46 protein-coding genes and 1 pseudogene (1 of these 47 running past the window's edge) are annotated in these 57,205 nt (G+C 71.3%); 27 read left to right on the plus strand and 20 right to left on the minus strand.

Translation table 11 applies throughout. The annotated features are described in order from the left end of the window. Positions 1-50: 50 nt before the first annotated feature. From ACFU95_RS15230 to ACFU95_RS15240, 3 genes are all read left to right on the plus strand, one after another. Complete coding sequence (locus ACFU95_RS15230; protein ID WP_383827496.1) at positions 51-824, plus strand: HAD family hydrolase; 774 nt, start codon at positions 51-53, stop codon at positions 822-824. 26 nt (positions 825-850) lie between these two features. Further along, complete coding sequence (locus ACFU95_RS15235) at positions 851-3,217, plus strand: glycoside hydrolase family 65 protein (RefSeq protein WP_383827498.1); 2,367 nt, start codon at positions 851-853, stop codon at positions 3,215-3,217. A 152-nt stretch (positions 3,218-3,369) separates the two neighbouring features. Further along, positions 3,370-4,251 carry a universal stress protein gene (locus tag ACFU95_RS15240; protein ID WP_383827195.1) on the plus strand — a complete coding sequence of 294 codons (882 nt, stop codon included), beginning with the start codon at positions 3,370-3,372 and terminating at the stop codon, positions 4,249-4,251. A gap of 26 nt (positions 4,252-4,277) precedes the next feature. Here the strand turns inward: ACFU95_RS15240 and ppk2 are convergent, their stop codons facing one another. After that, entirely contained in the window at positions 4,278-5,081 is an 804-nt protein-coding gene (ppk2, locus tag ACFU95_RS15245) for a polyphosphate kinase 2 (protein ID WP_383827198.1), read from the minus strand. Here ppk2 and ACFU95_RS15250 point away from each other — a divergent pair. Beyond that, complete coding sequence (locus tag ACFU95_RS15250) at positions 5,080-5,283, plus strand: hypothetical protein (protein ID WP_383827200.1); 204 nt, start codon at positions 5,080-5,082, stop codon at positions 5,281-5,283. The two genes, ppk2 and ACFU95_RS15250, sit on opposite strands and share 2 nt — an antisense overlap. Before the next feature lie 96 nt (positions 5,284-5,379). Here the strand turns inward: ACFU95_RS15250 and ACFU95_RS15255 are convergent, their stop codons facing one another. Continuing rightward, on the minus strand, positions 5,380-5,736 hold the full coding sequence (locus ACFU95_RS15255) for a DUF6479 family protein (RefSeq protein WP_383827202.1): 357 nt from the start codon (positions 5,734-5,736) through the stop codon (positions 5,380-5,382). Positions 5,737-5,842: 106 nt separating this feature from the next. Here ACFU95_RS15255 and ACFU95_RS15260 point away from each other — a divergent pair, with 106 nt between their 5' ends. Further along, a complete protein-coding gene (locus tag ACFU95_RS15260; protein ID WP_383827204.1) occupies positions 5,843-6,226 on the plus strand; it encodes a ferredoxin in 384 nt (127 codons plus the stop codon). 110 nt (positions 6,227-6,336) lie between these two features. Then, the gene (locus ACFU95_RS15265) at positions 6,337-7,548 is read left to right on the plus strand and encodes an acyl-CoA dehydrogenase family protein (RefSeq protein WP_383827206.1); all 1,212 of its coding nucleotides are present in this window, start codon (positions 6,337-6,339) and stop codon (positions 7,546-7,548) included. On the opposite strand, the gene ACFU95_RS15270 is transcribed toward ACFU95_RS15265, so the two are convergent. Next, positions 7,545-7,862: a nucleoside triphosphate pyrophosphohydrolase gene (locus ACFU95_RS15270; protein WP_383827209.1), complete on the minus strand. Its 318-nt coding sequence runs from the start codon at positions 7,860-7,862 to the stop codon at positions 7,545-7,547. The genes ACFU95_RS15265 and ACFU95_RS15270 overlap by 4 nt on opposite strands. 223 nt (positions 7,863-8,085) lie before the next feature. Between ACFU95_RS15270 and ACFU95_RS15275 the strand changes: the two genes are divergently transcribed. The 3 genes from ACFU95_RS15275 to ACFU95_RS15285 all read left to right on the plus strand — a co-directional run bounded on the left by ACFU95_RS15275 (position 8,086) and on the right by ACFU95_RS15285 (position 12,838). Beyond that, positions 8,086-8,883 carry an oxygenase MpaB family protein gene (locus tag ACFU95_RS15275; protein ID WP_383827500.1) on the plus strand — a complete coding sequence of 266 codons (798 nt, stop codon included), beginning with the start codon at positions 8,086-8,088 and terminating at the stop codon, positions 8,881-8,883. Between the two features lie 62 nt (positions 8,884-8,945). Next, entirely contained in the window at positions 8,946-11,186 is a 2,241-nt protein-coding gene (locus ACFU95_RS15280) for a tetratricopeptide repeat protein (protein ID WP_383827212.1), read from the plus strand. Positions 11,187-11,224: 38 nt separating this feature from the next. Next, positions 11,225-12,838 (plus strand): phytoene desaturase family protein, encoded by a 1,614-nt coding sequence (locus ACFU95_RS15285; RefSeq protein ID WP_383827215.1) that lies wholly within the window; start codon positions 11,225-11,227, stop codon positions 12,836-12,838. Between the two features lie 36 nt (positions 12,839-12,874). On the opposite strand, the gene ACFU95_RS15290 is transcribed toward ACFU95_RS15285, so the two are convergent. After that, positions 12,875-14,653 carry a serine hydrolase gene (locus ACFU95_RS15290; protein WP_383827219.1) on the minus strand — a complete coding sequence of 593 codons (1,779 nt, stop codon included), beginning with the start codon at positions 14,651-14,653 and terminating at the stop codon, positions 12,875-12,877. A gap of 168 nt (positions 14,654-14,821) precedes the next feature. Between ACFU95_RS15290 and ACFU95_RS15295 the strand changes: the two genes are divergently transcribed. Next, on the plus strand, positions 14,822-15,946 hold the full coding sequence (locus tag ACFU95_RS15295; protein ID WP_383827221.1) for an NAD(P)H-dependent flavin oxidoreductase: 1,125 nt from the start codon (positions 14,822-14,824) through the stop codon (positions 15,944-15,946). Further along, positions 15,943-17,496: an acyl-CoA synthetase gene (locus ACFU95_RS15300; RefSeq protein ID WP_383827223.1), complete on the plus strand. Its 1,554-nt coding sequence runs from the start codon at positions 15,943-15,945 to the stop codon at positions 17,494-17,496. The genes ACFU95_RS15295 and ACFU95_RS15300 overlap by 4 nt, the downstream gene beginning before the upstream one ends. Positions 17,497-17,524: 28 nt before the next feature. On the opposite strand, the gene ACFU95_RS15305 is transcribed toward ACFU95_RS15300, so the two are convergent. The 4 genes from ACFU95_RS15305 to ACFU95_RS15320 form a co-directional block, all read right to left on the minus strand. Then, the gene (locus ACFU95_RS15305) at positions 17,525-20,434 is read right to left on the minus strand and encodes an AAA family ATPase (protein WP_383827225.1); all 2,910 of its coding nucleotides are present in this window, start codon (positions 20,432-20,434) and stop codon (positions 17,525-17,527) included. Between the two features lie 201 nt (positions 20,435-20,635). Beyond that, a complete protein-coding gene (locus ACFU95_RS15310) occupies positions 20,636-21,643 on the minus strand; it encodes a (-)-alpha-amorphene synthase (RefSeq protein WP_383827228.1) in 1,008 nt (335 codons plus the stop codon). Then, a complete protein-coding gene (locus ACFU95_RS15315; protein ID WP_383827231.1) occupies positions 21,627-23,111 on the minus strand; it encodes a cytochrome P450 in 1,485 nt (494 codons plus the stop codon). The genes ACFU95_RS15310 and ACFU95_RS15315 overlap by 17 nt, the downstream gene beginning before the upstream one ends. Positions 23,112-23,409: 298 nt before the next feature. After that, entirely contained in the window at positions 23,410-25,902 is a 2,493-nt protein-coding gene (locus tag ACFU95_RS15320) for a penicillin acylase family protein (RefSeq protein WP_383827234.1), read from the minus strand. Between the two features lie 120 nt (positions 25,903-26,022). On the opposite strand from ACFU95_RS15320, the gene ACFU95_RS15325 reads away from it, so the two are divergent. Further along, the gene (locus ACFU95_RS15325) at positions 26,023-27,522 is read left to right on the plus strand and encodes an acyl-CoA synthetase (RefSeq protein ID WP_383827236.1); all 1,500 of its coding nucleotides are present in this window, start codon (positions 26,023-26,025) and stop codon (positions 27,520-27,522) included. 18 nt (positions 27,523-27,540) lie between these two features. On the opposite strand, the gene paaK is transcribed toward ACFU95_RS15325, so the two are convergent. Beyond that, a complete protein-coding gene (paaK, locus tag ACFU95_RS15330) occupies positions 27,541-28,836 on the minus strand; it encodes a phenylacetate--CoA ligase PaaK (protein ID WP_383827239.1) in 1,296 nt (431 codons plus the stop codon). A gap of 134 nt (positions 28,837-28,970) precedes the next feature. On the opposite strand from paaK, the gene ACFU95_RS15335 reads away from it, so the two are divergent. From ACFU95_RS15335 to ACFU95_RS15345, 3 genes and pseudogenes are all read left to right on the plus strand, one after another. Next, on the plus strand, positions 28,971-29,273 hold the full coding sequence (locus ACFU95_RS15335) for a hypothetical protein (protein WP_383827242.1): 303 nt from the start codon (positions 28,971-28,973) through the stop codon (positions 29,271-29,273). A 64-nt stretch (positions 29,274-29,337) separates the two neighbouring features. After that, positions 29,338-30,204 (plus strand): alpha/beta fold hydrolase, encoded by an 867-nt coding sequence (locus ACFU95_RS15340; RefSeq protein ID WP_383827244.1) that lies wholly within the window; start codon positions 29,338-29,340, stop codon positions 30,202-30,204. Between the two features lie 89 nt (positions 30,205-30,293). Next, positions 30,294-30,512: pseudogene (locus ACFU95_RS15345) on the plus strand (cation:proton antiporter regulatory subunit); the annotation flags it as partial. Here the strand turns inward: ACFU95_RS15345 and ACFU95_RS15350 are convergent. The 3 genes from ACFU95_RS15350 to ACFU95_RS15360 form a co-directional block, all read right to left on the minus strand. Beyond that, positions 30,479-30,904, minus strand: coding sequence for a hypothetical protein (locus ACFU95_RS15350; protein ID WP_383827247.1), 426 nt, complete (start codon positions 30,902-30,904; stop codon positions 30,479-30,481). The pseudogene ACFU95_RS15345 and the gene ACFU95_RS15350 sit on opposite strands and share 34 nt — an antisense overlap. A gap of 138 nt (positions 30,905-31,042) precedes the next feature. After that, positions 31,043-32,833, minus strand: coding sequence for a sulfatase (locus tag ACFU95_RS15355; RefSeq protein ID WP_383827502.1), 1,791 nt, complete (start codon positions 32,831-32,833; stop codon positions 31,043-31,045). A gap of 203 nt (positions 32,834-33,036) precedes the next feature. Beyond that, complete coding sequence (locus ACFU95_RS15360) at positions 33,037-34,665, minus strand: acyl-CoA synthetase (protein ID WP_383827250.1); 1,629 nt, start codon at positions 34,663-34,665, stop codon at positions 33,037-33,039. 178 nt (positions 34,666-34,843) lie between these two features. Between ACFU95_RS15360 and ACFU95_RS15365 the strand changes: the two genes are divergently transcribed. From ACFU95_RS15365 to ACFU95_RS15390, 6 genes are all read left to right on the plus strand, one after another. Beyond that, the gene (locus tag ACFU95_RS15365; protein WP_383827253.1) at positions 34,844-35,644 is read left to right on the plus strand and encodes a crotonase/enoyl-CoA hydratase family protein; all 801 of its coding nucleotides are present in this window, start codon (positions 34,844-34,846) and stop codon (positions 35,642-35,644) included. 151 nt (positions 35,645-35,795) lie between these two features. After that, the gene (locus ACFU95_RS15370) at positions 35,796-36,761 is read left to right on the plus strand and encodes a Zn-ribbon domain-containing OB-fold protein (RefSeq protein ID WP_383827256.1); all 966 of its coding nucleotides are present in this window, start codon (positions 35,796-35,798) and stop codon (positions 36,759-36,761) included. Beyond that, positions 36,758-37,807 (plus strand): thiolase domain-containing protein, encoded by a 1,050-nt coding sequence (locus tag ACFU95_RS15375; RefSeq protein ID WP_383827259.1) that lies wholly within the window; start codon positions 36,758-36,760, stop codon positions 37,805-37,807. Before ACFU95_RS15370 ends, ACFU95_RS15375 begins: the two co-directional genes overlap by 4 nt. Further along, positions 37,804-38,970 carry a thiolase domain-containing protein gene (locus ACFU95_RS15380; protein ID WP_383827262.1) on the plus strand — a complete coding sequence of 389 codons (1,167 nt, stop codon included), beginning with the start codon at positions 37,804-37,806 and terminating at the stop codon, positions 38,968-38,970. Before ACFU95_RS15375 ends, ACFU95_RS15380 begins: the two co-directional genes overlap by 4 nt. Positions 38,971-39,088: 118 nt before the next feature. Then, positions 39,089-39,331 carry a DUF397 domain-containing protein gene (locus ACFU95_RS15385; protein ID WP_383827265.1) on the plus strand — a complete coding sequence of 81 codons (243 nt, stop codon included), beginning with the start codon at positions 39,089-39,091 and terminating at the stop codon, positions 39,329-39,331. A 135-nt stretch (positions 39,332-39,466) separates the two neighbouring features. Then, complete coding sequence (locus ACFU95_RS15390; RefSeq protein ID WP_383827267.1) at positions 39,467-40,405, plus strand: universal stress protein; 939 nt, start codon at positions 39,467-39,469, stop codon at positions 40,403-40,405. A gap of 14 nt (positions 40,406-40,419) precedes the next feature. On the opposite strand, the gene ACFU95_RS15395 is transcribed toward ACFU95_RS15390, so the two are convergent. Then, entirely contained in the window at positions 40,420-41,346 is a 927-nt protein-coding gene (locus ACFU95_RS15395) for a phosphotransferase family protein (protein ID WP_383827270.1), read from the minus strand. 162 nt (positions 41,347-41,508) lie between these two features. On the opposite strand from ACFU95_RS15395, the gene ACFU95_RS15400 reads away from it, so the two are divergent. Next, positions 41,509-42,006: a hypothetical protein gene (locus ACFU95_RS15400; RefSeq protein WP_383827273.1), complete on the plus strand. Its 498-nt coding sequence runs from the start codon at positions 41,509-41,511 to the stop codon at positions 42,004-42,006. A gap of 230 nt (positions 42,007-42,236) precedes the next feature. Then, positions 42,237-44,471 (plus strand): glycoside hydrolase N-terminal domain-containing protein, encoded by a 2,235-nt coding sequence (locus tag ACFU95_RS15405; RefSeq protein ID WP_383827504.1) that lies wholly within the window; start codon positions 42,237-42,239, stop codon positions 44,469-44,471. 4 nt (positions 44,472-44,475) lie between these two features. On the opposite strand, the gene ACFU95_RS15410 is transcribed toward ACFU95_RS15405, so the two are convergent. Both ACFU95_RS15410 and ACFU95_RS15415 read right to left on the minus strand, forming a co-directional pair. Next, positions 44,476-46,374, minus strand: coding sequence for an N-acetylmuramoyl-L-alanine amidase (locus ACFU95_RS15410; protein WP_383827276.1), 1,899 nt, complete (start codon positions 46,372-46,374; stop codon positions 44,476-44,478). Positions 46,375-46,681: 307 nt separating this feature from the next. After that, positions 46,682-47,827: an aminoglycoside phosphotransferase family protein gene (locus ACFU95_RS15415; RefSeq protein WP_383827279.1), complete on the minus strand. Its 1,146-nt coding sequence runs from the start codon at positions 47,825-47,827 to the stop codon at positions 46,682-46,684. Positions 47,828-48,061: 234 nt separating this feature from the next. Here ACFU95_RS15415 and ACFU95_RS15420 point away from each other — a divergent pair, with 234 nt between their 5' ends. Further along, the gene (locus tag ACFU95_RS15420; protein ID WP_383827282.1) at positions 48,062-49,558 is read left to right on the plus strand and encodes a hypothetical protein; all 1,497 of its coding nucleotides are present in this window, start codon (positions 48,062-48,064) and stop codon (positions 49,556-49,558) included. Between the two features lie 54 nt (positions 49,559-49,612). On the opposite strand, the gene ACFU95_RS15425 is transcribed toward ACFU95_RS15420, so the two are convergent. Then, positions 49,613-51,043: a PP2C family protein-serine/threonine phosphatase gene (locus ACFU95_RS15425; protein WP_383827285.1), complete on the minus strand. Its 1,431-nt coding sequence runs from the start codon at positions 51,041-51,043 to the stop codon at positions 49,613-49,615. Positions 51,044-51,476: 433 nt separating this feature from the next. Between ACFU95_RS15425 and ACFU95_RS15430 the strand changes: the two genes are divergently transcribed. Beyond that, the gene (locus ACFU95_RS15430) at positions 51,477-51,890 is read left to right on the plus strand and encodes an SsgA family sporulation/cell division regulator (RefSeq protein WP_383827288.1); all 414 of its coding nucleotides are present in this window, start codon (positions 51,477-51,479) and stop codon (positions 51,888-51,890) included. A gap of 43 nt (positions 51,891-51,933) precedes the next feature. On the opposite strand, the gene ACFU95_RS15435 is transcribed toward ACFU95_RS15430, so the two are convergent. Then, positions 51,934-53,031, minus strand: a complete 1,098-nt coding sequence (locus ACFU95_RS15435; RefSeq protein WP_383827291.1) for a chemotaxis protein — start codon at positions 53,029-53,031, stop codon at positions 51,934-51,936. 64 nt (positions 53,032-53,095) lie between these two features. Beyond that, complete coding sequence (locus ACFU95_RS15440) at positions 53,096-54,667, minus strand: alpha/beta hydrolase (protein ID WP_383827294.1); 1,572 nt, start codon at positions 54,665-54,667, stop codon at positions 53,096-53,098. 269 nt (positions 54,668-54,936) lie between these two features. Between ACFU95_RS15440 and ACFU95_RS15445 the strand changes: the two genes are divergently transcribed. Further along, positions 54,937-55,593 carry a chaplin gene (locus tag ACFU95_RS15445; protein ID WP_383827297.1) on the plus strand — a complete coding sequence of 219 codons (657 nt, stop codon included), beginning with the start codon at positions 54,937-54,939 and terminating at the stop codon, positions 55,591-55,593. Positions 55,594-55,794: 201 nt separating this feature from the next. Then, entirely contained in the window at positions 55,795-56,649 is an 855-nt protein-coding gene (locus tag ACFU95_RS15450; protein WP_383827300.1) for a GNAT family N-acetyltransferase, read from the plus strand. Positions 56,650-56,659: 10 nt separating this feature from the next. On the opposite strand, the gene ACFU95_RS15455 is transcribed toward ACFU95_RS15450, so the two are convergent. Both ACFU95_RS15455 and ACFU95_RS15460 read right to left on the minus strand, forming a co-directional pair. Further along, complete coding sequence (locus ACFU95_RS15455; RefSeq protein WP_383827303.1) at positions 56,660-57,145, minus strand: nucleoside deaminase; 486 nt, start codon at positions 57,143-57,145, stop codon at positions 56,660-56,662. Positions 57,146-57,186: 41 nt separating this feature from the next. Next, a protein-coding gene (locus tag ACFU95_RS15460) for an MFS transporter (RefSeq protein ID WP_383827307.1) crosses the window boundary here: on the minus strand, positions 57,187-57,205 show its 3' portion. 623 nt of this gene lie beyond the right edge of the window; 19 of the gene's 642 nt are visible here — the last part of the coding sequence; its start codon lies off the right edge, out of view; its stop codon occupies positions 57,187-57,189.

Here is a 57,205-nt window from a genome sequence, read left to right on the forward strand (position 1 = left end):
CGCCGCCCCCTGCCCCGACCGGCCACCGGCCCGGCGCGGCGAGGGTGACCATGCATCGGCCGTCCGGCCCCCACCGTTGCGGACCCGTGCTCGCCCCCGTCCTGCACGACGTGCGCGCCGTCGTCTTCGACACCGACGGAGTGATCACCGACTCGGCCCGTGTGCATGCCGCCGCCTGGAAGGTGGCCTTCGACGGCTTCCTGCGCGCCCACCCGCCCGAGGACCCCGACCAGCGCCGCCCCTTCGACGAACGGGAGGACTATCTGCGGCACGTGGACGGCAAATCCCGCCTCGACGGAGCCGCGGCCTTCCTCGCCGCACGCGGCATCGAGCCGTCGGACGAGACGGTGCGGTCCGTCGCCGAGGACAAGGAGCGCCTCTTCACGCAGCGGCTGCGCGAGCACGGCGTCGACGCCTACCCGGGGACCGTACGGCTGGTGCGGGCCCTGCGCGCGGCAGGAGTACCCCGGGCGGCGGCCTCCGCGTCCCGGCACGCCGGTGAGCTGCTGAGCCGGGCCGGTGTGCTGGACCTGTTCGATGCCCTCGTGGACGGCGGCGAGGCGGCCCGGCTGGGTCTCGCCGGCAAGCCGGAGCCGGATCTGTTCCTGGAGGCGGCCGGCCGGCTCGGGGTCCCCGCCGACCGGGCCGCCGTCGTCGAGGACGCCCTGGCGGGCGTGGAGGCGGGCCGGCGGGGCGGATTCGCCCTGGTGGTCGGGGTGGACCGGGACGCCGGTGCGGGCACCGGGGCGCGGCTGCTACGGCACGGTGCCGACCTCGTCGTACGCGATCTCGGAGAACTCTGCTCGGGAGGAGCGCCGACGTGACAGAGCGCGGCCTGGAAACCGAAGGCATGGGTTGGAGCTGGGAGTACGAGGGCTACAAGCCGGCCGACGAGCGCCTTCGGGAGTCCCTGTGCACGCTCGGCAACGGCTACTTCGCCACCAGGGGCGCGCTCCCCGAGTGCGCCGCCGACGACATTCACTACCCGGGAACCTATGTGGCCGGCATCTATAACCGCCTCACTTCCAAGGTGGCCGGCCGCCGGGTGGAGAACGAGGACATGGTCAACGTCCCCAACTGGCTGCCCCTGCGGTTCCGGCTCCCCGACGGGGACTGGATCGTGCCGGACACCGCGAACGTGCTCGACCACCGCCAGATGCTGCACCTGTCCGCAGGGCTGATGGAGCGCCGGACACGGTACGGCCTGGGCGGCGGCCGGGTGTTGACGATCCGTCAGCACAGGTTCGTGCACATGGCCGACCCTCATCTGGCCGCGCTGCGCACCGAGTTCACGGCGGAGGGGTTCTCCGGCCCGGTCGAGGTGGAGGCGGCCCTGGACGGCGGGGTCACCAACTCCGGCGTGCCGCGCTACCGGGACCTCGACGGCCGCCATCTGACCCACGTCCACACCGGCACCTCCGCCCCGGACACGGTCTGGCTGCGCTGCCGCACCCGCACCTCCGACATCCGGATCGGCATCGCGTCCCGGCTGACCGCCGACGCCCCCGTCGCGGACCACCATGAACGGCCGTACGCCATCCAGCGGTTGACGCTCGGCCTGGCCCCCGGCCGGACCGTCACCGTCGACAAGACCGTGGCCCTGCACACCTCCCGCGACCCGGCCATCAGCGACCCGCTGCACGCCGCCGTCGACCGGGTGGGCCGGGCCCCCGGCTTCGACGCACTGGTCACGTCGCATCGCACCGCCTGGGAGCAGCTCTGGCGCCGCGCCGCACTCGACGTGCCCGGCGAGTCGGGCCGCATTCTGCGGCTGCACCTCTTCCACGTGCTCCAGACCCTCTCCCCGCACACCGCCGACCTCGACGTCGGCGTGCCCGCCCGCGGACTGCACGGGGAGGCGTACCGCGGCCATGTCTTCTGGGACGAGCTGTTCGTCCTGCCTTTCCTCAACCTGCACTTCCCGGAGGTCTCCCGCGCCCTGCTCCGCCACCGCCACCGACGCCTCGAACAGGCCTGCACCTCGGCCAGGGCAGTGGGCCACCGGGGCGCGATGTACCCCTGGCAGAGCGGCAGCGACGGACGTGAGGAGACCCAGCAGCTCCATCTCAACCCGCGTTCGGGACGCTGGCTGCCCGACCACTCCCGGCTCCAGCACCATGTCGGCTCGGCCATCGCGTACAACGTGTGGCAGTACTGCGAGGCGAGCGGCGACATGGAGTTCCTGCACACCAAGGGCGCCGAGATGCTGTTGCAGATCGCCCGCTTCTGGGCGGACCGGGCCGTCTACGACGGGAGCCTGGGCCGGCATCGCATCAAGGGAGTCGTAGGGCCCGACGAGTACCACGAGGCGTACCCGGACGCCGAGACGCCCGGCCTGGACGACAACGCGTACACCAACGTCACCGCGGCCTGGGTGCTGGCCCGCACCCTGGAGCTGCTGGACACCCTGCCCGAGCCCCGCAGGCGCGAACTCGTCGAGCGCACCGGCCTGGACGGCGGCGAACTCGAACGCTGGGAGGACGTCTCGCGCACCCTCCACGTCCCCTTCCACGACGGCGTCATCAGCCAGTTCGCGGGCTACGGCGACCTCGCCGAACTCGACTGGCACGGCTACCGCGGCCGGTACGGCGACATCCGGCGGCTGGACCGGATCCTGGAGGCGGAGAACGACACCGTCAACCGCTACAAGGCATCCAAACAGGCCGACGTCCTGATGCTCGGCTACCTCTTCGCACCCGCCGAACTGGGGGGCCTGTTCCACCGGTTGGGGGTGCGCCTGGACGAGGACACCTGGCGGCGGACCGTCGAGTACTACATGCACCGCACCAGTCACGGGTCCACCCTCAGCGGCCTGGTGCACGGCTGGGTACTGGCCCGGTGCCGACGCAGCGAGGCGTGGAAGTTCTGCCAGGAGGCCCTCCAGGGCGACATCGCCGACGTACAGGGCGGCACCACCGGCGAGGGCATCCACCTGGGCGCCATGGCCGGCACCCTCGACCTCGTCCAGCGCGGGCTGAGCGGCCTGGAGACCCGGGGCGGCGCCCTGTGGCTCGACCCCGTGCCCCTGCCCGAGCTGTCCGCCTACGGGTTCCCCCTGCGCTACCAGGGCCACTGGGGCGTACGCCTGCGCCTGGAACGCGGGCTGCTGGAGATCGAGGTCCCGGCCTCCGACGCCTCACCCATCGACGTACGGCTCCCGGGGCGCGGGGTGGCGCTGGAGCCGGGGCAGACGGGTCGGCTGGTCCTCCACGACTGACCCGCGCCGCTCCTCCCGGCCGGTGCGGAATGCGGCCGGCGGGGAGAGGCTGGGAGGACAACGGCCGCCCCGGCGCCGTCATGGAGAGCCCGGCGGCCCCGGCGCGGGACGTCGTACGGCGCCCGCGGACGCCGTCCGGAAAGGGGAGCGCGATGAACGGCCCGGTTGTCGTGGGGGTGGACGGTTCGCCGTCGAGTCTGGCGGCCGTGGAGGTCGCGGCGCGCGAGGCCGGGCTGCACGGTGTGGGGCTGCGGTTGGTCCACGCCTTCGGCCGGCCGGCCGCGCACATACCGGCCGGCGGTCGGCCCTGGGAGCCGAGCCACGCCGGGCTGCACGAGCTGGTCGACGGCACCATGGCCAGGGCCGAGCGGCGCGCCCACGAGACGGCTCCGGGCGTCGCGATCACGCGCGAGGTCGTCGTGGGCGAACCGGTGACCGTGCTGGAGATCGAGTCGCGCACCGCCTCCCTGGCCGTGGTCGGCAGCCGGGGCCTGAGCCGTTTCGGTGCCCTGCTGCTCGGCTCCACCGCAGGTCATCTGGCCGCCCACGCGGCCTGCCCGGTGCTGGTGGTACGCGGCAGGCCGAACCCGGCCGGGCCCGTGCTCCTCGCCGTCGACGGCTCGCCCGCGGCCCGGGGAGCCGTCGAGTTCGCCTTCACCCGGGCCTCGCTGCACGGCACGGACCTGGTGGCGCTGCACGCCTGGAGCGTCCGGACCGACCGCGCCTACGACTCTCCCGCCGACCCGCCCTTCGTGACGTACGACGAGGAGCGCCTGCGTGACGAGGAGGAACGCGTCCTCGCCGAGGCGCTGGGCGGGCTGCGCGACCTGTATCCCGACGTCGCCGTCCACCGCAGGCTGGCACGCGGCCGGGTCCGCCACACCCTCATCGAGGCCAGCGCCGACGCGGGGCTCGTCGTGGTCGGGGCGCGGGGGCGGGGCGGCTTCGCCGGGCTGCTCCTGGGCTCGGTCAGCCAGGCTCTGCTCCACCACGCGCACTGCCCGGTCGCCGTCGTCCGGTCCGGGGAGGCGTGAGCGGGGCGAGCGGCCGCCGGGCAGGCTCAGAGGTCCGCCGCGTGGTCCGGGACGTACTTCTGCAGGTCGCGCGGCGGCCGCTGGTAGCCGCTCGACTCCGGCCGTTCGGGCAGGTCGAGGACGGGCGGGAGGACGTCCTGGTACGGCAGGGAGTCCAGCAGATGGGCGATCATGTTCAGCCGGGCCCGGCGCTTGTCGTCGCTCTCGACGACGTACCAGGGGGCCCCGGCGATGTCGGTGTGCACCATCATCTCGTCCTTGGCCCGGGAGTACTCCTCCCAACGGGTGATCGACTCCAGGTCCATGGGGGAGAGCTTCCAGCGGCGCAGGGGGTCCTCCAGGCGGCGCCGGAAGCGCTCCTGCTGCTCCTCGTCGCTCACCGAGAACCAGTACTTGCGCAGCAGGATCCCGTCCTCCACCAGCATCCGCTCGAAGAGGGGGCACTGATGCAGGAAGCGCTGGTACTCCTTGCGGGTGCAGAAGCCCATGACGTGCTCGACACCGGCCCGGTTGTACCAGCTGCGGTCGAACAGCACGATCTCCCCGGCGGCGGGCAGATGCTGGATGTACCGCTGGAAGTACCACTGGGTGCGTTCGCGTTCGGTCGGCTTGGGCAGGGCCGCGATCCGCGCGACCCGGGGGTTGAGATGCTCGGTGACCCGTTTGATGGTGCCGCCCTTGCCCGCCGCGTCCCGCCCCTCGAAGACCAGGACCAGCCGGGCGCCCTCTGCCCGCACCCATTCCTGGAGCTTCGCCAACTCCATCTGCAGACGCAGCAGTTCCTTCTCGTACGTCTTGCGCGGCAGCTTCTCCACCTTGTTGCCGGCCATGCGGCCTCCCACAGCCGAACTCGAACACCAGAACAGCACCGTACTGACCCCTGACGAGCGGCGCACCCTGTACGGCCCGTACACCCCGACGGGCTCGACGGGCAGGGACGGGCAGGCCGGGCTCATGGAGGGTGCCACCTTCGGACTCGCCCGGCTCGGTCGTCGCCGGAGCCCAGGCGGAGATCCAGCGCCTCAGGGCTGATGCGGCTGGTCGCTGGGGTTCGGGCCGGCCATGACCCGGTTCCCGGGTGCGAGGGTGCGCCGCGCACGACCACGGCCCAGTACGGCGCCGGAGGCGTCACGTACCGCCGCTGCCGAACGATCCGCTGCCGCCCTCGGTCCAGCGCCGCCGTTCCTGGGACTGGCTGGGCCGGGAGGGAACGTTGCCGTGGGCGGGCAGGTCGTGCGGGGAGAGCCGGTGGTCGCTCTTCGGTACCTCGGCGGGCTCGCGGTTCTCCCGGATCTCGTGCACCGGGCCCTCGTCGGGCAGCCTGGGCTGCTCTTCGGGGCGGGGCGGACGCGGTTCCCGGCGCCTGATGCGGCTGCCCAGGACGAAGGCGCCGATGAGCAGCGCCACGACGACCACACCGGCGACGAGCAGCCCGACGGCGAGCGCGCCCCGTGCTGCGGCGATGTCCATCCAAGTGGTGTCCATGGCGCGCGAGTACCCCTGGTCCCGCTCATGAACCCGTTGGCCATGATCGGTCGGCACACGGGGGAACACCGGGTTTGGTGCCGACGGCTCCGGCTACCCGCCTCGTGTGACATCGACAACGCCCCAGCAAGAGCTCGTCCGGTTCCTGGAGGACCGCTTCGCCTGCGCACAGGCCTGCACCGACTGCGCCCGTGCCTGTGCCCTGCGCGCGAGCCTCGTGGAACCGGACGGAGCCGAGGAACAGGAACTCGTGCGACGCAAGGGCATCCTGTGCGCCGAAGTCTGCGACGCGACCTGCCGCGCGCTGGGCGAGCAGGGCCACATGGACGAGGGCGCCGAGAGCGCCCTCCGTATCCAGCTGGAGTGGACCCGTACGGTCTGCCTGGAATGCGCCCATGTCTTCGACAGGCACCCGGAGGCCGAGGACGCCGCGAAGGCCTGCCGCGACTGCGCACGGGCCTGTACGGACTTCATGGCCACGCTCGACTGAGCCACGTCAGACCGGCGCTCGCGTTCTCCCGCTCCTCGCCATTCCCAATTTCTGGAACACGTTCTACGGTGTGCGCCGTCAGGACCGGTCCCGGGGAGCCTGGAGGCGCCGTGCATCTCGAATACACGCCCGAGCAGCAGCGGCTGCGCAGCGAGCTTCGTGACTACTTCGCCGAGTTGGTGCCGGACCTCGCCGAGACCCTCCCTCATGACCCGAAAGACACGGGAGGCGCCCCCACCACCGGCCCGGCGGCCCAGAAGCGCCACTACCGCAAGGCGATCCGGCGGCTCGGCTCGGACGGCTGGCTCGGCGTGGGCTGGCCCAAGGAGTACGGCGGACGCGGTCTGACCGCGATGGAGCAGTTCGTCTTCTTCGACGAGGCCGCCCAGGCGGGCGTACCGCTGCCCCTGATGGCGCTCAACACGGTCGGCCCGACGATCATGCGATACGGCACGGACGAGCAGAAGGCGTACTTCCTGCCGAAGATCCTCGCCGGCGAGATCGACTTCGCGATCGGCTACAGCGAGCCCGACGCGGGGACGGACCTCGCCTCGCTCAGGACGCGCGCCGTAAGGGACGGCGACGAGTACGTGGTCAACGGCCAGAAGATCTGGACCACCAACGGCGACACCGCCGACTGGGTCTGGCTTGCCGTCCGCACCGACCCGGACGCACCGCCCCACAAGGGCATCACCATGCTCCTCGTCCCGACCACCGACCCCGGCTACTCCTGCACGCTCATCAACACCCTCGCCTCGCACGACACCACGGCCAGCTACTACGAGAACATCCGGGTCCCCGTCGCCCACCGCGTCGGCGAGGAGAACCAGGGCTGGCGCCTGATCACCAACCAGCTCAACCACGAGCGCGTCACCCTCGCCGCCCACGGCACCATGGCCATCCGCGCCCTGCACGACGTCCAGCGCTGGGCCACGGAGACCAAGCTCACCGACGGCCGCCGCGTCATCGACCTCCCCTGGGTACGCCGCCGCCTCGCCCAGACCCACACCAGGCTCGACGCCCTCAAGCTCCTGAACTGGAAGATGGTGAGCGCCGTGCAGGAGGGCACGCTCACCCCACAGGACGCCTCGGCCGTGAAGGTCTACGGCTCCGAGGCCCGCCGCGACGCCTACGCCTGGCTGATGGAGATCGTCGCCGCACCAGGGGCGCTGAAGGAGGGCTCGGCGGGCGCCGTACTCCACGGCGAACTGGAGCGCGGCTACCGCTCGGCCGTCATCTTCACCTTCGGCGGCGGCAACAACGAGATCCAGCGGGAGATCATCTCCTGGATCGGACTGGGGATGCCGAGGGTGCGGCGTTAGCCTGCTGTGACCAGGATCGCTGGTTGGCACTTGGCGCACCGCAGGTCAGGCCGCTGCCGGGCCAACGGCGTGTCGTGTGCCGGCGGAAGGCGGAGCGCGGTCCCGACCGAAGGACCGTCGGGGCGGCCGTGGTCAGCGGTTGCCGGTCCAGACGAGTCCAGGAACTCGGCGACCTCCTCGCGGAGCTTGTCCCGCAGGCGGCTGCGGTAGTCCTCCGGGCCCGCGACGTAGGTGACGGGTTCAGCCCCGCCCTCACGGATGATCTGCGGAATGCGGTCCCGCACCAACTTGCCTTGCTCGCCCTGGCGGTTCACCGGTTGTCTCTCCCGCACCCATCACCGCGAGGCAGACCCTGACGGCTGCCCCTCCATGCTGAGGCAGCCTAGGCAAATCGCCCCACCACTCGCCATCGCCTCCCCTGCAGTGCCGACCATCCCTCCTTTGTGCCAACCAGGAATCCTCGTCACACTGACGAAGGTGGACGCCATACGCAGCGGTGACCCCGGCCTCTTCGGCCCTTCCTCCGTGACCTGGCAGATGCACGGCGACCCCATGATGTGGGTCGCCGGAATCCGTGCGCTGTATCTCCAGGCACTGCATCCGCGCGCGGTGCGCGGCGTCATGCAGAACTCGGACTTCCGGCAGGACGCCTGGGGCAGGCTCCTGCGCACCGCGAACTTCGTCGGCACCCTCACCTACGGCACCACCGAGGCAGCCGAGAAGGCGGGTGTCCGGGTGCGGAAGATCCACCGCATGCTGGGCGCCACCGACCCGGACACGGGGGAGCGGTACGGCGTCGACGAACCCGAACTGCTGCTGTGGGTGCACTGCGCCGAGATCGACTCCTATCTGCGGGTCGCGCGCCGCTCCGGCTTCCCCCTCACCGACGCGCAGGCCGACCGCTACATCGGCGAACACCGCGTCAGCGCCCGGCTGGTGGGCCTGGACCCCGACGCCGTACCGGCGAACAGGGACGAGATGGCGGCGTACTTCGAGAAGGTGCGGCCCGAGCTCGCCTGCGGACCCGAGGCACGCGCCGTGGACGACTTCCTGCTCCGCCCGCCGACGCATCCCCTTCTCGTCCCGGCGCGCGAGGTTCTGTGGCGGCGCGTGGCGCACCTGGCGTACGCCGCTCTGCCGCCGTACGCCCACGAGCTGTACGGCAGACCGGCCCCGGAACCCGCCACCGTCACCCGCCAGTTGCGTGCCACAGGCACCCTGCTGCGCTGTGTTCCCGCACGTCTGCGCTGGCAACTCCCGCCCAAACACATCCTGCGCGCCATGGCCCGGCTCGGCCCGGGCTCCCGCCCGGCACCGTACAAACTCGGACGATAGCTCGCCATACTGGACGAGCCGGGGGAGGGCGGGCGGACCACAACGGGGGGCGAACGCGGGAGATGGGGGACAGCAGGCTGATCCAGGGCCGGTACCGGCTGCTCGAGCCGATCGGGCGCGGCGGTATGGGCGAGGTGTGGCGTGCGCGCGACGAGTCGCTGGGCCGGCATGTCGCCGTGAAGTGCCTCAAGCCGCTCGGACCGCACCACGACCACTCCTTCACCCGCGTCCTGCGGGAGCGGTTCCGCCGCGAGGCCCGGGTGGCCGCGGCGCTCCAGCACCGGGGCGTGACCGTCGTCCACGACTTCGGTGAGTCCGACGGGGTCCTGTTCCTGGTCATGGAGCTGCTGGAGGGCCGCAACCTCAGCCAGCTCCTGGAGGACAACAAGCACCATCCACTGCCCGTCCCCGACGTCGTCGAGATCGCCGACCAGGTCGCCGCCGCCCTCGCCTACACCCATCGACAGGGCATCGTGCACCGCGACCTGAAGCCCGCGAACATCATGCGGCTCGCCGACGGCACGGTGAAGATCTGCGACTTCGGCATAGCCCGCCTCGCCCACGACATCGGCTTCACCTCCCGGCTGACCGGCACCGGCATCGCGATGGGCACCCCGCACTACATGTCGCCGGAACAGATCGGCGGAGACGAGGTGGACCAGCGCAGCGACCTGTACTCGCTGGGCTGCGTGCTGTACGAGATCGCCACCGGGGTGCCGCCGTTCGACCTCGACGACCCCTGGGCGATCCTCGTCGGCCACCGTGACACCCCGCCCCGCCCGCCGCGCAGCCACCGCGCCGAGCTGCCCGAGTACTTCGAGAAGGTCATCCTCGACCTGCTGGCCAAACGACCCGAGGAACGCCCGCACGACGGCCGCGAGCTGGGTCGCCGGATCAGTCTGGGCCGTACGACACCGGCGTACGTGCCGACCGTGGTGACCCCGCAGCCGGACCTCAGGCCCCCGGAGCCCGTGGCCCGCGCCCCCCGCCTGCCGTCCTGGACCCGGGGCATGACCACCGGCCACAAGGCCACCGGCGCCGGACTGCGCACCACACCGCCGGACGCCGCGGCCGGCCTCACCGGGGAGTGGATCCCACGGGCGACCACCGGCCGGCCCGCGGAGACCGCCGCGGCCGACGAAACGCCCGCCCCGTCCGCCGCGGCGCTCACGGCGCTGGCCGGACGGCACAACGCCGGGCTGAGCCTGGGCCGGCTGGGCCGTTGGACGGAGGCGGGCGAGGTGCACCGCGCGGTCGCCGCGGAACGCGAACACCTCCTCGGCCCCGACCACCCGGACACCCTCGCCAGCCGCTACGAACTCGCCTTCACCCTCAGCCGCACCGGCCGCGCCGCCGACGCCCTGCGTGAGTACAAGCACGTCGCCCGTGCCCGCAGCCTGTCCCTCGGGCCCGACCATCCGGACACCCTCGCGGCCCGGCAGGAAATGGCGTACGTACTGGGCCAGTTGGGCCGCCACTTCGACGCCCACCAGGTCTACACCTCCGTCCTGACGGCACGAGAGCGCGCGATGGGCGCCGACCACCCCGACAGCCTGCGCTGCCGCCACAACCTCGCCTTCAACCTCAGCAGACTCGGCCGCCTGGAGGACTCGTACCGGATGGCCGGCGAGGTCGCCGACGCCCGCGCCCGCGTCCTCGGCGCACACCACCCCGACACCCTGGTCACCCGTTACGAAGTCGCCTACGCGCTCGGCCAGTTGGGTCGCTGGCCCGAGGCGCTCCAGACCTACCGCGAGGTCGCCGAGGCCCGAGCCCAGGCCCTCGGCCCCGACCATCCCGACACCCTCGCCGCCCGCTACGAGGTAGGCATCAGCCTCGGCCGCCTCGGCCACAGCGGGGAGGCGCTCCAGCTCTACCGCGACCTGATCGACGACCGCACACGCGTCCACGGCCCCGCGCACCCCGAGACCCTCCGCGCCCGGCACGGTCTCGGCGTCAACCTCGGCCGGCTCGGCCGCTGGGAGGAGGCCCTCGCCGAATCGCGTGACGTGAGCGCGATCCGCGAGCGCGTGCTGGGCCCCGACCACCCGGACACCCTGGTCAGCCGGCGCGAGGTGGCCGTGAGCCTCGGCTGGCTGGGCCGCTGGCCTGACGCGCTCACCGAGTACCGCAGGGTGGCCGCCGCCCGCGAACGCGTCCTCGGCGCCGACCACCCCGACACCCTCGCCAGCCGCAACGACGAGGCCCACTGCCTTCAGCAGCTCGGGCGCGGCGCGGAGGCCGCCGAGCTGTACCGGAGGGTGGCGGTGCTGCGGCAGCAGGGGGCGTCCGGAGGCCGGTGACGGCCAAGGTGGCCCGTGGCCCCCAGGGTGTCCCACCTATGGCCGACCTAGATCATCACGTGTTACGAAGAACCATGCCAGCACACGTGGGACACCCGGGACACCGTACGTACGACGCCGTCATCGTCGGCGGAGGCCACAACGGTCTGGTCGCAGCCGCCTATCTGGCCCGCGCCGGCCGGTCCGTGCTGGTGCTGGAACGGCTGGACCACACCGGGGGCGCCGCCGTGTCCACGCGCCCGTTCGCGGGCGTCGACGCCCGGCTCTCCCGCTACTCGTACCTGGTCAGCCTGCTGCCGAAGAAGATCGTCCGGGACCTCGGACTGGACTTCCGGGTCCGCACGCGCGACGTGTCCTCCTACACCCCCGTGGAACGGGACGGACGCTCGACCGGACTGCTGGTGGGCGGCGGTGAACGGCGCACCCGCGAGGCGTTCGCCCGGCTGACCGGCACCGAGCGCGAGTACGCCGCCTGGCAGCGCTTCTACGACATGACCGGCGAGGTGGCCAGGCGGGTGTTCCCGACCCTCACCGAGCCCCTGCCGAGCCGGGAGGAACTGCGCCACCGGGTGGACGACGAGGAGGCCTGGCGAACCCTCTTCGAGGAGCCGATCGGCGTCGCGGTCGAGGACCGCTTCACGGACGACCTGGTCCGGGGCGTGGTCCTGACGGACGCCCTGATCGGCACGTTCGCCGACGCCCACGACACGACGCTCAAGCAGAACCGCTGCTTCCTCTACCACGTGATCGGCGGCGGCACCGGCGCCTGGGACGTCCCCGTCGGCGGCATGGGCGCCCTCACCGACGCCCTGGCCACGGCGGCGCGCACGGCGGGCGCGGACATCGTCACCGGGCACGAGGCGGTACGGATCGACACGGACGGCCGTACGGCGGAGGTCACCTATCGGACGGCCGAAGGCGAGGGCGTCGCCGCCGCCCGCCACGTCCTGGTGAACGCCTCCCCGCAGGCACTGGCCGCCCTCACCGGCGACACACCCCCGGCCCCCGCCGAGGGAGCCCAGCTCAAGGTGAACATGCTGCTCAAGCGCCTGCCGAGGCTGCGCGACACCTCCGTCGACCCGCGCGAGGCGTTCGCCGGCACCTTCCACATCGCCGAGGGCTACCGCCAGCTGGCCACCGCCCACGCCCAGGCCGCCGCCGGTGAACTCCCCGGCGCGCCGCCGTCCGAGATCTACTGCCACTCGCTGACCGACCCGACGATCCTCGGGCCCCACCTCGTGGCCCAGGGCTACCAGACCCTCACCCTGTTCGGCCTGCACACCCCGGCGAGGCTCTTCGCACAGGACAACGACGCCGTACGCGAGGAACTGCTGAAGTCGACACTCGCCCAACTGGACGCCCACCTCGCCGAGCCGATCGCCGACTGCCTGGCGACGGACGCGGAGGGCAGGCCGTGCATCGAGGCGAAGACCCCGCTGGACCTGGAGCGTGACCTGCGCCTCCCCGGCGGCAACATCTTCCACCGCGACCTGGCCTGGCCCTACGCCCAGGAGGACACCGGCCGCTGGGGCGTGGAGACCTCCCACGCGAACGTGCTGCTGTGCGGGGCGGGCGCGGTGCGCGGGGGAGGAGTGAGCGGGGTGCCGGGGCACAATGCGGCGATGGCGGTGCTGGAGCGGTCCGGGGACTGACGGGCGGTTCGGGCGTCGCGGTCGTGGCGGTGGCCGTCAGTCCGCCGAGGCGCTCCAGCCGCTCACGGTGATCCGGGCCGCATCCGCCGGCCGGGCCTCGTCGAAGAGGACGCGGTCCGCCGCCTCGACACGGAGGCCGTCGACGTAGGCGCCACGGCCCACGTACAGCCGGTCGGTCGTGTACCGCCAGCGGACCACCAACTGCCGGTGCGCGGGGAGTCGGGCCGTGAGGCGGTGCCAGACGCGGCCCGACCAGCCGGTGACCGTGCCGGTCGGACGGTCCTGCGGCCGCTCGCCGTGGCGGGTGGTCGTGAACGGGAGCGGCTGCCAGGTCGCTCCGCCGTCCGTAGTGGACTCCAGGGCGAGGATGTCCGACCGGGGTTCGGTGTCCCACCACAGGGCGCAACGCAGGGACGCGTCACCGGTGGACGCGTCGGCGGCGGAGGTGTCCAGTGCGGGGAGCGCGAGCGTCGCCGTCGCGGCGGTCGCCATACCCGAGAACCACGCGGTACGGCCGTGGCGGGGGCGGACCGGTACGGCGCGGGCCATGTTGTCGGCGGCGGCGACCCTCGGCGCGGAGCCGGAGCGCCAACTGCGCACCGGGTGGACCGAGTTGCCGAGCACGATGAGGAAGGAGTCGGTCGTCGGGTCGAGGACGAGCGAGGTGCCGGTGAAGCCGGTGTGCCCGGCGGTGTGCGGCGTGGCCATCGCGCCCATGTACCAGTGCTGGTAGAGCTCGAAGCCGAGGCCGTGCTCGTCGCCGGGGAAGGCGGTGTTGAAGTCGGTGAACATCAGGTCCACCGACTCCGGCTCCAGGATGCGGCACCTGCCGTAGATCCCGCCGTTGAGCAGCGTCCGGCCGAGGACCGCGAGGTCCCACGCGTTCGAGAAGACGCCCGCGTGGCCGGCGACGCCACCGAGGCTGAAGGCGTTCTCGTCATGCACCTCGCCCCACACGAGCCCCCGGTCCAGGCCGGACCAGGGCTTGCGGGCGTCCTCGGTGGCCGCGATCTTCGGCTGCCAGGCGGCGGGCGGGTTGTAGCGGGTGCGACGCATGCCGAGCGGGGCGGTGATCTCGTCATGGAGGAGGGCGTCGAGCCCGTGGCCGGTGATCTTCTCCAGCACCAGCTGGAGGGAGATCAGGTTCAGGTCCGAGTAGAGGTAGCTGGAGCCCGGTGGGTTCAGCGGCGCCTCGTTCCAGATGAGTTCGAGCTTCGCCTCGTACGTCGGCGCGGCGTACAGCGGGATCCAGGCACGGAACCCCGAGGTGTGCGTGAGGAGCTGACGGATCGTCATGTCCTGCTTGCCCGCGCGGCCGAAGTCCGGGAGGTACGAGGCGACCGTCGCCTCCAGCCCCAGCGCACCCCGCTCGATCTGCTGCACGGCGAGGATCGAGGTGAACAACTTGGACACCGAGGCGAGGTCGAAGACGGTGTCCTCGGCCATCGGGATCTGCTGATCGGACGGGAACTCGACGCCGGTGCCCGTCTTCTCGTCGTACGCCTGATAGCGCACCGCCGTTCCGATGGGCTCGTGCAGGGCCACGGTCCCGCCACGCCCGGCGAGCAGTACGGCGCCCGCGTACCAGGGGTGCGCGGGGGAGGGGCCGAGGAACGCCTCGGCGTCGGTGACCAGTCGGCGAAGGGGTGCGGGGAGGAGGCCGGCGCGCTCGGGGGAGCCGTGGCGCAGGGTGCTGCGGCCGGAGGAGGCGGCCGCCGGTCCGGCCGGGAAGGGGGCGATGGCCAGTGCACCGCCCAGGGCCAGGGTGCCCGCGACCAGTTGACGCCTGGTCAGTCCGCTTCTGCCGTCGGTCATCGAGGTTCCTCCCGCCGCTCCGGCTGAAAGTATCTTTCCGGGATCACCTTGCGTGGTGAAACTTTCGTGTCAGGTGGGAGCCGTGTCAACGGGGTGCTCACCCAAGAGATCTGACGGTGTATCAGAAAAGGTCTTCCGTCGTCCGAAGGACTGCGGCATCCTGCGCCCATGCAGACGGAGCTGAGCAAGAGACTGGGAGTCGAGCACGCCATCTTCGGCTTCACGCCGTTCCCCGCCGTCGCAGCGGCCATCAGCCGGGCCGGTGGCTTCGGAGTGCTCGGCGCGGTCCGCTACACCGCATCCGACGACCTCAAACGCGACCTCGACTGGGTCGAGGCACATGTCGACGGCAGACCCTACGGCCTGGACGTCGTCATGCCCGCGAAGAAGGTCGAGGCCCCGAACAACCAAACACTGACGGAGGCCGACGTCGAGGCGATGATCCCGGAAGGGCACCGGCAGTTCGTCAAGGACACCCTCGCCCAGTACGGCGTGCCCGAGCTGGCCGAGGGGGAGGAGTCCGGCTGGCGGATCACCGGGTGGATGGAACAGGTCGCCCGCACCCAGCTCGACGTCGCCTTCGACTATCCGATCAAGCTGCTCGCCAACGCCCTCGGCTCACCGCCCGCGGACGTCGTGGAGCGCGCTCACGACCGGGGTGTGCTCGTCGCCGCGCTCGCGGGCAGCGCCCGGCACGCCCGCAAGCACCAGGAGGCGGGCATCGACATCGTGGTGGCCCAGGGGTATGAGGCGGGCGGCCACACCGGTGACATCGCCTCCATGGTGCTCACCCCGGAAGTGGTGGAAGCCGTCGACCCGCTGCCCGTACTGGCGGCCGGCGGGATCGGAAGCGGCCAACAGGTGGCGGCGGCACTCACCCTCGGCGCCCAAGGTGTGTGGCTGGGCTCCATATGGCTCACCACCACAGAGGCGGATCTGCATTCCGCCGCGCTGACCGCCAAACTGCTCGCCGCCGGCTCCGGCGACACGGTGCGCTCCCGCGCCCTCACCGGCAAGCCCGCACGCCAGCTGCGCACCGAGTGGACGGATGCCTGGGACGACCCGAACGGACCCGGCACCCTGCCCATGCCCCTCCAGGGCCTCCTGGTGGCCGAGGCCGTCTCCCGGATCCAGAAGCACGAGGTCGGGCCGCTGCTGGGCACACCCGTCGGCCAGATCGTCGGCCGGATGAACAGCGAACGCAGTGTCCGGGCCGTCTTCGACGACCTCACTCGTGGCTTCGAGCAGTCCATCGACCGGATCAACCGCATCGCCGGAAGGAGCGGCCAGTGACGAGCACACCCCCCGCGGGCTTCTGGGCCCAGGCCGACGCCGACCCCCACCGCACGGTCCTCGTCTCCGCCGACGGCGAGGAGTGGACCGCCGGCCGGCTGCACGCCGACGCCAACCGGCTCGTCCACGGCCTGCGCGCGGCCGGGATGAGGCGCGGTGACGCCTTCGCGGTCGTCCTGCCCAACAGCCCCGAGTTCTTCACCGCCTATCTCGCCGCCAGCCAGGCCGGGTTCTATCTCGTCCCGGTCAACCACCACTTCGTCGGCCCGGAGATCGCCTGGATCGTGGCCGACTCCGGCGCCAAGGTGCTCCTCGCTCACGAGCGCTTCGCCGCTCCCGCCCGCCACGCCGCCGACGAGGCGGGCCTGCCCGGCACCCACCGGTACGCGATCGGCGAGGTCGAGGGCTTCCGGCCGTACGCCGAACTCCTCGACGGACAACCGGGTTCGGCGCCCGCGGACCGCACGCTCGGCTGGGTCATGAACTACACCTCGGGCACCACCGGCCGCCCGCGCGGCATCCGGCGCCCACTGCCCGGCAGGACACCCGAGGAGTCCTACCTCGGCGGTTTCCTCGGCATCTTCGGCATCCGGCCGTTCGAGGACAACGTGCACCTGGTGTGCTCGCCGCTGTATCACACCGCCGTACTCCAGTTCGCGGGCGCTTCCCTGCACATAGGCCACCGGCTGGTGCTCATGGACAAGTGGACCCCGCAGGAAATGCTCCGCCTGATCGACGCCCACGGTTGCACGCACACCCATATGGTCCCGACCCAGTTCCACCGGCTGCTCGCGCTTCCGCAGGAGACTCGGGCCCGCTACGACGTCTCCTCCATGCGGCACGCCATCCACGGCGCCGCCCCCTGCCCAGACCATGTGAAACGGGCCATGCTCGACTGGTGGGGCCCGTGCGTGGAGGAGTACTACGCCGCGAGTGAAGGCGGTGGTGCCTTCGCGACCGCCGAGGACTGGCTGAAGAAGCCCGGCACGGTCGGCAAGGCGTGGCCGATCAGCGAACTCGCGATCTTCGACGACGACGGCGACCGGCTTGCGCCCGGCGAACTCGGCACCGTCTACCTGAAGATGAACACCGGCGGCTTCGCCTACCACAAGGACCAGGCCAAGACGGAGAAGAACCGCATCGGCGACTTCTTCACGGTCGGTGACCTCGGCTACCTCGACGAGGACGGTTATCTCTTCCTGCGCGACCGCAAGATCGACATGATCATCTCGGGCGGGGTCAACATCTACCCGGCCGAGATCGAGTCCGCTCTGCTCGCCCACCCGGCCGTCGCCGACGCAGCCGCCTTCGGCATCCCGCACGACGACTGGGGCGAGGAGGTCAAGGCCGTCGTGGAACCGGCCCCGGGCCACGAGCCGGGCCCCGCCCTCGCCGCCACGATCCTCGACCACTGCGCCGGGCGGCTCGCCGGCTACAAACGGCCCAAGAGCGTCGACTTCATCACCGAGATGCCGCGCGACCCCAACGGCAAGCTGTACAAACGGCGGCTGCGGGACCCGTACTGGGAGGGGCGTAGCCGGCCCGTGTGACCGCTTCCGCACGCCGCCCGTCGGTCAGTCACTGCCGAGGACACGGGAAGGTCTCCAGAGCCTGAGTCAGGCCCGCCGCGTCGGTGCCGATCTTGCGATAGACGCAGGAGAGCAGTTGCCGTACCCCTTGCTCGGTGAGGTGCAGTTGCTTCGCGATCACCCCCACCGGATGGCCCTGGACCGTCAGTTCGGCCGTCTGCCGCTCACGGGCGGTGAGCGTGTCCGTCTGCGCGTAGCGCAGGGGCAACGGGCGCAGCCCGGCCGCCGAGAGCTCTTGCCGGGCCCGTGCCGAGAGGGACTCGGCACCACAGTGAACAGCGCCTTCCAGCCCCTGGTAGAGCCGATGGGCAGCCTCCTGCACCTGCCCGTTGCGGGACAGCGCGGCGCCGTGCCCGACGAGCGCTCGGGCCAGCTCGTACGACGCGGGCGACCGCTCCAGGTGTTCGATGGCCTCGGTGTGCAGATCGAGGGCGGCCGGACCGCCGGTCACCTCCGCCTCGATGTGCAGCGCATGGCCGATCGCGGATGCCGCACCGAAGTCCCTCGCCCGCTTGACGGCGTCCCGGGCGTGGCGGACCGCCCGGTCGGGGTCGGTGCGGGCGAGAGCGGAGGCCAGGTCCAGCTGCCAGGGGCACCAGGCAGGGTTGCGCCAGTTACGTGCCTCCAGCCAGTCCCCGACGGCGGACAACAGCCGTGCCGCCTCGGAGTACCGCTCCTCGGCCAGCAGCAGTTCGGCGTACACGGTGCGGGGATCGGGAAAGATGACGGCGTTCGGGACCACGTCGCCGTAGTGGTAGGTGTCGGCGAGCCGACGCGCGTCGCCGACCCGCCCGCGGGCCAGCAGGATCTGGATGAGGATCCCGATGGCGAACCACTGGGCGGGCACCGCGCCTTCGACGCGCTCGGCGGTGTGCAGTCCGGCCCGTACGAAATCCTCGGCCTCGGAGAGGCAGCCGCGACGGTAGCGGATGTAGCCGAAGAGGGTCTGGCCCTGCGCCAGGTGGGAGCCGCTCCAGCCCTTGCGCTCGCACTCGGCCATGCCTTTGGTGAACAGTTCTTCGGCCCGCCACGGCTGGTCGCAGTACATGAACAGCAGGGCGACCGCCACGGGCACCTCGAAGCCGCGGTTCTCGTCGGTCCAGCTCATCCCTCCGCGCAGGGCCTCCTGGGCATGCTGGAGGGCGGTTCTGCGCGGTTCGCCGCGTACCAGGGCGTCCCATGCCCGCAGGCCGAGGATGTAGCGCTCCTCCAGGCCGCGGCCGGTCAGCTTGTCGGCCAGCCGCGTCAGCCGGCGCGAGCGGGCGGACGAGTCGGACTCGTCGGTGCGGAACGCACTCCAGACGAAGTGATCGGCCTGCATACGCAGTTTGATACGCGGATTGGGGGCCCGCCGCGCTTCGTCGGCGGCCACCGCCGCGGCTTCGGTCAGCCGGTCGGTGTTGGCCAGTGCCTGGGTCAGCCGGTAGACGATGGAAGCGCGCAGGTCGGGATCGATGCCCGGCTCCGTCAGCGCCTCCCGGAGGTGGCTGACCGTGGCTGTGGGCTCGATCAGGAAGGTCGAGCAGGCCAGTTCGTGCAGGAGCGCGGCGCGGTCCTCCGCAGGAGGCGGTTCCCGCAGCGCTCGGGTCAGCACGCGACGCGCGGCCTCCGGGGCCCCGGCACAGAGATACTCGTGCGCGGCGGCGCGCAGGACGGAGACCGCTTCGGGCCGACCGTCGCAGGGCACCTCCAGCAGGTGCCGGGCGGCGGCCGTGGGCCCGAGCCCGGCCGCCTGGGCGGCGTCGGCCGCCGCGTTGTGCATGCCGACCCGCAGGCCCGAGGGGATGGCGCGGTAGATCGTTGTGGCGATCGACGGGTGGACGAACTCCAGGCTGCGCCCGGGCGTGTCGCCGTCCGCGAGGATGCGGGAGGCGCGCAGCTTCTCGGCTGCCTCGGCGGCTTCCTCGCTGCCGACCACCGCGATGCCGGCGGCGAGTTCGGGGGAGAAGGACCCGCCCAGTACGGCGGCGGCCCACGCGAAGCGGACGGTGGTCGGGCCGAGCCGGTGGAGGCGCTCGATCAGTCCGGGGCCCTTGACCGCGGCGGCGAGGTCCCCGATCACGTCCAGTTCGTCCTGAGTGCCCCGCACCTGCCGCTCACGGAGCCTGATGGCCAGTTCGACGGTCTCGAACGGGCTGCCGCCGGTGACCGCCCAGCACTCGGCGCAGAACTCGTCCTCGGCCTCCTCGCCCACTTCGGTCCTGACGATCCGCGCCACACCGTCCCTGCCGAGCGGCGACAGCGCGTGCGGGCGCTTCTCGTGGCGCTCCACGAGGGTGCGGAAAGAGGTCGCGTCGGACGGGAGTTCGTCGGGCCGGTAGGCGACGACGATCAAGAGCGGGAGGTCCGCGACCCGGGGCGCGAAGGAGGCGAGCCAGTCGAGGGATTCGGCATCGGCCCAGTGCATGTCGTCCAGGAGCAGGACGAGAGGCCCGTTCATCACGGTGAGGCGCGTCATGACCCAGTCGAGGCCGTCGCGCACCCCGGTCGGGTCCGGCCTGTGAGTGGTGTCCGTCGCCTCGAGGCCGAGCGCGGCGCCGACGATGTCGTACCAGCTGCCCAGGAAGGCCCGACGTTCCGTTTCGCTCATCGTGGCCAGGGTGGGCTGCATGACCTGGCGGACGACGCGGAACGCCAGCCCCTGATCCTTCTCGCCCCCCGTGCCCGAGACCACCGTGAGTCCGTGTGCGACGGCGCCGGCGCGCGCCGCCGCGATGAGTGTGGTCTTGCCCAGCCCGGCCTCCCCGGTGAAGGCGAGCAACCCGCCACGCGGCACCCGGGGCATGCCGTCGACAGCTTTGTGGAGATCCGACAACGCGGAGTCGAGCGCCCGGAGTTCCCGGTTGCGTTCGAGTAGCGGCCGGTGTTCGGTGATCGGTTGCCGCAGCCCATGGGCCATGTGGTCTACCGCTTCCTGTCGTTGCTCCCGCCGGACGGGGGCGAGCGTACGCCCTCACGCACGCCCCTTGGACGGGTTGCAACAGGAGGTCGGCAAGGAGGGTGAACTTTCGAGAGCAGGCGTTCAGGACTCGGCCGTTTGGGTAATATGTCGCGCTCCCGCTTGAGCTCCCTCCCCTGCGGCGGCAGGTCGGGCGGAGGCTCAGGGAATGGCGGATGCCGCCATCGTGTCCGCGTACCGAGGCACGGTGCGGGACCAGAAGTAGCATCCGGGGATCCAGCCGGCCATTCCCTCCACATAGCCGACGCCGGCCGGGCTCAGCTCCGGCCTGATCTCACCGTAGAGCTCCTCGAACTCGCCGATCGTGCCGTTGATGCGCCGGATGGCCAGCGTGACGGCCTCCGGCAGGGAGCATTGGTGGGCGCGCTGGTAGTCGAGGGCCAGATTGATCACGCCGCCGGCCCGCTGCTCCTTCACGGCGGAGAACAGGTCGGCTGTCCACACCGCCGCGTCGACCGACAGGCGCCCCAGGCGCCGCACGACGGGATGCCGGAGTTCCTCCGGGGCCAGCTCGTACGGCTGCGCGGCCTCGCACAGCGGGTGGAACGGCTCGATCCCCGCGATGAGGGAACGTATGGACCGGCAGAGCCCGCTGCCCACAGGGGCGGAGTGGGTCTGGGCCACCGCTTCGTACAGCAGACCGTGCACGTACTCGCGGCTGTTCCACGCCCACCGTGCTGCCTGAGCGGGTGTGCACCGCTCCTGGACCTGCCGTTGGAGATCGGCCAGGGCGGCCCCGAGAGGGCTCTCGGGCCGTTGTCCGTCCCGCAGGATCCTGACGCTCTCGCTCAGCATGGGCAGCAGTCGACCGGGCCGCTGAAGGCCGACGTCTTCCGCCCGGTCGTCGAAGATGAACTGGTAGGCGATTTGGTTGGCCATGATCTGGAGGAGGCCGGAATCCACGGTCGGGCTGTTGTAGGCCGCCAGTTCGGCGGGTCGGGTACAGGAGATCATGGCCGCTACTTCCGGCTCGTCGGTGAGCCCCCATGTACGCAGCCACGCGTCGACTCCCGCTGCCGCTTCGGATGCGTGGGGATTGCTCTGGAACGGGAAGGGCATGTAGAGGTTCGCGTCGATCAGTTCCCGCAGATTGAGGGCGGGAATCGCGCGCGGTGCGGTCAACGCGATTTCCTCATGCGTCGTGGACATCGTCGCCACCTGCCGTTCGGGGGTCGTGGGCGCGAGGGGTCGGCGTTGCCCGGGGGACGAGGGAGGGCGCCCGAGGAGCTGAGTCCACCGGGCGTGGTGCTCGCGGTTCGCAGACCATCACCAGACCCCTCGGCCCCAAGGACGCCGCGGGGCGCAGCCGTTCGACGTGTCCGGGCACATGGCGCAGCCGCCAGTGGCGGGAGATGAACGCGAGGGCCACCGTGGCTTCCGCCATGGCGAACGTGTCGCCGATGCAGTTCCGGGCGCCCGCGGCGAACGGGATCATCGCCCCGGGCGGGACCGCGGCGGCCCGCGTGGGCTCCCAGCGGCCGGGGAGGAAGCGGTCGGGTTCGGGGAACGAGGCGGGATCGTGGTGCAGGAGGTACGGGCTGTACAGAACGGTGGCGCCCCGGGGGAGACGCTGCCCGGCAAGAACCGTCTCCTCGGTCGTGACCCGGGTGAAGAGCCAGCCGGGCGGGCGGTGGCGCAGGGTCTCGGTGAGGACGTACCGGGTTCGGACGAGGCGCGGCAGCTCGTCGCGGCCGGGCGGCCGCCCCTCGGCGAGCACGACGTCGACCTCGGAGTGCACGCGGCGTTCCTCCTCGGGATGTCGCGCCAGGAGCTCGAAGGCGGAGGCGAGGCACAGGGAGGTGGTCTCGGCTCCGGCGAATATCAGCGTGAGCACCTGGCTGCGGACCTCCTGTTCGGTGATCGCCGCCGCTTCGCCGTCACTGCGCGCGGCCGCCAGCAGCACCCCCAACAGGTCGTCCCGCTCGCTGAGGGGATCGCCCCGTCGGCGCTCGGCGATGGCCGCGTCGACGAGCGCGCGCAGACGGGCGGAAGCGTGCAGGAATCGCCGGTTCGCGGGCGTGGGAATCCGGAACAGGGCATCGACCGGCACCACCGTCCGCAGGAACAGGCCGCGGACGATGGTGACGAGGCACCTGTGCATCTCGGCGGCCGTGGCGGAGTCGAGCGAGTCGGAGAAGAGAACGCGGCTGATCACCCGTGCCGAGAGCGTCAGCATGGTCGCGCTGATGTCGACCTGCTGCCCCGCCCGCCACTCACGGCACACCGACTCCACCTCCTCGCCCATGAGTTCCGTGTGTTCGGCGACACGGGCCTTGCGAAAGCCGGGTTGGAGAAGCCTGCGTTGCCGCCGATGGGCCTGATGAGGGCAGGTGCCGACGCCGTCGCCCAACAGCGTCCGCAGCCGGTCGTAGAGCGGGCCGCCCTTGTCGAAGGTGCGCGGGTCCATGAGGACCTGGTGGACCAGCTCCGGGTGGCAGACCACCCATGCGCGCAGTGGACCCAGGCGTATCTCGACCAGATCCCCGCGAGCGGGTAAGGAATTCAGAAAATCCAGCGGGCGCCGGAACAACGCGATACCGTGGCTGACAGTGGGGAATATGCCCGGTGCAGTCCCCACCGTCCATCCCTGCTCTGGGTCTGGCGCAACACGACTCATCGAAAACCCCTGCCTCAATCGGCACACACGAAAGTCGGTGGATGTCCCACCGATTTGACGTTCGAGTCATGTACTGCCCAGTTCAACCGGCCTGCGGTTTCGTGAATCCTTTCTGCACGGGGGCGCACGGGGGCACGGAGACGCAGGAATGAAGCATTCGGCCGCATCGCTTTTGCGAAGCCGAGGAATAGTTTCGCGTCGTGTGGTCCCGCCCCATGTGGTCCCGCCCTATGTGGTTTCGCCCTTTGTGGTCCCGCCCCATGTGGGGCGGGACCACGTGGAACAGGACCACACTCCCTCAGCGTTCGCGCACGCGGACGACCTTCAGGGCGGGCGAGGACAGGATGTCCTTCTCGCAGAACCGTGCGGTCACCCACTTCTCGCCCGAGAACAACCGGGTCTGGTCGCGGAAGTGGGGCGAGTTCGGGTTCGAGGACTGGGAGTACGTCAGGAGCGTACGGGCCACCGGGCAGCGTCCGCCGTCCCAGCCGACCGCCTGGATGTGGCTGGAGCCGGTCGAGACCTCGGTGTAGCCGCCCTGCGCCGCGTTCCACACCGGCTCGACCTTGTTCCACACACCCAGGCCCTCCGTGCCACCCGGAACGGGGACGCGCTGACCGTTCCGTACGACGAACTGGTGCTCGCCCAGGCGGGAGTCGAGCGCGATGCCCGCCGCGCGGAGTTCGGCGACCGCGTCCGCGAGGGCCGTGGCGAAGCCGGGGGCGTCCGTGTCGAGCGTGTTCGGCGTGCGTACCGGGTCCGCCGGGGAGAAGGGCACCTTCCACCGCTGGGCGGCCGGCACCTTCGCCGTCAGCTTCCGCCAGAAGCGGTCGAAGAGCAGGGCTCCCCGGCTGCCGGTGTCCATGGTGCGATCCCAGGACGCGAGCACCGAGCAGGCTTCGCTCACGTCGACCGCCCTGCCGTCGCTGCCCGTCGCCGTTCCACCCGGTAGTACGGCACATGCCTTCGCCGTGTCGGCGGCGGCCAGGTGGGCGGCGGGCACCCGGTTCGTGAACTGCTGGCGCTCCAGGTCCCGGACGGTCAGACCGCCCCGCTCCGCCATCGCCGCCACGTCCTCGATCGCGCCGCGGGTGCGCAGCGAGCGCTGTGTGCCGATGTTGCCGAAGACCCGCTCGTATCCGGTGAGCGGACGGTCGGCGTTGGCCAGCCAGGCGCTGTCGTTGGAGTTCTCCGCGTACGGCGCGTCCTTCAGCGTCGGCATGCGCGCCGGACCGAAGATGCCGGGCTGGACGGCGTCGGCGTCGCGGCCCAGGGCGCAGTCGCCGCGGGCACCGTCGAGGACCGCGAGGCCCGCCGCCGGGTAGGTGGTCCTGCCGAGGTCGGTGGAGCAGCGGGCCGCTAGGTCGTCGGTGATCCGGGGCAGGACCTGCGACTGGGTGTAGAGGGAGTGTCCCGAGGCGTCCGCGGCGATGGTGTTCACCCAGGGGAGCCCCTGGTTCCGGGCGAGGGACGCGAGGACGTCGGCTGTGCCGCGGGCCTTGCTGAACCCGAGTGAGGTGTTGCCGAACCGGAGGTTGGCCGCGTTGGGGTCGTTGAGCGCGTATGCCGTGGTCGAGGTCCAGGGCAGCGGGAGTTCGCCGTCGGTGGAGGCCACGACCGGGCCGTACCGGGTCCACCACTGGGTGTGGGTCACCGGTGCGCCGTCCCTGACCGTGACGGTCACCGTCCGCTTCTTCATCCGCTCGCGTTCGCCGTCCACGAGGTAGACCGTCGGGTCGGCGGGATCCAGCGTCAGACGGTGCAGATTGAACGGGACGCCGGTCGAGACGGTGTGGCTCCACGCCACATGGGAGTTGTAGCCGATGGACATCGTCGGCGAGCCGAGCAGCGCGGCGCCGGCGACGTTGAGCTCGCCGGGAATCGTCTGCTGCGCCTGCCAGAAGCGGCGGCCGCCGTGCCACGGGTAGTGCGGGTTGCCGAGCAGCAGACCGCGGCCGTTCGCCGTGGTGTCACCGCCGAAGGCGACCGCGTTCGAGCCCATGTCCGCGTCGGCGGTCCGCTCGCGCACCGCCCGTATCAGGGCGTCGGCGTCCGGGGCGGCCCCGCTGTCCTTGCCTGCGCCGGTGGATCCGGTGGATCCGGTGGATCCGGTGGATCCGGTGGATCCGGTGGATCCGGTGGGCGGCTGGGCGCCGGTGATGTCGTCCACGGCGCCGCCCTGGCCGCCGAGTACGGCGATGGCGTAGAAGCGGGTCGCCACATCCAGCGGGGTGACCGGCCGCACCCAGGCGGCGCCCTCGCAGGCGGGGTCGGTGATCCGTTTCTGCTTCAGCCAGGAGTTGTACCCGGTCGCGAAGCCCCGCATGAGGTCCCTGACCTGGCGGCTCGGGCCGCGCGGGGCCGGCTGGGCGAGGAGCTTCTCCACCGTGCGGGTCTGGCGTACGCCGCGGAAGTACAGGTCGCTGGAGAGGTTCCTGGTCGCCGAGGACAGCGAGAAGTCGGTCGCCGCGTCCGGTCCGAAGAACCGTGAACGCTCGCCGCGCACGGTCACGAACCCGTCCGCGAGCGTGCACACCTGGTCGGCGGCCTGCGCCCAACCGGTGCCGAAGCCGAGGGACCTGTAGTCGTCGGCGACGATGTGCGGAATGCCGTACTCGGTATAGCGGACCACGGCGGACAGACCACCGTGCGAGAGCTGTTCCTGCCGGTCCTGCCGGTCCTGCCGGTCCTGCGGGCCCTGCCGCTCGGCCGCGGCCGCGGGCAACAGCCCGGCCGTGGTGGCGAGCAGGGCGACGGCCGCGACGACGAGCCGTCTGGGGCGGGTGCGCATCGTGCCTCCCAACGTCATTGAGGGAAGGAACCGTTGAGCATACCAACGGGTATGTGTCCTCGGCCGGGTGTCCGGTGTCAGCCTTGACCCATCTGTTCGGGAGACCGAGGATCATGTGTCATGACGCCAGGACACGGCAGCACGGTTGACGGAGTGCTGCGCCGCAGCGCCCGACGCACCCCGCAACGCACCGCGGTCGAGGACCGCGAACGCGCGTGGACGTACGAGGAACTCGACGAGGCCGTCTCCCGCGCGGCGAGCGTCCTGCTCGGCCAGGGCCTCACCCCCGGCGACCGGGTCGCGGCCTACGGCCACAACTCCGGCGCGTATCTCATCGCGTTCCTGGCGTGCGCCCGCGCGGGCCTGGTCCACGTCCCCGTCAACCAGAACCTCACCGGCGACGACCTCGCGTACATCGTCGGCCAGTGCGGCAGCTCGCTGATCCTCACCGACCCCGCCCTGGCCGGCCGGCTCCCCGACGGCGTCCCCACGATGCCGCTGCGCGACGCCGACGACTCGCTGCTGGCGCGGCAGGCCACGGCGCCCGCGTACGACGGCCCGGAGGCGCGCGGCGAAGACCTGGTCCAGCTCCTCTACACCTCCGGCACCACCGCCCTGCCGAAGGGCGCGATGATGACCCACCGCGCCCTGGTCCACGAGTACCTGAGCGCGATCTCCGCCCTCGATCTGAGCGCGGGGGACCGGCCCGTCCACTCGCTGCCGCTGTACCACTCGGCGCAGATGCATGTGTTCCTGATGCCGTATCTGGCGGTCGGCGCCACCAACGTCATTCTGGAGTCGCCCGACGGTGACCGGCTCTTCGACCTGATCGAAGCCGGGCGTGCGGACAGTCTGTTCGCCCCGCCCACGGTCTGGATCGGCCTCGCGGGCCGCCCCGACTTCGCGACCCGGGAGCTCGACGGACTGCGCAAGGCGTACTACGGCGCCTCGATCATGCCGGTGCCGGTCCTGGAGCGGCTGCGTGAGCGATGGCCCGAGCTGGCCTTCTACAACTGCTTCGGGCAGAGCGAGATCGGCCCGCTGGCCATGGTGCTGGCCCCGGAGGAGCACAAGGGCCGGATGGACTCCTGCGGCCGTACCGTGCTCTTCGTCGACGCCCGGGTGGTCGACGAGGACGGCGAGGAGGTGCCCGAGGGCACCTCCGGCGAGATCGTCTACCGCTCCCCTCAGCTGTGCGAGGGCTACTGGGACAAGCCCGAGGAGACCGCCGAGGCCTTCCGCGACGGCTGGTTCCGCTCCGGTGACCTCGCCGTGCGGGACGCGCACGGCTACTTCACCATCGTCGACCGGGTGAAGGACGTCATCAACTCCGGGGGCGTACTGATCGCCTCACGTGAGGTCGAGGACGCGCTGTACACACACGAGGGTGTCGCGGAGGTCGCCGTGATCGGCCTGCCCGACGAGCGCTGGATCGAGGCCGTCACGGCGGTAGTCGTCCCGCGCGGCGAGGTGAGCGAGGCCGAACTGATCGACCACGCGCGCGTGAAGCTCGCCCACTTCAAGGCGCCGAAGCGGGTGAGGTTCGTGGAGGAGCTGCCGCGCAACGCGAGCGGGAAGATCCTCAAGCGGGAGCTGCGGGATCGGTTCGCGGGCGACTAGGGCGCCCGCGCTCGGCGGTCAGCGGGGCCGCAGGTCCTCGATCCGGCGGATCTTGCCCACGGACCGTTCCAGCGACTCCGGTTCGACGATCTCCACCGCCACCGACACCCCGATGCCGTCCTTCACGGCCGCGGCGATGGTGTGGGCGGCGGCCTCCCGGACCTCCGGCGACGCGCCGGGACGAGCCTCCGCGCGCACGGTGAGGGCGTCGAGCCGGCCCTCCCTGGTGAGACGCAGCTGGAAGTGGGGTGCCACGCCCGGGGTCCGGAGCACGATCTCCTCGATCTGGGTGGGGAAGAGATTGACCCCGCGCAGGATGACCATGTCGTCACTGCGGCCGGTGACCTTCTCCATCCGCCGGAACACCCGCGCGGTCCCCGGCAGCAGCCGCGTCAGGTCCCGGGTGCGGTACCGGACGACGGGCATGGCCTCCTTGGTGAGCGAGGTGAAGACCAGCTCGCCCTCCTCGCCGTCGGGCAGCACCTCGCCGGTGATCGGGTCGACGATCTCCGGGAAGAAGTGGTCTTCCCACACATGCAGCCCGTCCTTGGTCTCCACGCACTCCTGAGCGACTCCCGGCCCGATCACCTCGGACAACCCGTATATGTCGACCGCGTCGATCGCGAACCGCTCCTCGATCTCTTGGCGCATCTGCTCGGTCCAGGGTTCGGCCCCGAAGATGCCCACGCGCAGGGAGGTACCGCGCGGGTCGACGCCCTGTCGTTCGAACTCGTCCAGGAGAGTGAGCATGTACGACGGCGTCACCATGATGATCTCGGGCTTCAGGTCCTGGATCAGCTGGACCTGGCGGGCCGTCATGCCGCCGGACGCGGGGATGACCGTGCAGCCGAGCCGCTCGGCACCATAGTGTGCGCCGAGCCCACCGGTGAACAGCCCATAGCCGTACGCCACATGCACCTTGTCGCCGGGCCGCCCGCCCGCCGCCCGGATGGACCGGGCCACCATGTCGGACCACAGGGAAAGGTCGGCATCGGTGTAGCCGACGACCGTGGGACGCCCGGTGGTGCCGCTGGAGGCGTGGATACGGCGAATACGGTCCTGCGGCACGGCGAACATCCCGTACGGGTAGTTCTCACGCAGGTCGGCCTTCGTCGTGAACGGGAAGCGGGCCAGATCGGCGAGCGAGCGACAGTCGTCGGGCCGTACGCCGGCCTTGTCGAAGGAGTCCCGGTAGAACGGCACGTTGTCGTACGCGTGCCGCAGCGATGTCCGCAACCGCTCCAGCTGCAACGCCCGCAGCGCCTCCGGGGCGAGCCGTTCCCCCGAGTCCAGCCGCTCCGTCGCATCCGCCATGGGGACTTCTCCCTCGCCGACCACGCCAATCAGGACGACCGATCATTCGGTCCGGGTGTTCGGGATCAGTAATCCAGGCGGTGATCGATCAGGCAAGGGGACGGGCCGTACTTTCTGCGCGCCAGGCCGCCAGAATGGTGTGCGTGGACCTGCGACCAGAGCTGCTCCCCGCCCCGGTGCCGCAAGCCCGGCTGCGGGAACTCAGCCGTGAGATCGAGCGGATCGAGGACCTGCTGCACGGCGGCGAACAGGCTACGGCGGTCCGAAGGGCCCTGGAGCACGGGCCGGAGGAGGACCACTACCTGCTCCTCTTCGGCACCAACGTCACGCATCCGTCGGCCTCGGACCTGATCCTCCGCCCGCCCGCCGGCCTGGAAGGCGCGTCCGCCGAGGAGATCGTCGACGCGGCCCTGGCCCATCGGCCCGTCGCCCTGTGAGGACACCCCCCCCTGAGGACAACCCCGTTGCGGCGCGAGCGGCCGGCGGTTCAGGATCGGCACCATGCCGATCTTCACCGCCGCCGACGGGACCCAGCTCGCCTACCACCTGCGAGGTGAGGGCGAACCGCTCGTCGTCCTGCCCGGTGGGCCGATGCGAGCTTCTGCCTACCTCGGTGACCTGGGCGGACTGGCGGCGCACCGGCAACTGGTACTGCTCGACCTGCGCGGAACGGGAGACTCGGCGGTGCCGGCGGATCCAGCCACCTACCGGTGCGACCACCTGGTGGACGACGTAGAGGTGTTGCGCGCCCACATGGGGCTGGCCCATATGGATGTGCTCGGGCACTCCGCGGGCGGGAGCCTCGCCATGTTGTACGCAGCCCGCCATCCGGAGCGGGTGGCGCGGCTGGCGCTGGTGACCGCGACGCCGTGGGCGTTGGGGATGCCGGCCACGGCCGAGGAACGGCTGACCGCCGCCCGGGCGAGGGAGGGGGAGCCGTGGTTCACGGAGGCGTTCCCGGCGTTCGAGGCATGGCTGGCCGGGACGGGCGACTTCGACCCCGTGTGCGCACCCTTCTCCTATGGTCGTTGGGACCATGTGGCCCAGGCACACGACGCGCGCGCGGACGACGAGTTCAACGACGAGGCCTTCGACGTCTACGGCTCCGACGGGGCCTACGACCCGCCTACGACCCGCTCCCGGCTCGCCCGACTCGCCGCCCCGGTGCTCGTCCTGGCGGGCGAACTCGACGGAGGCCCCAGCCCCGACCTCGCCCGCCGCACCGCCGACGTCTTCCCGGACGCCGAACTCGCCGTGCAACCCGGTGCCGGGCACTATCCCTGGCTCGACGACGCGGAGTGGTTCGTACGGCGTCTCGTCGCCTTCCTCGCAAGGAGCGAGGGAGACGCCTCGGCACCGGTCCGGTGAACGCGGCCGGACGCGTCCCGTTGTAGAACGCTCGAGCGCCTACCGCTCCGACGATCCCGACGCGCGCGCTGTCGGTGCGGCTCACCCCCGGTGAGACCCGGATGCGCACCGAGACCGGCGTGTCCATCGTGGCCGCATCGCGCCGCGCCGAGGCCACCCCCTCGCCGGCGCCGGACTTCCGGCCGGCCGGCGGCGACGCCCTGATCGTGATCGGCACCCCCGAGGACGGGCCGTGCAACGGCCGGGGCGGACGGCCGAGAATCGCCGGCGTGCTTCAGCGGCTGAACCGACGTCGGTACACGACGTAACCGGCGGCCAGAGTCACCGCGCCGACGGCCAGGCCGGCCCCCAGTGCCACCTCGAAGTCCGCCGGCCCCGTGCTACCGCCGAGGCCGCCCCTGACCCCCTGAGTGGGGAGCAGGGAGCTTACGGGGACTGGCGAGCGTACGGGGAGCGGTGATGAGACGGCGGCGTCGCGGCGGGGCAGGACCTCACAGGCGACGCCATCGTCCACGCCCCGGTCCCGGTCCAGCCGACGGTGGTCGTCGGGGGCCCGGTTGAACTCCGCCTGGGCGTCTTCCTGGAAGGCGAAGTCTCCGCAGTCCATGTCGCTCCCGGCATGGGCGACCTGGGCCGCCGGGCCGGCAGTGACGAGGACGGTGATCGCGGTGGTGCATATGGCGCGGATACGTCGCTTCACGGGCGCTCCTTCTCGGTCCTGCGGTCTCGACGACCGTCATTGCGACCGTAGGGACGCCACCCGCGCACCGGCGCGCCCTGCTACGCCATACGACTGCTCCGCACCTCGGAGATGCCCGATCGGCCCAACCCCGGATGCTCAGTCCTTCCCCGGCCCGTAGGCCGTGAGGAAACGGTCACGGAACCTGTCCATGCCCCAGGTCGGAGCGTTCTCGGCGGGCTTGAGACCGTCCGTCCAGTTCCAGTCGGCGATCCTGTCGAGGACCTTCTGGTCGCGGGCGACGATCGTGACGGGGACGTCCTTGCTCGTGCTGCCGGCGGTGACCGTCGGGACGGGCTGGTGGTCGCCGAGGAAGACGAGGACCGTGTCGTCGGTGCCGTAGCGCTCGACCCACTCCGTGAGGCTGTGCAGCGAGTACTCGATGGCGCGACGGTACTCGGTGCGAACGCGCTCGGGGTCCTTCCAGACCTCCTTGGGATCGGTGCCCTCCTTCTTGATCTGGTGGAAGACCGATCCGTCGCCGAGGTCGTCCCAGTCGACCATGCGGGCGATGGGGGACCAGGGGTTGTGGCTGGAGGCCAGGATGATCTCCGCCATGATCGGCTCGCGGTCCTTCTTGCCGTGCTCCAGACGCTGGAAGGCCTCCAGGCTGAACTGGTCGGGCACGGGCGTCCAGCTGAAGTACGGGCCCTGATAGCCCAGGTGCTCGGAGTCGTAGATGTGGTCGAGGGCGAAGTACTCGCCCTCCGGCCAGGCCCGCCGCACCCCGGGCACGACGCCGACCGTGCGCCAGGCGCCGGTCTTGCGGAAGTAGCTGTTGAGCGTCGCGCGGTCGCTGGTGGTCAGACTCCGGTACCGCTGCTGGTTCTTGATCCAGAGACCGGACAGGAAGGTGGAGTGGGCGAGCCAGCTGCCGGCCCCCGTCACCGGCGACTTCAGCCACGCGCTGCGCGACTGGAACCCCGCCGCCTTCAGGTTGCTCGTCCCTTCCTTGAGCGCCGCGTCGATCTGCGGTGCCATCGCCGGATCGTCGATCGCGACACGGCCGTAGCTCTCGATGAACGTGAACAGGACGTCCTTGCCGCGCAACCCCGTGAGCAGCTGGTCCGGCGGCGTCTTCGCGAAGGCGTCCACGGCCGCCTGCTTCTGGAAGACGCGTCCGTCCCTGAGCCCCGCCTGTACCTGTTCGACACGGTTGTTGACCAGGTCGGCGTTGCCCTTGGTGGCCAGTGGGACGCCGGTGATCTGGATGCTCAGCGTCATACAGGTGATCCACGCGGTGCCCAGGATCAGCGTGGTGCGGGCGGCGACGGCACGGTTTCTGACCATGAGGTTCGTGACCCGCACCATCGCGAGCGTCATGAGGACGAGGACGGCGACGAGCAGCGCGATCACGCCGACGACCGCGAGTACCTGGCCGGTCCGGCCGAAGGACTCCCGGACGAACTCCGCCGCGTCGTCGAGCAGGATCCAGTCCAGGACCAGATCGAAGGGGCGGGCCAGCACCTGGTAGAAGCCCATGTCGACGAACTTCAGCACGGTGAGCAGCCCGAGGAGCGCACCCGAGACCACCGCCATCAGCCGCCGTGACCGCGGTGGCAGCGCCAGCAACAGGCCCGCGATCAGAATCCCCTCGGCCGGGAGGCGGAAGAACGCCTCGGGAGTGAGCCGTTCGATCTGGTTCGGCACGAGGAGCGCGAAGAGCAGGAGCGCCCCGGCCAGGACGGTCGTCCCGAGCGTGACGCCGCGTGCCGTACGGGGGTAGCGGCGACGCCAGCCGAACCAGCCGGGGGACGGGGAGGAGCCGTCCACCTCCTCAGGGCGGGCCGGTCCGGCGTCGGCGGCCACCTCGGTCACGTCGCCCGGTTCGGTCGCCCCGGTCGCCTCAGTCGATTCGGTCGCCTCGACCGTCTCGGCCGCCTCCCCCACCCGGGGAGTCTCGACGGTCTCGACCGGCTCTGTCGTCCTCGCTTCTTCCGTCGCCTTGGTTGCTTTGTCTGTTGCCTCCTGCGACACCCGGAGGTCCTCCCGTGCGGTCTTGCGATGGCATGGCAAACAGCGCCCGATGACCGAGCCTGCCACCACGAGTACGTCCGCACGTCACCTTAGGTTCAATCGAACCTGACCGGAATTCACCCGTCCGCCGTCACCGCCACCTCGCGCGCCCACCGGTAGTCCGCCTTGCCGCTGGGTGAGCGCCGGATCGTGTCCGTGAGCACCAGCTGACGGGGGATCTTGTATCCCGCGAGGCGGGAGCGGCAATGCGTCTGGATGTCCGCCAGCGACGGTCGCACGGCACCCGGGCGCAACTGCACCACGGCCGCCACGTGATGCCCCCACTTGGCGTCCGGCACCCCGGCCACCAGCGCGTCGTACACATCGGGATGGGACTTGAGTGCCTGCTCGACCTCCTCCGGGTACACCTTCTCGCCCCCGGTGTTGATGCACTGCGAGCCGCGGCCCAGCACGGTGACGACGCCCTCCTCGTCGACCGTGGCCATGTCGCCCAGCAGGACCCACCGCCGGCCGTCCTTCTCGAAGAAGGTCTCGGCGGTTTTCCCCGGGTCGTTGTAGTAGCCGAGCGGCACGTGGCCGCACTGCGCGACCCTGCCCACCTCACCCACGGCCACCGCCTCGTGCGTTGCCGGATCGACCACCCTCGTACGGGAGTTCACCCGGATGCGGAAGCCGCGCTCGGGACCGGAGTCCTCGGTGGCCGTACCGTTGAAGCCGGACTCCGAGGAGCCGAAGTTGTTCAGCAGCATCACGTTCGGAACCAGTTCCTGGAACTGGCGGCGCACCGTGTCGGACATGATCGCGCCGGACGACGACACGCTGAACATCGAGGAGCAGTCCGTGCCCTTCATCGGCCCGTTGAGCGCGTCGACCAGCGGCCGCAGCATCGCGTCCCCCACCAGCGACACGCTCGTGACCTTCTCCTTCTCGATCGTCCGCAGGACCTCTTCCGGGGCGAACTTGCGGTGGATGACGATGCGTTGGCCGAAGTTGAAGCCGATGAAGGCGGTCAGCGTCGACGTCCCGTGCATCAGCGGCGCGGTGGGGAAGAAGGTGATGCCGTCGCCGCCCGCCGCCACCCGCTCCGCCAGCTCCTGCGGCTTCTTCACCGGCTCACCGGTCGGCGCGCCCCCGCCCAGCCCCGAGAAGAACAGATCCTCCTGGCGCCACATCACACCCTTGGGCATTCCGGTGGTGCCGCCGGTGTAGATGATGAACTGGTCGCCACCCGACCGCGCCGGGAACCCGCGCTCGGGTGATCCGGCGGCCTCGGCGTCCGCGAAGGCCACGGCGGGCACGACCGGCCCCTGAGCCGAGCTGGCGGCCGCGGTGCCCACACGCACCAGATGCCGTACCCCCTGCACCTGCGGCAGCGCAGCCGCCACCCGGTCCGTGAACTCCGCCTCGAAGACCAGAGCCACCAGATCGGCGTCCCGGTAGAGATACACCAACTCCTCTTCGACGTAGCGGTAGTTCACGTTGACCGGCACGATCCGCGCCTTCAGGCAGCCCAGCACCGTCTGGAGGTACTCGATCCCGTTGTAGAGATGGAGCCCGAGGTGTTCGCCGGGGCGGATCCCGCTGTCGACCAGATGGTGTGCGATCCGGTTGGCGGCCGCGTCCAGCTGCGCATACGTCAGACGGCGCTCCGCGCCCGTGCCCGGGTGGTCGACGTACACGAGCGCCTCGCGGCCCGGCACCGCGTCGACGACCGACTCGAACAGGTCGGCAAGGTTGTACTCCACCGCTCCTCCTGACCTCGGCCACGGCCTGGCTCACCAACGGTTCGCCGGTCATCAGAGCAAAGGGCGGCCCAACTGTGAAGCCTGCGCGCAAAAGAATCTGACTGTCTGTCAGAAAACCCTTGAAGTGCCTTCGCGCCTCCTGCAACCTGTTCTCGTTCTGTCAGAGGGGAGACTGGTCATGGGTGGCACCGAACACCTCGCCGTGCGGCGCGAGGGCGCCACACTGGTGCTCACGCTCAACAGGCCCGAGGCGAAGAACGCGCTCTCGTTGCCGATGCTGGTCGGCCTCTACGACGGCTGGGTCGAGGCCGACGCCGACGACTCGATCCGCTCGATCGTGTTCACCGGAGCGGGGGGCAGCTTCTGCGCGGGCATGGACCTCAAGGCCCTGGCCGGGAACGGCATGGCGGGGCAGCAGTACCGTGACCGGCTCAAGGCCGACCCCGACCTGCACTGGAAGGCGATGCTCCGCCACCACCGCCCGCGCAAACCGGTGATCGCCGCCGTCGAGGGGTACTGCGTCGCCGGCGGCACCGAGATGCTGCAGGGCACGGACATCCGGGTGGCGGGCGAGTCGGCCACCTTCGGGCTCTTCGAGGTCAAGCGCGGCCTGTTCCCGATCGGCGGCTCCACCGTCCGTCTGCAACGGCAGATCCCGCGCACCCACGCCCTGGAGATGCTGCTCACCGGACGCCCGTACAGCGCTCGCGAAGCCGCCGGTATCGGCCTGATCGGGCACGTCGTCCCCGACGGCACCGCGCTGACCAAGGCCCTGGAGATCGCCGAACAGGTCAACGCCTGCGGCCCGCTGGCCGTCGAGGCGGTCAAGGCGTCCGTCTACGAGACCGCCGAGTTGACCGAGACCGACGGCCTCGCCGCCGAACTCAAACGCGGCTGGCCGATCTTCGACACCGCCGACGCCAGGGAAGGCGCCCGCGCCTTCGCGGAGAAGCGGCCACCCGTCTACAAGCGCGCGTAGCGCTGCGCCGGCTTGGGCCGGTTGGAAGCTTGCGGGCCGGATGCGGCCGGTCGCGTGGCTCCCCGCGCCCCTGACGGGGGCACACCGTACCGACGCCGCCGAGTCGCCGCCCGCCCAACGCACCGCGACCTCCGAAGGAGGCATCCCCCCGATGCCCGAAGTCCTCAAAGCTCCCCTCGTCGTCGAGTTCCCCTTCACCCGCTCCCTCGGACCCGTCCAGAGCGCCTTCCTCACCGGCCTGCGCGAACGCGTCGTCCTGGGGATACGGACCGGTGACGGCCGCACGCTCGTCCCGCCCGTCGAGTACGACCCCGTCACCGCCGAGGAGCTGCGCGACCTGGTCGAGGTCGCCCCCACCGGCACGGTCACCACCTGGGCCTGGAACCACGCCCCCCGCCGCGACCAGCCCCTCGACACCCCCTTCGCCTGGGCCCTGGTGCGCCTCGACGGCGCCGACACCGCCCTCCTGCACGCCCTCGACGCCCCCGGCCCCGACGCCGTGCACACCGGCATGCGGGTCCGTGTCCGCTGGGCCGCGGAACGCACCGGCGCCATCACGGACATCGCCTGCTTCGAGCCGTACGACGAGAGCCCGCACGACGGCCACACCGGTGAGCCGGCGAGTCACACCGGCGTGTTCGAGGACCCGGCCACCGGCATCGTCGCCCCCGCCCGCCTGGACTACACCTACTCGCCCGGCCGCGCCCAGACCGCTTACATCAACGCCCTGGCCGAGCAGCGGAACGTCGGTGAACGCTGCCCGTCCTGCCGCAAGGTGTACGTCCCGCCGAGAGGTGCGTGCCCCACATGTGGCGTGGCCACATCCGAACAGGTCGAGGTAGGTCCCCACGGCACAGTCACCACGTTCTGCATCGTCAACATCAAGGCTGCTCATACGGCGAATCTCGACATGGAAGTGCCCTACGTCTACGCCCACATCGCCCTCGACGGCGCGGGCCTCGCCCTGCACGGCCGGATCGGAGGCATCCCCTACGACCAGGTGCGCATGGGCCTGCGCGTCGAACCGGTGTGGACGCCGGGCGCCCGCTATCCCGACCACTACCGGCCCACGGGCGAGCCCGACGCGGACTACGACACCTACAGGGAGCTGCTGTGAACCGCGAGATCGCCGTCGTAGCCTTCGCACAGACCGACCACCGGCGCACCAGCGAGGAGCTCTCCGAGGTGGAGATGCTCATGCCCGTCCTGCACGACGTGCTCGCCCAGACCGGCCTGAAGACCACCGACATCGGCTTCACCTGCTCCGGCTCCAGCGACTACCTCGCCGGCCGCGCCTTCTCCTTCACCCTCGCCCTCGACGGCGTCGGTGCCTGGCCGCCGATCTCCGAGTCGCACGTCGAGATGGACGGCGCCTGGGCCCTGTACGAGGCGTGGACCAAGCTGCTGACCGGGGACGCCGACACCGCGCTCGTCTACTCCTACGGCAAGTCCTCACCCGGCCCGCTGCGCGACGTCCTGACCCGGCAGCTCGACCCGTACTACGTCGCCCCTCTCTGGCCCGACTCCGTCGCCCTGGCCGCCCTCCAGGCACAGGCCCTCATCGACGCCGGCGACACGGACGAAACCGCGCTCGCCGCCGTCGCCACCCGCAGCCGCGACGACGCCACCGCCAACTCCCATGCGCAGCTGAGGGGTTCGGTGCCGCCAGGGGAGTACCTCGTACGACCGCTCCGTACCGGCGACTGCCCGCCCATCGGCGACGGGGCCGCCGCCGTGATCCTCGCGGCGGGGGAGCGGGCCCGCGAGCTGTGCGGCCGGCCCGCCTGGATCCGGGGCATCGACCACCGCATCGAGGCGCACGGCCTCGGCGTCCGTGACCTGACCGACTCGCCCTCGACCCGCCTCGCCGCCGAGAAGGCCGGCGTGTTCGAACGACCCGTCGACACCGCCGAGTTGCACGCACCCTTCACCTCGCAGGAGGTCGTCCTGCGCAAGGCACTGAAGCTGGACGACGGCGTGCGCGTCAATCCCTCGGGAGGACCGCTCGCCGCCAACCCCGTCATGGCCGCCGGGCTCATCCGCATCGGTGAGGCCGCCGCCCGTGTCCATCGGGGCGAGTCCGACCGGGCGCTCGCGCACGCCACGTCCGGTCCCTGCCTGCAACAGAACCTGGTCGCCGTACTCGAAGGGGATCCGCGATGAGCAAGGAGCCCGTGGCCGTCGTAGGCATCGGTCAGACCAAGCACGTCGCGGCTCGCCGGGACGTGTCGATCGCCGGGCTCGTCCGGGAGGCCGCCCGCCGGGCGCTCGACGACGCCGAGCTGACCTGGGCGGACATCGACGCCGTGGTCATCGGCAAGGCGCCCGACTTCTTCGAGGGCGTGATGATGCCGGAGCTGTACCTCGCCGACGCGCTCGGCGCGGTGGGCAAGCCCATGCTCCGGGTGCACACGGCCGGCTCGGTCGGCGGATCCACCGCCCTCGTCGCCGCCAACCTGGTCGCCGCCCGCGTGCACGGCACCGTGCTGACGCTCGCCTTCGAGAAGCAGTCCGAGTCGAACGCCATGTGGGGGCTGTCTTTGCCGATCCCCTTCCAGCAGCCCCTGCTCGCCGGGGCGGGCGGTTTCTTCGCCCCGCACGTACGCGCGTACATGCGGCGCAGCGGCGCGCCCGACACGGTCGGCTCACTGGTGGCGTACAAGGACCGGCGCAACGCGCTGAAGAACCCCTACGCGCATCTGCACGAGCACGACATCACCCTGGAGAAGGTCCAGGCCTCGCCCATGCTGTGGGACCCGATCCGCTACTCGGAGACCTGCCCCTCCTCCGACGGCGCCTGCGCGATGGTCCTCACCGACCGGGCCGGAGCCGCCCGCGCGCCCCGCCCGCCCGCCTGGATGCTCGGCGGCGCGATGCGCAGCGAGCCCACCCTCTTCGCCGGCAAGGACGCCGTGTCGCCGCAGGCCGGCAAGGACTGCGCGGCCGACGTGTACCGGCAGGCCGGCATCGCCGATCCGCGCCGGGACATCGACGCCGTCGAGATCTACGTGCCGTTCTCCTGGTACGAGCCCATGTGGCTGGAGAACCTCGGCTTCGCCGCCGAGGGCGAGGGCTGGAAGCTGACCGAGTCCGGGGTGACCGAGCTGGACGGCGACCTGCCCGTCAACATGTCGGGCGGCGTCCTGTCCACCAACCCCATCGGGGCATCCGGAATGATCCGCTTCGCCGAGGCGGCCCTCCAGGTGCGCGGCCAGGCCGGGGAACACCAGGTGGAGGGCGCCCGCAAGGCACTCGGGCACGCCTACGGCGGGGGGTCCCAGTTCTTCTCCATGTGGCTCGTGGGCTCCGAGCCCCCGGACGCCTGAGACGGCTCCCGGACGGCGGTCGAGACGGCTCCGCAAAGGTCCCCCTCACGTGGCCTGTTGGCACTCGGAACCGATCGCTAGGCTGGCCCGCGGACGACGAATCGGGAGGAGCACGGACGTGGCCGAGAGCACCATCCAGCAGCAGCCGTTCACGGGCTGGGAGAAGCCGGAGCTGGACCTCAGCAGCGCCGATTGGCACTCGAGCAGCCGTGGCCTGGGGGATGTCCAGATCGCCTTTGTCGAGGGGTTCATCGCGATGCGCAACAGCGGCAGCCCACAGAGCCCGTCCCTGATCTTCACACCCGCCGAGTGGGGTGCGTTCGTCTCGGGTGCGAGGGAGGGCGAGTTCGACCTCACCTGACGCCGCCTTCGGGCCGATCCGGCGGTGTTCCGCCCGTTTTTCCGGACACGCGACCTTGACAACCCCTCTGGGGCCGACGCCTGAGCCAGGCTGGCCCCAGGAGGGGGGAAGGTCGTATTCCGGAGGTGAGAACCCATGAGCACCCTGCCGGTCATCGTGGCGGTCGACGGTTCGGACGACAGCCTGGTCGCGCTGGACTGGGCCTTCGACGCCGCCCTGGTGCGCGAGGCGCCGCTGCGGGTGGTCCACGTGTGGCAGTACGCCGCGTGGGCCAAGCCCGACGTCCTGCCCGCCGGGCGGCCGGTGCCGGAGGACGATCCGGTGCTCGACCGGGTGCGCCGGTATCTGGAGGCGCGGGTCGAGCGGCCGGCGACGGAGTACGTCGCCCTGGAGGGTGAGCCCGCCGCGGTACTGCCCGAACTGGGCACCGCCGCCCAGCTGTTGGTACTCGGCTCCCGGGGGCGTGGCGGCTTCGCCAGTCTGCTGCTCGGCTCCAACGGCATGGCCGCCGCTCGCGACGCCGGGTGCCCGGTCGTCGTGGTGCCCAAGCCCGGCCGCGATGGGGGCGCCTCCCACGACTCCCGGGCAGCGGGGGACCGTGAAGGGACGCCGATCGACCCGGGGCCCCGGGTCGTCGTCGGCCTACAGGCCGACAGCCCCGACGAGGCCACGCTGTCCTTCGCCTTCGCCGAGGCCGCCCTGCGCGGCGCCCGACTCCAGGTCGTCGCCGCCTACACCTGGCCGCTGCACGTCTGGACGGCGGCCACAGCCCAGATCGTGCCGCCGTCCCACGACCAGGACGCGGTCGAGGCCGAGACACGCACCCTCGCGGAGGGCGTCCTCGCCCCGTTCAGCGAGCGCCACCCGGAGGTGCGTGCCGAAACCCACATCGCGCCGGGCGACGCGGCGGGCCTCCTGGTCTCGGCCTCCAGGGACGCGAACCTGGTCGTCGTGGGCCGCCACAGACGCCGCCTCCTGGCCCCGGCCCGCATGATGGGCTCGGTGACCCACGCGGTCCTGCTGCATGCCGCGAGCCCGGTGGCGGTCGTGCCGCCCACGCCGGCGGAGGAGTGAGGACCCGGGCCCGGTCAGCCGGCGGTTCCGAACCAGGACTCGGCCAGGGACGGCAGTGTGGTGTCGGCCGGCGCGCCCAACTCCCGTAGGTACCAGGGGAGGTTGCTGTACACGTGCAGCAGTGTGTACGCGAGCAGCCGCGCCGGGTCGAAGCTGGTGCCGTACGCCTTTGTCAGCCGGGTCATCAGCCGCGGATCGCCACGGGTGACGAACAGGCCCACGCCGACGAAGTCGTACGCCCGGTCGCCGACCATGGCCGGCTCGAAGTCGAAGAGCCCGGTCAGTCGCCAGCCGTCGGGATCGACCAGGAAGTGCTGCCGCATGACCTCGGTGTGCAGCAAGGAGGGCTGTGGGGCACGCGGCAGTGGCACCGAGGCGAGGAACTCCGGTATCCGCTCCAGCCACTCGGCGGTCAGTTGGTGTCCGCGCTGCCGCTCCACCGCCCCGGCGCGCTGCCGGTCCACGAACGCGCCCCAGTCCCCGGGGCCGAGGAGGTCCCCGAGCGGACCGGGATCGACGGCGTGGAGCACGGCGAGGGCCTCGCCGATCTCACTGACGAGCCGCTCCTGGTGGGCGCGCGGAACGCGGTCCCAGGCACCGGCCAGGTTCTCGCCGCGCAGCCGGGACATCAGGACGTACCGCCAGCCGTTCTCGTACGGCCCGGCGTCGTGCACGAGCGGCGTCGGTACGGGCAGGCGCCCCTGGAGATGGGACAGGACGCGGCCCTCGGTCTCGCCGTCCCGGGCGGCCGCTTTGGGGAAGAGCTTGAGCACGTGCTCGTCGCCCACGGCGTAGACCGGCTGGGACCCGTCCGGGAAACGGGTCAGCGGCAGCCCGCTCAGACCGAGGCGGGCGCACAGGTCCTTTGCTCCCGGCCGCATCACGTTCTCGTCGGGGACGACGGTGTCCCATTCCTCGTCTGTTTCGACCGGGGGCAGCATGATCGCGACCGTAGGCGGCCCTATGTGGGAGGGCAACGGAGTTTCCTGGCGGCCGGCGACCCGTCGCGGAGCTCGGGGGACGCCGTGCGCATGTGTCGGGGCGCGGTCCTCGAACCCGTGCCCGCACATCACGCAACAGGCCCGGCCACGTACCATGGCGACATGTCGTTCCTCCGCCGCCGCAGCGCCACGCCCGCCGGGCCCGACTTCGACGTCCTGGCCATGGACCCGGGCGACTGGCCCGGCAATCTGGGCGCCGGACTGCTTCCTGCCCCCGACGGCAGCTGCCAGGGTGTCTTCCTGCGCTACGACCTGTTCGGCGGCCGCGGCCCCGCGATGATCATCGGCAATCTGCCGGAGGGCTCCCCGGCCCGTGAGATCGACGAGGGCGAGATCCCGTTCGAGGTCGCCCAGCTGCTGCTGGCGCTGGAGAACGACGAGGACGTCACCGTCGTCGGCAGCGAGGACGTGCCCGTGATGCAGGGCGACAACCTCCTGATCGTGCGCCGCCTGAAGCTCTCCGAGAGCCGGATCTCCTGCGTGCAGTTCGACCGCAGTGACAACGTCCTGGTCACCATCGCCGCCTGGGACCGCCCCATCACCGACGACCTGTACGCCCTTCTGAAGCCGCTGCCCGCGGAGCTCTTCCAGCAGGGCTGAGTCCTCCTGCCCGAGGCCCCGTTGTTCGGGGTTCCGCACATGTTGTCATGACCCTTGTCGCCAGAGTCATCGGACCTCTAGCGTCAAGGGTCATGTCGCATGAGCCGCATGAGATCACCCGCAGGATGACCCTGAAGGCAGCAGCCAGTACGGCCGGTGCGCTTACTCTGGGAGTGGGTGCCACCGAGGCTGTCGCCGCCGATTCCTCCGATGTATCGAGGGAGGCGTCAGTGCTCTGGTACGCCACTCCCGCCGCCGACTGGGAGCGCGAGGCCCTGCCCATCGGCAGTGGCGCGCTGGGCGCCATGGTGTTCGGAACCCTCGCCTCCGAACGACTCCAGTTCAACGAGAAGACCCTCTGGACCGGCGGCCCCGGCTCTGCCCAGGGCTACGACCACGGCAACTGGCGCGCACCCCGCCCCGACGCGATCACCGCCGTACAGGACGACCTCGACACGCGGACCACCCTCGACCCCGAGTCCGTCGCCGACCGGCTCGGCCAGCCACGGATCGGCTACGGCGCCCACCAGACGTTCGGCGACCTCCATCTCGACCTGCCGGGCGCGCCGACGGCACCCCCGGACGACTACCGCCGCGAGCTCGACCTCGACAGCGCCGTCGCCTCCGTCGTCCACACCCACCAAGGCGTCCGCCACCAACGGGACTTCTTCGCCTCCCACCCCGACGGCGTGATCGTGGGACGGCTCGCCGCGGACCGGCCCGGCAACGTCACCTTCACCCTGCGCTACACCTCGCCCCGCGCCGACTTCACCACCACCACGGCCGCGGGCACCCTGACCGTACGAGGAGCGCTCGCCGACAACGGGCTGCGCTTCGAGGCGCAGGTCCGGGTGCGTGCCCAGGGCGGCACCGTGACGTCCGACGCGGCCGGCACCATCACCGTGACCGGTGCCGACAGCGCCTGGTTCGTCCTGGCCGCGGGCACGGACTACGCCGACACCTACCCCGACTACCGCGGCCCGGACCCGCACGTGGCTGTGAGCCGCGCCGTGGAACGGGCCGGCGCCCGCTACGAGACGCTGCTCGTCCGGCACGTCCGCGACCACCGGGCGCTGTTCGGCCGCGTCGGCCTCGACATCGGACAGTCACTGCCCGCGGACGTCCCCACTGACCGGCTGCTGGCCACATACACCGGCGGCACCAGCGCGGCGGACCGCGCGCTGGAAGCCCTCTACTTCCAGTACGGCCGCTACCTGCTCATCGCCTCCTCGCGCCCCGGCTCCCTGCCCGCCAACCTCCAGGGCGTCTGGAACAACAGCACCACGCCCCCGTGGTCGGCGGACTACCACACCAACATCAACATCCAGATGAACTACTGGCTCGCCGAGGCCGCGAACCTGGCCGAGACGACGGAGCCGTACGACCGCTTCGTCGAGGCCCTGCGCGCGCCCGGACGCCGCACGGCGAAGGAGATGTTCGGCTCACGCGGCTGGGTCGTGCACAACGAGACCAACCCGTACGGCTTCACCGGTGTGCACGACTGGGCGACCGCCTTCTGGTTCCCCGAGGCGGCGGCCTGGCTCACCCAACAGCTGTACGAGCACTACAGATTCGGCGGCTCCACGCACTACCTCCGCACCACCGCGTATCCGGTGATGAAGGAGACCGCCGAGTTCTGGCTCGACAACCTGCGCACCGATCCACGCGACGGCACCCTCGTCGTCACCCCCAGCTACTCGCCCGAGCACGGCGACTTCACGGCCGGCGCGGCCATGTCACAGCAGATCGTCCACGACCTGTTCGCCAACACCCTCGAAGCGGCCCGGATCCTGGGCGACACGCCCGCCTTCCGCCGCCGCGTCGAAGACGCGCTGAACCGGCTCGACCCCGGACTGCGCATCGGCTCCTGGGGCCAACTCCAGGAGTGGAAGCAGGACTTGGACGACTCCACCGACACCCACCGGCATGTCTCCCACCTGTTCGCCCTCCACCCCGGACGGCAGATCGAACCCGGCAGCGAGTGGGCGGATGCCGCCAAGGTCTCCCTGACCGCGCGCGGCGACGGCGGCACCGGCTGGTCAAAGGCCTGGAAGATCAACTTCTGGGCCCGGCTGCGCGACGGCGACCACGCCCACAAGATGCTCGGCGAACAGCTCAAGTCCTCCACCCTGCCCAACCTCTGGGACACCCACCCGCCGTTCCAGATCGACGGCAACTTCGGCGCCACCTCGGGCATCGTGGAGCTGCTCCTGCAGAGCCAGTACGACGTCGTCGAGGTGCTGCCCGCCCTCCCCGCCGCCTGGCCGACCGGCTCCGTGCGCGGTCTGCGCGCCCGCGGCGGCGCCACCCTCGACATCGACTGGGCGAACGGCCGGGCGACCCGTATCGCCCTGAAGGCGTCCCTGACCCGGGAACTCACCGTGCGCAGCGACCTGTTCGAGGACGGTCGGCTGACCTTCCGGGCGGTCGCCGGTCGGCGGTACACCTGGGACAAGGAGGTGTGACACCTCAGGAGCCCGAGCGCAGCTCCCGGACGTCCGCCGCCCGCACGTACGCCACGCGGTGCCCGAACTGGATCTCGTAGTACTGGTCCTTGCCGACGACGACCCGGTGCGCGCCCTCGTCGAAGGTCACCGCGTAGTAGTACTCGCCCGGCACCTTGCCGCCCACCGCGTACCGCTGACCGGCCGGCAGGGTGTACGGCAGGGGTGACACGGCCTGAACGGGAACGTCCGCCGGATAGGCGGAGGCCTCAGGATAGGCCCGCCCGTACACCGGGACGCTCTTCACTCCGTCCTTCGGCGTCACCACGGGTCCGGCCGCGTCCACCGCGGTCGGGCTCTTCTTCGGGTTCTTGAACCACGCCTTCTGGCCCAGGTACCAGATCGCCGTCCAGTCACCGTCCCGGCCGGCCACCGCGTACTGCTGGCCGGTCGAGACCCGCGAGGACAGGTCGTTCACCCCGGTCGTCGGGGTCGAGCCCAGACCGATGTCCTTGATCAGGGGGTACGACTCACCGGGCCCGGAATACAGCCGCACGGCGCTCGAACCATGGGCGGCGCAGGGCTGGCCGGCGGAGACGCAGCCCGTGTACCGGGGCCGGTTGGTCGCGTAGTCGGGCCGGATCGTCACCAGGCCGCCGTCCGGGCCCGCGGTGGGGGCGAGGGGACGGCCGAGCAGCTCGAAGTAGTGCCGCCAGTCCCAGTACGGGCCGGGGTCGGTGTGCATCCCGCTGATCGTCGACGTGGTCGGGCCCGGCACGGTGTCGTGGCCGAGGATGTGCTGCCGGTCCAGCGGGATGCCGTACTTCTTCGCGAGGTAGGTGACCAGGCGGGCCGAGGACCGGTACATCGCCTCCGTGTACCAGGCGTCCGGCTTCGCGAGGAAGCCCTCGTGCTCCAGGCCGATCGACTTGGCGTTGACGAACCAGTTCCCCGCGTGCCACGCCACGTCCTTGGCCTTCACATGCTGGGCGATGTGACCGTCGGTGGAGCGCAGTGTGTACTGCCACGACACATAGGTGGGGTCCTGCACCATGGTGAGGACCCCTTCCCAGGCGCCCTCCGTGTCGTGGACGACGATGTAGTCGATGTCCGAGGAGGCGGGGCGGTCGGCCAGGTCGTGGTTGCCGTAGTCGTTGTCCCCGAACTGCTCGTACGGCGCCGGGATCCACTCGCAGGACACCGTCGTCGGGCACTCGGTCTCGCCCGCCTCGATCGTGCGCAGCCCTGCCCGCCGCAACTGCCCGGTGTCGGGTGAGAGGCGCGGCCGGGCGTCCAGGGTGACCACTTGGCCGCCGTCCGTGCGGCGTTCCTGACCGGTGCGCAGCACGTCGTAGACGTCGTTGGCGTACGCCGCCGCCGTCGCGGTGTCGTCGGCGCCGGAGAAGCGGGCCACCGCGCCGTACCAGTCGGCGGGGTCCGAGCTCAGCGGTTCGCCCAGCTCCTTCTGAGCGGCGACGAGCAGGGCGGCGCCGCCGGCCACGTTGGCCGCCGGGTCGGTACGCAGCCGCTTCGCGCTCAGTCCGGTCAGTTCGGCCGCCCTCGGCAGCGTGCTGAGGCGGGCCGGGATCGCGGAGGTCCGCGGCAGGACCGGTCTGGGGTGCAGGGGAGCGCGGGCGCTGTCGCCACGCGGGTCCTCCGAGCCCTCGCTGTGGTGCGGGGTCGCCGCGGCCAGGGCCGTACGGGCGTCGGTGAGGTGCATCGGGCCGTAGCCGCCGGTCACGCTGGGCGCCCCGCCGTGCGTGTCCCAGCGGGACTGGAGGTAGGAGACGCCGAGCAGGACGCTCTGCGGCACGTGGTACTCGGCGGCGGCGGAGGCGAAGGCCGATTGAAGGCGGTTCTCCGGGCCCCCGGCATCGGACGGGGCCGCGCCCAGCAGCGGGAACAGCAGTGCCGCAGCGGCCATGGCGGTGACGGATCCTCGCAAAACAGCCTCCAGGGACGGTCGGGCGCGATGAGCCGTGCGGGGCCGGGCGTGACTCCGTGGTACCGGCCGTCCGACGTTCCGTCAATCATGCCAAGGGTCAGGCGAATTCCCTTGCCAACCTGGGTTTCCGGGAGTTTCGTGGCGGCGGCCTCCGGACCGGCGGGGCGTCAGTGGCGTACACCCGTGGTAGGCGTACGGCCGGACGGAGGAACACACTGGCGCCGTACAACACGAAGGCCCGCGGTACGCCGCTGTTTCCAGGGCGCACCGCGGGCCACCGTCCCCGTCAGCGAGTGCCGACCGCCGCGCGCACGGCCCGTCGGGCCAGCTGGCAGTCGTCGTGCAGCCGCCTCAGCAGCAGCCGCTGTTCCTCGCCGGACGGCGCAGCACCCGGGTGGGCCGCTCCCGGTGCCGCCGGGGTCGTGTCGTACATCGAACGCTGCACGGCCGTCTCATACGTACGGATCTCGCGGGTCAGCACCAGCATCAGGTTCACCAGGAAGGCGTCCCGTGAGGCCGGGCCCGCCGACTGGGCGATCTGACTGATCTGCCGTCGGGCCACCGGCGCGTCCCCGAGCACCGACCACAGCGTCGCCAGGTCGTAGCCCGGCAGATACCAGCCCGCGTGCTCCCAGTCCACCAGCACTGGACCGGCCGGTGAGAGCAGGATGTTCGAGAGCAGTGCGTCGCCGTGGCAGAACTGGCCCATGCCCTGCCGGCCCGCGGTGGCCGCGATGCCGTGCAGCAGCTTCTGGAGATCACCCATGTCCCGGTCGGTGAGCAGCCCCAGCTCGTGGAACCGGGAGATCCGGGCCGCGTAGTCCAGCGGGGCGTCGAAGGTGCCCGCCGGCGGCCGCCACGCGTTGAGCCGGCAGATCGCGCCGAGAGCCGCCCTGATGTCCGCCCGCGGCGGTACCTCCAGAGGGTGCCGCTGAAGTGCCGCCACCCGGCCTGGCATGCGCTCGATGACGAGTGTGCAGTTGTCCGGATCCGCTGCGATCAGCCTCGGCACGCGCACCGGAGGGCGGTGCCGGACGAACGAGCGGTAAGCAGCTATTTCATGCCGGATCCGCTCGGCCCACACTGGGGAGTGGTCCAGTAAACACTTGGCGACGGCCGTGCTGCGCCCGGTCGTGCCGACCAGGAGGACGGACCGCCCGCTGCGGCGCAGCACCTGCACCGGAGCGAACTCCGGGCAGATCCGGTGCACCGACGCGATCGCCGTACGCAGCTGGGCGCCCTGAGGGCCGGACAAGTCGAGTCTCCCGCTGAGCGGTTGGGTGCCGGGCCCCGTGGCGCGCAGTGGCCGGCCCGTACCGAGCACGGGGGCGCCCGCCGGCCGCGCGGGGGCGAGGTAGGGGCCGCCGCCGCCGACCGGGCGGGCGTGCAGCGACCGGGGCGGGGCGGACACGGAGGACGATGCTGCGTACATGGGAGAGACAGATCCCTTCGTGTGCCTGCGACGACAAAGCGCTGCCCGATCCGGCCGCCCAGGTGCACCCTGGGGAATGTCCCTCGGCGAACCGGGTCGGGGTGGCGCTTTCCTACCTGACACCGGATGCCCGGTGGCACACCATCTGGCGCACCCTGGCGAACCCTGGCGAATAGTCCCGAGGCACCTCCCACCGGGCTACTGTCAACTCAGCCGAGAACCTGGGGGCTTGACGTGAGCGGAGAACCCAACACCCGCCTGGCGGACCTGTTCGGCCTGGCCGGCTGGTCCAAGGGCGAGCTCGCGAGGCTGGTCAACCGGCAGGCGGCGGCCATGGGCCACCCCCAGCTGTCGACCGACACCTCGCGGGTGCGGCGGTGGATCGACATGGGAGAGATCCCGCGCGATCCGGTGCCGCGGGTGCTGGCAGCCCTGTTCACCGAGCGTCTCGGCCGTGTCGTGACCATCGAGGACCTCGGTCTGGTCCGGCACGGGCGTGCGGGGAAACGGCAGGACGGCGGGAGTGCGGAGCATCCCGACGGTGTGCCGTGGGCGCCCGAACGGACTGCTGCGGTCCTCACCGAATTCACGGGAATGGACCTCATGCTCAACCGACGCGGCTTGGTGGGCGCGGGTGCCGCGCTCGCCGCGGGATCCGCACTCAGCAGCGCCATGCACGACTGGCTGCGCACCGACCCGGCCCTCAAGGCCGACGCCCCTCAGTTCGACGACCCGTTGCACGCCGACCCCGCTGGGTTCGACCGCTACGAGGCCGCCCCCATCGGATCACAGGAGATCGAGGAACTGGAGCGCTCGGTAGAGGTGTTCCGGGCCTGGGACGCGGCCCGCGGCGGCGGGCTTCAGCGCAAGGCGGTCGTAGGACAACTCAACGAGGTGGGCGGCATGCTCGCCTACCGTCACCCCGAACATCTCCAGCGGCGCCTGTGGGGCGTCGCCGCCAACCTCGCCGTTCTCGCGGGCTGGATGTCGCACGACGTCGGCCTGGAACCCACGGCCCAGAAGTACTTCGTCATCGCCGCCCACGCGGCCCGAGAGGGCGGCGACCGGCCCCGCGCCGGGGAGGCGCTCTCCCGAGCGGCTCGCCAGATGGTGCACCTGGGCCGGCCCGACGACGCACTCGACCTCATGAAACTCGCCCAGTCCGGCTCCGGTGACGAGATGCTGCCGCGCACCCGGGCCATGTTCCACACCATCGAGGCCTGGGCACAGGCGTCGATGGGCAAGGGCCAGGCCATGCGCCGCACCCTGGGACAGGCGGAGGACCTCTTCGTCTCCGACCGGAGCGACGTACCGCCACCGAGCTGGATGCAGACCTTCAAGGACGAGGATCTGTACGGCATGCAGGCCCTGGCCTACCGCACCCTGGCCGAGTTCGAGCCGGGCGCGGCCGAGCACGCCCAGCACTTCGCGGAGAAGGCCCTGGCCCTGCGCATCGACGGCCGGGAGCGGTCGAAGATCTTCGACCATCTGTCCATGGCGTCCGCCTGCTTCATCGCGGACGACCCCGAACAGGCGGACCGGTACGCACGGCTGGCCCTGATGTCGATGGGCTCGAACTCGTCCGGCCGTACCTGGGACCGACTGCGCCAGATGTATCGGCTCACCGCCGAGTACTCCAGCTACCCGAAGATCCATGAACTGCGGGAGGAGATCCGGTTGGCACTGCCCAAGGTGAAGAAGCCCGGCGGTGGCAACAGCGCACGGGCATAGGGGGCCCGTGCGACCGATACAGCCCGGTACGTTCTAGGACATCACTCTGGCCACCTAGGACAACACCCTGGCCACGAGCACGCAGGCGTCGTCCTCGCGCTCGCTCTCACCGAACTCCTCCACGACTAGCCGTACGCAGTCCTGTGCGGTGTGTGCCCCGCCGAAGCGGGGGGCCAGGTCGAGGAGACGGTTCACGGAGTCCGCTCCCGTGTGCCTGGGCGCCAGCCCGTCCGTGTGCAGCAGGAGCAGATCGCCCACCTCGAGGGTCTCTTCGGCCTGTGCGTAGACGGCACCCGAGGTGGCGCCGAGCAGGACGCCGTCCGGCGTGTCCAGCCTGCGCCCCGTCCCGTCGCGGAACAGTAGCGGGGCGGGGTGTCCGGCCTGCGCCCAGGTCAGGGTGCGGGTCTCGGGCCGGTAGCGGCAGCAGACGGCGCTGCCGAGGGCCGGCTGGACGGTGGCGTCGAGTAACTGGTTGAGCCAGGACATCAGTTGCCCCGGCTGGGTGCCGGCCATCGCCATGCCGCGCACGGCGCCCAGCAGGGTCGCCATGCCCGAGGCCACGGCGACTCCGTGCCCGGTGAGATCGCCGACGCTCAACAGCGTTGCCCCGTCGGCCAGTTCCAAGGCGTCGTACCAGTCGCCGCCGATCAGCGCGCTCGTCGACGACGACAGATGGCGAGCCGCGAGATCCAGCGTCTTCGGGCCCTGGTGCGGGAGCCGCAGGGAGCCGCGCCACGGCGGCAGCACAGCCTCCTGCAACTCGACCGCGAGCCGGCGCTCGCTCTGCGCGTGGTGCCGGTGGCGCTGGAGCGAGTCACGGGTCTCACTCACCGTGCGCTGGCTGCGGCGCAGTTCGCTGACGTCCCGCAGCACGGCCCACATCGAGGCGGTGCTGCCGTCAGTGTCGAGCACGGGCTCGCCCATCATGTGCACGGTCCGGACCTCGCCGTCCGGCCGGAGGATCCGGAACTCGCCGTCGATGGGCTTGGCGTCGATCAGGCAGTCGGTGACCATCGCCGTCAGCTTCGGCCGGTCCTCGTCGAGCACCAGGGACGGCAGCTCGTCGAGGGTGAGCGGCGGAGCGGCGGGATCGCGCCCGAGGATCTCGTAGAGCTCTCCGGACCAACTGGCCTCGTCCGTCAGCAGGTTCCACTCCGCGCTGCCGACCCGGCTGAGCAGCGAGCCGCGCCGCGGAGCGGGCGGCACGGCCCGGTCGGCGGGCGGGGCCGCGGGGGCCGGGGAGGCGGGGGACGGGCCGTCCCGCAGTTGCGCCAGATGCTCGTCGAGGTCGTTGAGCTGGTGCAGCGCGAGGTCGCACAGCGCTCGCTGCCACCGCTCCTGCGGGTCCGCGGCGTCGCTCTGGGTGTCCCGCCGCACGGCGTCGACGTCGCCCTTGAGCTGTCGCGTCTGCGTGATGAGCGCGTCGACCGAGCCGCGTCCGGGCGGCTGAGCGGCGGGGCGGTCCGCAGAGAGATGGGGCGGCATGACGCACTCCGATGCGGGGACGGTTCGACCAAGGCTGACGGAAGGACCGTTACGACTGTCGCACAGCCCGCGACGCGCTGTAAGGGATTTGGCAACACCCGATACGGTGGTGCGTCTGGCATATGCCAGAGTCTTCAAGGAGGGGTCGTCCCGTGCGAATGACGTACGTCGATGAACGGGCCAAGTCGTAGGCGGTATACGCGATTTGGTGGTCTGGCGAGGCGATTGTACGGCTGCCATTCGAGTGTTCGACGGTCGAATGTTCTAGGGGTGGGGCGGCGACGGGTACCGCGCGCGGGGTTGCACTACCCGACAGTGATGCAGGTCACAAAAATGATATCCGCTTCGCTGTCATGCAAAGGGCGTCTGTGGGGTCGTAAAGGCACAGCGGCAAAAACCGTCCGACCGCCGACCCGCAGGGGAGAGACCGCCCATGGACATCGCCCTCGAGCAGCCCGCCCGGGCCCGTCTGATCACCGGCGAGGAGCGCGAACTCTCCGTTCCCGCCACGCTGCGCTACGCCTCCACGGACCCGCTGGCGGTGTACGTCGACTTCCCGGGCGACGTCTCCCTCGACGGCAAGGGGGCCACCTGGACCTTCGCGCGCACCCTGCTGGAGACGGGGCTGCGCGGGCCGGCCGGGGACGGGGACGTGCACATCTGGCCGTGCGGCCAGGAGCGTACGGTCGTGGAGCTGCACTCGCCGTACGGCATGGCCCTGCTCCAGTTCGACACCGCGGCCCTGAACCGTTTCCTGCTGCGTACGTATGCGATCGTCGGGGCCGGTGAGGAGGACCTCGGCGCGGTCGTGGAGCGGGGGCTGAGCGCGCTCTTCGGCGGCGTGTGAGGAGGCGACAGTGGCGCTGCCGTGCCTCCTCGCCGCTTCGGCGTCAGTACCGCAGCACTCCCGCGATCCCCTGGGCGTCGTCGAGCGTGCCGTCCGGTACGAAGCGGACCTCGGCGCCGGTCTCCAGGCACTGCTCGACGATCTCGTCCACGATGTCCTCGCGGGCGTCGAGCTCGCCGCTCTCGGCCGGGATCAGATGGCCGCCGTCCTCGCCGCGCACGGCGATGCGGTAGTTCTCCTCGACGGCCAGCAGCCGTACCCGGCCTTCGCGGGCGCTGCGCCAGACCTCGTCGACGCCGGCCGCGAACGCCTTGCGGCCGCGCGCGGACACCAGTTCCCGGCCCACGGCGTCGGTGTTCCTGCGGTCCTCGGCGCTGATCAGCGGCTGGATCGCCTGCCACACCGCCTCGCGCGTGCCGTGCGCGAGTCCGCCGTGCGGGATGTGCACCGCCTCCTTGGTGACGCCGCCGATCTCGTCCAGCAGGGACAGCGCCGCCGGTTCACCGGTGATGTACAGCGGCCGCGGGTTGCCCCGGAGGATCGCGCTCATGGCGGAGTCCGCGTCCTTGAGGAAGTGGCGCGTGCCCTCGTCGCGGAACGTGCTCGGATTGTCGCCGATCCGCTCCCGGCGCTCGGCGTCGAAGTTCTCGACGGGTCGCGTCAGCGGGAAGCCGCCGATGCGCGCCGCGGCGACGCGGTCCAGGCTGCCGTTCCACAGGGTGACGCGGTCGGGCGAGACCGAGAGCACCCAGTAGGGCCGCTCGGCGGCCTGTGCGGAGACGAGGTTGCGGGTCAGGAAGGTGTCCGAGAGCACCACGCGCTCGGGCACGGTTCGGGCGAGCGACCACACCTGGTGCTCGCCGGGGGCTGCGAAGATCACCAGGCCGTCCTCGGCATAGGTGAGATCGACCTCGGCGAGGGCCTGGTCGAGCTGTCGCCCGACATCCGCCCGTCGCTCGCGGGTGACCGAGGGATCGGCTTCCAGCTGCTTCTTGGCCTCGGCCACGACATTGCGCAGCCGGACCTGGTCCTGGGCCCGGTAGGGCTCTCGGCGATGTGTGGGCGTCAGCACGGACACGGCCGGATAGGGGCGCGGGCGCCGCAGCTCGGTGAGGGTGGTGGGACTGAGTGCGTGCTCCATAACAGCACGATAGGACTGATTCACCGATCGGGCATTAGGGGCAATCCAGTCCACGGTCGCGGCCCTAGTCGCGGTCGTCCTCGGGCCCGCACGAGCTGCCGTCCGGCGGGAGCGTGCCGTACAGCAGGAAGGTGTCGACCTTGCGGTGCACGCACTTGGAGGACGCGTACCCGGTGTGACCGCTGCCCTTGTTGTCGAGGACGACGGCCGACGAGCCGAGGCGCTCGGCCGTCTCCTCGGTCCAGCGGTACGGCGTCGCCGGATCGCCACGCGTGCCCACGAGGAGCATCTTCGGCGTGTCCACGTCCTTCACGTCGTCGCGGATGTAGTCCGTGCCCTTCGGGCGGCCGTAGCACAGCAGCACCCCGTTGAGCCGGTAGGACCCGAAGACCGGCGACGCCTCGTCGAACTCCGCGGTCAGCCGGTCGAGATCGCCGATGATCTGCTCGCCGGTGGGGCGGTCGGGGTCGTCCGCGCAGTTGATCGCCATCAGTGCCGCGGACAGGTTGTCGAGCGGGATGTCCTGCTCGTCGACGAGCCCGCCGTCGGGCTCCTCGGTCTCATCGCGGCCCAGGGGCGCGGCCCCGCCGGTGGCGAACGCTTCGATGGCGTGCGTGTCGCCCTCCTCGACGAGCGCGGCCAGGGCCCGCTCCAGCAGGGGCCACAGGTCCTCGCTGTAGAGCCCCTGTCCGAGGGCGGCGACCAGGTCCTGTCCGGTGAACGGCTCGCCGAAGGCCGACGGCACCGGGTCCTGGTCCAGTGAGTCGACAAGTTGTACGACGTGCTTGCGGGCCTCGCGGGCGTCCTGCCCGAACGGGCAGGCGATGTCCTTGACGCACCAGTTGATGAACTCGTCCAGTGCCTTCTGCTGCCCCCGGGCGCTCGCGAGTTCCTGCTCGGTCAGCGGTTCGGTCAGGGTGTCCACGCCGTCGAGCACGAACCGGCCGACCTTGTCGGGGAATTGGGCGGCGTACACGGCGCCGAGCCGCGTCCCGTAGGAGAAACCCAGGTAGTTGAGCTTCTTGTCGCCGACCGCCGCGCGCATCACGTCCATGTCACGCGAGGCGTTGACCGTGCCGATGTGAGGGAGCACCGGGCCCGAGTTGCGGGCGCACGTGGCGGCCGCCTTCTTCAGGTCGTCGAGGACGGCCTGCGGATCGCGGCTGATCTCCGTGCTGTCGTCCGGCAGGCTGGCGTCGCCGCAGCTGACCGGCGAGGACCGGCCGACACCGCGCGGATCGAAGGTCACGATGTCGTAGCCGTCCGTCAGCTCCATGAAGTCCTTGCCCCCGGCGACGAACTCGGGGACGCCGGCACCGCCCGGCCCGCCGAAGTTCAGCAGTACCGAGCCCCGCTTCTCACCCGTGGCCCGGAAGCGGGCGAGTGCCAGGTCGAGCGTCCCCGCCCCCGGGTGGGCGTAGTCGAGGGGGACGGTGACCTTGCCGCACTGAAGATCCTTCGGCAGTTCCTCGCCCGGACACTTCGCCCAGGTGATCTTCTGCTCGTAGAAGCGGCTGAGGTCGGGATCGGCGTTGTCCTTGGTCGCCGTCAGCCCCGTGCCGAGCAGCACCAGGCCGGCCGCGCCGATGACCGCGCAGCGCCGCAGCGTGGGCCGCGGTGACAGGTGGGCCGACATCGTTGCCTCCAGGGACGCCCGTCGCGGACCGTGAGCGGCGTCCTCGCCCACGATAGGCGGGCCCCGGAACGAACGCCTCCGGAGATGCGGGAGCGCCGGGCCCGCCCTGGCCCGCGCCCTCGCCCGGCCATCGGAAGTTTTTACCGCTAGTTCGACAACCCTGACGCTCGATGGGGTGAATGGCCGATAAGCCATAACTCGGATGGTTCGCCTGCGTTTTATCCGGTGCGGGTGAGTGCCCGCGACCATGTCTGGAAGGCAGGGAACCTATGAGACGGGTTACCCGATACGGTGTGATCGCCGTCGCCGCCTCGGGCGCGATGGCTGTGACGCTGCCGGCGTACGCCGATTCCGCGGCGGACGGCGCCGCGGCCGACTCGCCGGGGCTGCTGGCCGGCAACACGATTCAGCTCCCCGTGCACGTCCCGGTGAACGTGTGCGGGAACACCGTGAACGTGGTGGGGTTGCTCAACCCGGCCACGGGCAATACGTGCGCCAACAAGGACGGCGGTGGCAAGCCGGGCGCCGCGTCGCAGAGCGGGGCCTCGGCCGAGGGGAGCGGAAAGGATTCGCCGGGCCTCGCGTCCGGCAATGTCGTCCAGCTCCCGGTTCACATCCCCGTGAACATCAGCGGCAACAGCGTGAACGTCGTCGGTGTCGGCAATCCGGCGACCGGCAACGAGTCGGTGAACGGCCCCGGCGACGTCCCTACCGACACCACCAGGCCGACGCCTGAGCCGTCCGCACCGCCCAGGGCGCACCAGCCGCGCCCGGTGCCGCCCGCACCCGTCCCGCAAGGAGGGCCCGAGGCCTCGCTCGCCCACACGGGAGCGGACCAGAGCCTCGCCGCCGCTGTGGGCGGCACGGCTCTCGTGCTGGGCGGGGCCGTCCTGTACCGGCGCTTCCGCCCGACGGCGGTGCGCTGACCCGCGCCAGGAGCGCGGCACGAAGGCCCCACCGGGCGGTCGGTGGGGCCTTCGTCATGCGCGCAGGCGTCGCGTCACGCCCCCGGCGTGCGCCTCAACGGCTTGATCACGCCGTGACGCCCGCCGCGAAGATCCGAAAGGATGCCGCGTGCACGGTCGATCACCGTGCGCACGTGACCCCCTACAGAATGGAGCGCACTCATGGCCTCTCCGGCCCCCGAAGACCTCGTCGTCACTCGCGCCGGTCTCGACGACTGGTCGGTCATCAAGGGATGGGCCGCCGACGAGAGCTGGAATCCGGGGCTCGCCGACGCACCGGCGTTCTTCGCGCAGGATCCCGACGGCTTCTTCCTCGGCCGGATCGACGGCGAAGTCGTCTCGGCGATCTCGGTCGTCACCTACGGCTCCGACTACGCCTTCCTCGGCCACTACCTGGTCCGCCCCGACCTGCGCGGCCGCGGCCACGGCCTCACCACCTGGAAGACAGCCCTGGCCCACGCCGGAAACCGCACCGTCGGCCTCGACGGGGTCGTCGCCCAGCAGGACAACTACCGGCGCTCGGGCTTCGAGTCCGCCCACCGGACCGTCCGGTTCACCGGAACCGCGCCCACCGCCCGGGTACCGGCGGACGTCCGGGCCGTACGTCCCGAGGACGTCGAGGACATCACCGCGTACGACGCCACCTGCACGCCGGCCGACCGCCCCCGTTTCCTCGCGCACTGGCTCACCAGCCCCGGACACCACGCCGTGGTCCGCCGGGTGGGCGACCGCGTCACCGGCTACGGAGTGGTCCGCCCCGGCCACGACTGCCCGCGCATCGGCCCGCTCTTCGCCGACACCGCCGAGGACGCCCGGGCGCTGTTCGCCGCCCTGACCGCCGAGGCGGCCGGGCGCCCGGTGGCCATCGACGTGCCCGAGACCAACCCGGCGGGGGTCGCTCTCGCCGAGGCGGCCGGTCTCACGCCCTCCTTCGAAACCGCCCGTATGTATACGGGCCCGGTGCGGCCGTACACCCAGGAGCGCGTCTTCGGCGTCACCACGCTGGAGCTCGGCTAGGGGTCTCGGGTCAGGTCCGCCGCCCGTGGAACCGGAAGTGCAGCGCGCGGACGTCCTCCGTGAGCTGGTGTACCGGGCCCTCCACGGCCACGCCCGGCGCGACATCCTGGATCGGCAGCGGTCGGACCGGCGAGGACGCCACCCCCAACTCGGCCAGCCATGCGGTCAGTTGCTCCGACGAGGCGACGTACACGATGCGCCCCAGGCCCACCCAGGCGTGCGCCGCCGCGCACATCGGGCAGTGCTCGCCGGACGTGTACACCGTCGCGGCCGCCCGCTCCTCGGGCGTCATGCGGGCGGCGGACCAGCGCGCCAGCTCGAACTCGGGGTGCCGGGTGCGGTCGCCCGCCGCGACCCGGTTGTGGTCCTCCGCGAGAACCTCGCCGTCCGCCCCCACCAGCACCGACCCGAACGGCTCGTCCCCGGCCTCGAGCGCCTCGGTCGCGAGCGCGACGCAGCGGCGCAGATACGGCAGTTCGCTGTCCTTCACGACCATCCTGTACGGCCTCCTCGCGGCGCGATCCTCCCTGCCCCACCCTAGGTTCGCCGACGTACG

This window comes from Streptomyces sp. NPDC057623, assembly GCF_042800355.1.
GTDB lineage: Bacteria > Actinomycetota > Actinomycetes > Streptomycetales > Streptomycetaceae > Streptomyces.

What these genes read in the sequence shown, in the direction of transcription:
- ACFU95_RS15230 (WP_383827496.1), top strand. Translation starts at nt 51, where the DNA reads ATGCATCGGCCGTCCGGCCCCCACCGTTGCGGACCCGTGCTCGCCCCC.
- ACFU95_RS15235 (WP_383827498.1), top strand. Translation starts at nt 851, where the DNA reads ATGGGTTGGAGCTGGGAGTACGAGGGCTACAAGCCGGCCGACGAGCGC.
- ACFU95_RS15240 (WP_383827195.1), top strand. Translation starts at nt 3,370, where the DNA reads ATGAACGGCCCGGTTGTCGTGGGGGTGGACGGTTCGCCGTCGAGTCTG.
- ACFU95_RS15250 (WP_383827200.1), top strand. Translation starts at nt 5,080, where the DNA reads ATGCGGCCTCCCACAGCCGAACTCGAACACCAGAACAGCACCGTACTG.
- ppk2 (WP_383827198.1), bottom strand. Translation starts at nt 5,081, where the DNA reads ATGGCCGGCAACAAGGTGGAGAAGCTGCCGCGCAAGACGTACGAGAAG.
- ACFU95_RS15255 (WP_383827202.1), bottom strand. Translation starts at nt 5,736, where the DNA reads ATGGACACCACTTGGATGGACATCGCCGCAGCACGGGGCGCGCTCGCC.
- ACFU95_RS15275 (WP_383827500.1), top strand. Translation starts at nt 8,086, where the DNA reads ATGCACGGCGACCCCATGATGTGGGTCGCCGGAATCCGTGCGCTGTAT.
- ACFU95_RS15280 (WP_383827212.1), top strand. Translation starts at nt 8,946, where the DNA reads ATGGGGGACAGCAGGCTGATCCAGGGCCGGTACCGGCTGCTCGAGCCG.
- ACFU95_RS15285 (WP_383827215.1), top strand. Translation starts at nt 11,225, where the DNA reads ATGGCCGACCTAGATCATCACGTGTTACGAAGAACCATGCCAGCACAC.
- ACFU95_RS15290 (WP_383827219.1), bottom strand. Translation starts at nt 14,653, where the DNA reads ATGACCGACGGCAGAAGCGGACTGACCAGGCGTCAACTGGTCGCGGGC.
- ACFU95_RS15295 (WP_383827221.1), top strand. Translation starts at nt 14,822, where the DNA reads ATGCAGACGGAGCTGAGCAAGAGACTGGGAGTCGAGCACGCCATCTTC.
- ACFU95_RS15305 (WP_383827225.1), bottom strand. Translation starts at nt 20,434, where the DNA reads ATGGCCCATGGGCTGCGGCAACCGATCACCGAACACCGGCCGCTACTC.
- ACFU95_RS15310 (WP_383827228.1), bottom strand. Translation starts at nt 21,643, where the DNA reads ATGTCCACGACGCATGAGGAAATCGCGTTGACCGCACCGCGCGCGATT.
- ACFU95_RS15315 (WP_383827231.1), bottom strand. Translation starts at nt 23,111, where the DNA reads ATGAGTCGTGTTGCGCCAGACCCAGAGCAGGGATGGACGGTGGGGACT.
- ACFU95_RS15320 (WP_383827234.1), bottom strand. Translation starts at nt 25,902, where the DNA reads ATGCGCACCCGCCCCAGACGGCTCGTCGTCGCGGCCGTCGCCCTGCTC.
- ACFU95_RS15325 (WP_383827236.1), top strand. Translation starts at nt 26,023, where the DNA reads ATGACGCCAGGACACGGCAGCACGGTTGACGGAGTGCTGCGCCGCAGC.
- paaK (WP_383827239.1), bottom strand. Translation starts at nt 28,836, where the DNA reads ATGGCGGATGCGACGGAGCGGCTGGACTCGGGGGAACGGCTCGCCCCG.
- ACFU95_RS15335 (WP_383827242.1), top strand. Translation starts at nt 28,971, where the DNA reads ATGGTGTGCGTGGACCTGCGACCAGAGCTGCTCCCCGCCCCGGTGCCG.
- ACFU95_RS15340 (WP_383827244.1), top strand. Translation starts at nt 29,338, where the DNA reads ATGCCGATCTTCACCGCCGCCGACGGGACCCAGCTCGCCTACCACCTG.
- ACFU95_RS15365 (WP_383827253.1), top strand. Translation starts at nt 34,844, where the DNA reads ATGGGTGGCACCGAACACCTCGCCGTGCGGCGCGAGGGCGCCACACTG.
- ACFU95_RS15370 (WP_383827256.1), top strand. Translation starts at nt 35,796, where the DNA reads ATGCCCGAAGTCCTCAAAGCTCCCCTCGTCGTCGAGTTCCCCTTCACC.
- ACFU95_RS15380 (WP_383827262.1), top strand. Translation starts at nt 37,804, where the DNA reads ATGAGCAAGGAGCCCGTGGCCGTCGTAGGCATCGGTCAGACCAAGCAC.
- ACFU95_RS15390 (WP_383827267.1), top strand. Translation starts at nt 39,467, where the DNA reads ATGAGCACCCTGCCGGTCATCGTGGCGGTCGACGGTTCGGACGACAGC.
- ACFU95_RS15395 (WP_383827270.1), bottom strand. Translation starts at nt 41,346, where the DNA reads ATGCTGCCCCCGGTCGAAACAGACGAGGAATGGGACACCGTCGTCCCC.
- ACFU95_RS15400 (WP_383827273.1), top strand. Translation starts at nt 41,509, where the DNA reads ATGTCGTTCCTCCGCCGCCGCAGCGCCACGCCCGCCGGGCCCGACTTC.
- ACFU95_RS15410 (WP_383827276.1), bottom strand. Translation starts at nt 46,374, where the DNA reads ATGGCCGCTGCGGCACTGCTGTTCCCGCTGCTGGGCGCGGCCCCGTCC.
- ACFU95_RS15415 (WP_383827279.1), bottom strand. Translation starts at nt 47,827, where the DNA reads ATGTACGCAGCATCGTCCTCCGTGTCCGCCCCGCCCCGGTCGCTGCAC.
- ACFU95_RS15425 (WP_383827285.1), bottom strand. Translation starts at nt 51,043, where the DNA reads ATGCCGCCCCATCTCTCTGCGGACCGCCCCGCCGCTCAGCCGCCCGGA.
- ACFU95_RS15430 (WP_383827288.1), top strand. Translation starts at nt 51,477, where the DNA reads ATGGACATCGCCCTCGAGCAGCCCGCCCGGGCCCGTCTGATCACCGGC.
- ACFU95_RS15435 (WP_383827291.1), bottom strand. Translation starts at nt 53,031, where the DNA reads ATGGAGCACGCACTCAGTCCCACCACCCTCACCGAGCTGCGGCGCCCG.
- ACFU95_RS15440 (WP_383827294.1), bottom strand. Translation starts at nt 54,667, where the DNA reads ATGTCGGCCCACCTGTCACCGCGGCCCACGCTGCGGCGCTGCGCGGTC.
- ACFU95_RS15445 (WP_383827297.1), top strand. Translation starts at nt 54,937, where the DNA reads ATGAGACGGGTTACCCGATACGGTGTGATCGCCGTCGCCGCCTCGGGC.
- ACFU95_RS15450 (WP_383827300.1), top strand. Translation starts at nt 55,795, where the DNA reads ATGGCCTCTCCGGCCCCCGAAGACCTCGTCGTCACTCGCGCCGGTCTC.
- ACFU95_RS15455 (WP_383827303.1), bottom strand. Translation starts at nt 57,145, where the DNA reads ATGGTCGTGAAGGACAGCGAACTGCCGTATCTGCGCCGCTGCGTCGCG.